The organism is Microbispora siamensis (genome assembly GCF_016863095.1).
GTDB classification, from domain to species: Bacteria; Actinomycetota; Actinomycetes; order Streptosporangiales; family Streptosporangiaceae; genus Microbispora; species Microbispora siamensis.
In genome coordinates, this window is record NZ_BOOF01000006.1 from 56,094 (window position 1) to 112,349 (window position 56,256).

The 56,256-nt window shown below is 71.0% G+C and carries 56 protein-coding genes (2 of these 56 running past the window's edge); 15 read left to right on the forward strand and 41 right to left on the reverse strand.

Annotated features, from left to right (window positions below; translation table 11 throughout):
• The 4 genes from Msi02_RS08770 to Msi02_RS08785 form a co-directional block, all read right to left on the reverse strand.
• On the reverse strand, positions 1–142 hold the start of the coding sequence (locus Msi02_RS08770) for a hypothetical protein (protein ID WP_204047884.1). Its footprint begins 749 nt before the window's first position; only the first 142 of its 891 coding nucleotides appear in the window; its start codon is at positions 140–142; its stop codon lies beyond the left edge, outside the window.
• Positions 143–293: 151 nt separating this feature from the next.
• A complete protein-coding gene (locus Msi02_RS08775) occupies positions 294–1,595 on the reverse strand; it encodes a zinc metalloprotease (protein ID WP_239108241.1) in 1,302 nt (433 codons plus the stop codon).
• Between the two features lie 71 nt (positions 1,596–1,666).
• Positions 1,667–1,927: a DUF3039 domain-containing protein gene (locus Msi02_RS08780; RefSeq protein WP_030510937.1), complete on the reverse strand. Its 261-nt coding sequence runs from the start codon at positions 1,925–1,927 to the stop codon at positions 1,667–1,669.
• 86 nt (positions 1,928–2,013) lie between these two features.
• Positions 2,014–3,576, reverse strand: a complete 1,563-nt coding sequence (locus tag Msi02_RS08785) for a DHA2 family efflux MFS transporter permease subunit (protein ID WP_204047885.1) — start codon at positions 3,574–3,576, stop codon at positions 2,014–2,016.
• Positions 3,577–3,711: 135 nt separating this feature from the next.
• On the opposite strand from Msi02_RS08785, the gene Msi02_RS08790 reads away from it, so the two are divergent.
• The gene (locus tag Msi02_RS08790) at positions 3,712–4,353 is read left to right on the forward strand and encodes a TetR family transcriptional regulator (protein WP_204047886.1); all 642 of its coding nucleotides are present in this window, start codon (positions 3,712–3,714) and stop codon (positions 4,351–4,353) included.
• A gap of 15 nt (positions 4,354–4,368) precedes the next feature.
• On the opposite strand, the gene Msi02_RS08795 is transcribed toward Msi02_RS08790, so the two are convergent.
• Positions 4,369–5,361: a leucine-rich repeat domain-containing protein gene (locus tag Msi02_RS08795; protein WP_239108242.1), complete on the reverse strand. Its 993-nt coding sequence runs from the start codon at positions 5,359–5,361 to the stop codon at positions 4,369–4,371.
• Positions 5,362–5,621: 260 nt separating this feature from the next.
• Here Msi02_RS08795 and Msi02_RS08800 point away from each other — a divergent pair, with 260 nt between their 5' ends.
• Positions 5,622–7,025 (forward strand): cellulase family glycosylhydrolase, encoded by a 1,404-nt coding sequence (locus Msi02_RS08800; RefSeq protein WP_204047887.1) that lies wholly within the window; start codon positions 5,622–5,624, stop codon positions 7,023–7,025.
• A gap of 82 nt (positions 7,026–7,107) precedes the next feature.
• On the opposite strand, the gene Msi02_RS08805 is transcribed toward Msi02_RS08800, so the two are convergent.
• From Msi02_RS08805 to Msi02_RS08815, 3 genes are all read right to left on the reverse strand, one after another.
• Complete coding sequence (locus tag Msi02_RS08805; RefSeq protein WP_079315330.1) at positions 7,108–7,683, reverse strand: YqgE/AlgH family protein; 576 nt, start codon at positions 7,681–7,683, stop codon at positions 7,108–7,110.
• 102 nt (positions 7,684–7,785) lie between these two features.
• Positions 7,786–9,195 (reverse strand): NAD-dependent malic enzyme, encoded by a 1,410-nt coding sequence (locus Msi02_RS08810; RefSeq protein ID WP_204047993.1) that lies wholly within the window; start codon positions 9,193–9,195, stop codon positions 7,786–7,788.
• A 238-nt stretch (positions 9,196–9,433) separates the two neighbouring features.
• A complete protein-coding gene (locus Msi02_RS08815; protein WP_079315332.1) occupies positions 9,434–10,348 on the reverse strand; it encodes a tetratricopeptide repeat protein in 915 nt (304 codons plus the stop codon).
• A 129-nt stretch (positions 10,349–10,477) separates the two neighbouring features.
• Between Msi02_RS08815 and Msi02_RS08820 the strand changes: the two genes are divergently transcribed.
• Positions 10,478–10,984 (forward strand): DinB family protein, encoded by a 507-nt coding sequence (locus Msi02_RS08820; protein ID WP_204047888.1) that lies wholly within the window; start codon positions 10,478–10,480, stop codon positions 10,982–10,984.
• A 16-nt stretch (positions 10,985–11,000) separates the two neighbouring features.
• Here Msi02_RS08820 and Msi02_RS08825 read toward each other — a convergent pair whose 3' ends face one another.
• Positions 11,001–11,468 carry an Lrp/AsnC family transcriptional regulator gene (locus Msi02_RS08825; protein ID WP_204047889.1) on the reverse strand — a complete coding sequence of 156 codons (468 nt, stop codon included), beginning with the start codon at positions 11,466–11,468 and terminating at the stop codon, positions 11,001–11,003.
• Between the two features lie 66 nt (positions 11,469–11,534).
• On the opposite strand from Msi02_RS08825, the gene Msi02_RS08830 reads away from it, so the two are divergent.
• Positions 11,535–12,926, forward strand: coding sequence for a pyridoxal phosphate-dependent decarboxylase family protein (locus Msi02_RS08830; protein WP_204047890.1), 1,392 nt, complete (start codon positions 11,535–11,537; stop codon positions 12,924–12,926).
• Positions 12,927–12,948: 22 nt separating this feature from the next.
• On the opposite strand, the gene Msi02_RS08835 is transcribed toward Msi02_RS08830, so the two are convergent.
• Positions 12,949–13,941 (reverse strand): helix-turn-helix domain-containing protein, encoded by a 993-nt coding sequence (locus Msi02_RS08835; protein WP_204047891.1) that lies wholly within the window; start codon positions 13,939–13,941, stop codon positions 12,949–12,951.
• A gap of 187 nt (positions 13,942–14,128) precedes the next feature.
• On the opposite strand from Msi02_RS08835, the gene Msi02_RS08840 reads away from it, so the two are divergent.
• Positions 14,129–14,701 (forward strand): hypothetical protein, encoded by a 573-nt coding sequence (locus Msi02_RS08840; RefSeq protein ID WP_204047892.1) that lies wholly within the window; start codon positions 14,129–14,131, stop codon positions 14,699–14,701.
• 112 nt (positions 14,702–14,813) lie between these two features.
• Here the strand turns inward: Msi02_RS08840 and icmA are convergent, their stop codons facing one another.
• Positions 14,814–16,496 (reverse strand): coenzyme B12-dependent isobutyryl-CoA mutase large subunit, encoded by a 1,683-nt coding sequence (gene icmA, locus Msi02_RS08845; protein WP_204047893.1) that lies wholly within the window; start codon positions 16,494–16,496, stop codon positions 14,814–14,816.
• 196 nt (positions 16,497–16,692) lie between these two features.
• On the opposite strand from icmA, the gene Msi02_RS08850 reads away from it, so the two are divergent.
• Positions 16,693–18,429: a S8 family serine peptidase gene (locus tag Msi02_RS08850; protein ID WP_239108243.1), complete on the forward strand. Its 1,737-nt coding sequence runs from the start codon at positions 16,693–16,695 to the stop codon at positions 18,427–18,429.
• A gap of 130 nt (positions 18,430–18,559) precedes the next feature.
• Here Msi02_RS08850 and Msi02_RS08855 read toward each other — a convergent pair whose 3' ends face one another.
• Both Msi02_RS08855 and Msi02_RS08860 read right to left on the reverse strand, forming a co-directional pair.
• The gene (locus Msi02_RS08855; protein WP_239108244.1) at positions 18,560–19,315 is read right to left on the reverse strand and encodes a response regulator transcription factor; all 756 of its coding nucleotides are present in this window, start codon (positions 19,313–19,315) and stop codon (positions 18,560–18,562) included.
• Positions 19,308–21,077, reverse strand: a complete 1,770-nt coding sequence (locus Msi02_RS08860) for a sensor histidine kinase (RefSeq protein ID WP_204047895.1) — start codon at positions 21,075–21,077, stop codon at positions 19,308–19,310. Before Msi02_RS08860 ends, Msi02_RS08855 begins: the two co-directional genes overlap by 8 nt.
• A 214-nt stretch (positions 21,078–21,291) precedes the next feature.
• Between Msi02_RS08860 and Msi02_RS08865 the strand changes: the two genes are divergently transcribed.
• A complete protein-coding gene (locus Msi02_RS08865) occupies positions 21,292–22,677 on the forward strand; it encodes a serine hydrolase (protein WP_204047896.1) in 1,386 nt (461 codons plus the stop codon).
• Between the two features lie 13 nt (positions 22,678–22,690).
• Here Msi02_RS08865 and Msi02_RS08870 read toward each other — a convergent pair whose 3' ends face one another.
• On the reverse strand, positions 22,691–23,236 hold the full coding sequence (locus Msi02_RS08870) for a MarR family winged helix-turn-helix transcriptional regulator (RefSeq protein WP_079315342.1): 546 nt from the start codon (positions 23,234–23,236) through the stop codon (positions 22,691–22,693).
• 377 nt (positions 23,237–23,613) lie between these two features.
• On the opposite strand from Msi02_RS08870, the gene Msi02_RS08875 reads away from it, so the two are divergent.
• Together Msi02_RS08875 and Msi02_RS08880 are read left to right on the forward strand one after the other, a co-directional pair.
• Positions 23,614–25,776, forward strand: coding sequence for a hypothetical protein (locus Msi02_RS08875; protein ID WP_204047897.1), 2,163 nt, complete (start codon positions 23,614–23,616; stop codon positions 25,774–25,776).
• 273 nt (positions 25,777–26,049) lie between these two features.
• Positions 26,050–26,769, forward strand: a complete 720-nt coding sequence (locus tag Msi02_RS08880; RefSeq protein WP_204047898.1) for a DUF4230 domain-containing protein — start codon at positions 26,050–26,052, stop codon at positions 26,767–26,769.
• Between the two features lie 34 nt (positions 26,770–26,803).
• Here Msi02_RS08880 and Msi02_RS08885 read toward each other — a convergent pair whose 3' ends face one another.
• From Msi02_RS08885 to Msi02_RS08895, 3 genes are all read right to left on the reverse strand, one after another.
• Positions 26,804–27,790 carry an IS481 family transposase gene (locus Msi02_RS08885; RefSeq protein WP_204047899.1) on the reverse strand — a complete coding sequence of 329 codons (987 nt, stop codon included), beginning with the start codon at positions 27,788–27,790 and terminating at the stop codon, positions 26,804–26,806.
• A 128-nt stretch (positions 27,791–27,918) separates the two neighbouring features.
• Positions 27,919–28,923 carry a methylmalonyl Co-A mutase-associated GTPase MeaB gene (gene meaB / locus Msi02_RS08890; protein ID WP_204047900.1) on the reverse strand — a complete coding sequence of 335 codons (1,005 nt, stop codon included), beginning with the start codon at positions 28,921–28,923 and terminating at the stop codon, positions 27,919–27,921.
• 12 nt (positions 28,924–28,935) lie between these two features.
• Positions 28,936–30,129 (reverse strand): acetyl-CoA C-acetyltransferase, encoded by a 1,194-nt coding sequence (locus tag Msi02_RS08895; RefSeq protein ID WP_204047901.1) that lies wholly within the window; start codon positions 30,127–30,129, stop codon positions 28,936–28,938.
• 105 nt (positions 30,130–30,234) lie between these two features.
• Here Msi02_RS08895 and mce point away from each other — a divergent pair, with 105 nt between their 5' ends.
• Both mce and Msi02_RS08905 read left to right on the forward strand, forming a co-directional pair.
• Positions 30,235–30,657: a methylmalonyl-CoA epimerase gene (mce, locus tag Msi02_RS08900; RefSeq protein ID WP_030510471.1), complete on the forward strand. Its 423-nt coding sequence runs from the start codon at positions 30,235–30,237 to the stop codon at positions 30,655–30,657.
• Positions 30,658–30,838: 181 nt separating this feature from the next.
• Entirely contained in the window at positions 30,839–32,140 is a 1,302-nt protein-coding gene (locus tag Msi02_RS08905; RefSeq protein ID WP_204047902.1) for a DivIVA domain-containing protein, read from the forward strand.
• 90 nt (positions 32,141–32,230) lie between these two features.
• Here Msi02_RS08905 and Msi02_RS08910 read toward each other — a convergent pair whose 3' ends face one another.
• The 3 genes from Msi02_RS08910 to Msi02_RS08920 all read right to left on the reverse strand — a co-directional run bounded on the left by Msi02_RS08910 (position 32,231) and on the right by Msi02_RS08920 (position 34,123).
• A complete protein-coding gene (locus tag Msi02_RS08910) occupies positions 32,231–33,001 on the reverse strand; it encodes an alpha/beta fold hydrolase (protein WP_204047903.1) in 771 nt (256 codons plus the stop codon).
• Positions 33,002–33,080: 79 nt separating this feature from the next.
• Positions 33,081–33,785 carry an alpha/beta hydrolase gene (locus Msi02_RS08915; protein ID WP_204047904.1) on the reverse strand — a complete coding sequence of 235 codons (705 nt, stop codon included), beginning with the start codon at positions 33,783–33,785 and terminating at the stop codon, positions 33,081–33,083.
• Between the two features lie 20 nt (positions 33,786–33,805).
• Positions 33,806–34,123 carry an Rv1322 family protein gene (locus Msi02_RS08920; protein ID WP_204047905.1) on the reverse strand — a complete coding sequence of 106 codons (318 nt, stop codon included), beginning with the start codon at positions 34,121–34,123 and terminating at the stop codon, positions 33,806–33,808.
• A 217-nt stretch (positions 34,124–34,340) separates the two neighbouring features.
• On the opposite strand from Msi02_RS08920, the gene nucS reads away from it, so the two are divergent.
• The 4 genes from nucS to Msi02_RS08940 all read left to right on the forward strand — a co-directional run bounded on the left by nucS (position 34,341) and on the right by Msi02_RS08940 (position 37,289).
• Entirely contained in the window at positions 34,341–35,015 is a 675-nt protein-coding gene (gene nucS, locus Msi02_RS08925) for an endonuclease NucS (protein WP_193206726.1), read from the forward strand.
• Positions 35,016–35,073: 58 nt separating this feature from the next.
• Complete coding sequence (locus tag Msi02_RS08930) at positions 35,074–35,796, forward strand: ABC transporter permease (RefSeq protein ID WP_239108245.1); 723 nt, start codon at positions 35,074–35,076, stop codon at positions 35,794–35,796.
• Positions 35,797–36,036: 240 nt separating this feature from the next.
• On the forward strand, positions 36,037–36,645 hold the full coding sequence (locus Msi02_RS08935; protein WP_079320502.1) for a TetR/AcrR family transcriptional regulator: 609 nt from the start codon (positions 36,037–36,039) through the stop codon (positions 36,643–36,645).
• A gap of 53 nt (positions 36,646–36,698) precedes the next feature.
• Positions 36,699–37,289 carry a cob(I)yrinic acid a,c-diamide adenosyltransferase gene (locus tag Msi02_RS08940; RefSeq protein WP_204047906.1) on the forward strand — a complete coding sequence of 197 codons (591 nt, stop codon included), beginning with the start codon at positions 36,699–36,701 and terminating at the stop codon, positions 37,287–37,289.
• 34 nt (positions 37,290–37,323) lie between these two features.
• Here Msi02_RS08940 and Msi02_RS08945 read toward each other — a convergent pair whose 3' ends face one another.
• The 21 genes from Msi02_RS08945 to rho all read right to left on the reverse strand — a co-directional run.
• Complete coding sequence (locus tag Msi02_RS08945; RefSeq protein WP_079320503.1) at positions 37,324–37,722, reverse strand: DUF2550 domain-containing protein; 399 nt, start codon at positions 37,720–37,722, stop codon at positions 37,324–37,326.
• Positions 37,723–37,744: 22 nt separating this feature from the next.
• The gene (locus Msi02_RS08950; RefSeq protein ID WP_079320504.1) at positions 37,745–38,146 is read right to left on the reverse strand and encodes a F0F1 ATP synthase subunit epsilon; all 402 of its coding nucleotides are present in this window, start codon (positions 38,144–38,146) and stop codon (positions 37,745–37,747) included.
• A gap of 71 nt (positions 38,147–38,217) precedes the next feature.
• On the reverse strand, positions 38,218–39,645 hold the full coding sequence (gene atpD / locus Msi02_RS08955; protein ID WP_204047907.1) for a F0F1 ATP synthase subunit beta: 1,428 nt from the start codon (positions 39,643–39,645) through the stop codon (positions 38,218–38,220).
• A gap of 1 nt (position 39,646) precedes the next feature.
• Positions 39,647–40,546, reverse strand: a complete 900-nt coding sequence (locus Msi02_RS08960) for a F0F1 ATP synthase subunit gamma (protein ID WP_079320505.1) — start codon at positions 40,544–40,546, stop codon at positions 39,647–39,649.
• Between the two features lie 3 nt (positions 40,547–40,549).
• Complete coding sequence (gene atpA / locus Msi02_RS08965) at positions 40,550–42,199, reverse strand: F0F1 ATP synthase subunit alpha (RefSeq protein ID WP_079320506.1); 1,650 nt, start codon at positions 42,197–42,199, stop codon at positions 40,550–40,552.
• A 24-nt stretch (positions 42,200–42,223) separates the two neighbouring features.
• Complete coding sequence (locus Msi02_RS08970) at positions 42,224–43,033, reverse strand: F0F1 ATP synthase subunit delta (RefSeq protein WP_204047908.1); 810 nt, start codon at positions 43,031–43,033, stop codon at positions 42,224–42,226.
• Entirely contained in the window at positions 43,033–43,578 is a 546-nt protein-coding gene (locus Msi02_RS08975) for a F0F1 ATP synthase subunit B (RefSeq protein WP_076434835.1), read from the reverse strand. The genes Msi02_RS08970 and Msi02_RS08975 overlap by 1 nt, the downstream gene beginning before the upstream one ends.
• Positions 43,579–43,607: 29 nt before the next feature.
• Complete coding sequence (gene atpE / locus Msi02_RS08980; RefSeq protein WP_079320508.1) at positions 43,608–43,829, reverse strand: ATP synthase F0 subunit C; 222 nt, start codon at positions 43,827–43,829, stop codon at positions 43,608–43,610.
• Positions 43,830–43,912: 83 nt separating this feature from the next.
• Positions 43,913–44,701, reverse strand: coding sequence for a F0F1 ATP synthase subunit A (atpB, locus tag Msi02_RS08985; RefSeq protein ID WP_079320509.1), 789 nt, complete (start codon positions 44,699–44,701; stop codon positions 43,913–43,915).
• 132 nt (positions 44,702–44,833) lie between these two features.
• Positions 44,834–45,049: a hypothetical protein gene (locus Msi02_RS08990; RefSeq protein ID WP_079320510.1), complete on the reverse strand. Its 216-nt coding sequence runs from the start codon at positions 45,047–45,049 to the stop codon at positions 44,834–44,836.
• Positions 45,050–45,111: 62 nt separating this feature from the next.
• Positions 45,112–45,534 (reverse strand): Cg1360 family ATP-synthase-associated protein, encoded by a 423-nt coding sequence (locus Msi02_RS08995; RefSeq protein WP_204047909.1) that lies wholly within the window; start codon positions 45,532–45,534, stop codon positions 45,112–45,114.
• Between the two features lie 146 nt (positions 45,535–45,680).
• A complete protein-coding gene (locus Msi02_RS09000; RefSeq protein WP_204047910.1) occupies positions 45,681–47,093 on the reverse strand; it encodes an MraY family glycosyltransferase in 1,413 nt (470 codons plus the stop codon).
• Between the two features lie 63 nt (positions 47,094–47,156).
• Positions 47,157–48,419: a serine hydroxymethyltransferase gene (gene glyA / locus Msi02_RS09005; RefSeq protein ID WP_204047911.1), complete on the reverse strand. Its 1,263-nt coding sequence runs from the start codon at positions 48,417–48,419 to the stop codon at positions 47,157–47,159.
• A 102-nt stretch (positions 48,420–48,521) separates the two neighbouring features.
• Positions 48,522–48,911 carry a hypothetical protein gene (locus tag Msi02_RS09010; RefSeq protein WP_079317161.1) on the reverse strand — a complete coding sequence of 130 codons (390 nt, stop codon included), beginning with the start codon at positions 48,909–48,911 and terminating at the stop codon, positions 48,522–48,524.
• A complete protein-coding gene (locus Msi02_RS09015; protein WP_204047912.1) occupies positions 48,908–49,093 on the reverse strand; it encodes a hypothetical protein in 186 nt (61 codons plus the stop codon). The genes Msi02_RS09010 and Msi02_RS09015 overlap by 4 nt, the downstream gene beginning before the upstream one ends.
• Positions 49,094–49,096: 3 nt before the next feature.
• On the reverse strand, positions 49,097–51,700 hold the full coding sequence (locus Msi02_RS09020; protein ID WP_204047913.1) for a hypothetical protein: 2,604 nt from the start codon (positions 51,698–51,700) through the stop codon (positions 49,097–49,099).
• Between the two features lie 144 nt (positions 51,701–51,844).
• On the reverse strand, positions 51,845–52,492 hold the full coding sequence (locus Msi02_RS09025) for an L-threonylcarbamoyladenylate synthase (RefSeq protein WP_079317153.1): 648 nt from the start codon (positions 52,490–52,492) through the stop codon (positions 51,845–51,847).
• A gap of 66 nt (positions 52,493–52,558) precedes the next feature.
• Positions 52,559–53,413, reverse strand: coding sequence for a peptide chain release factor N(5)-glutamine methyltransferase (gene prmC, locus Msi02_RS09030; protein WP_079317151.1), 855 nt, complete (start codon positions 53,411–53,413; stop codon positions 52,559–52,561).
• Between the two features lie 147 nt (positions 53,414–53,560).
• On the reverse strand, positions 53,561–54,607 hold the full coding sequence (gene prfA / locus Msi02_RS09035) for a peptide chain release factor 1 (protein ID WP_218671326.1): 1,047 nt from the start codon (positions 54,605–54,607) through the stop codon (positions 53,561–53,563).
• A 106-nt stretch (positions 54,608–54,713) separates the two neighbouring features.
• The gene (rpmE, locus tag Msi02_RS09040; RefSeq protein ID WP_079317149.1) at positions 54,714–54,932 is read right to left on the reverse strand and encodes a 50S ribosomal protein L31; all 219 of its coding nucleotides are present in this window, start codon (positions 54,930–54,932) and stop codon (positions 54,714–54,716) included.
• A gap of 246 nt (positions 54,933–55,178) precedes the next feature.
• A protein-coding gene (rho, locus tag Msi02_RS09045) for a transcription termination factor Rho (protein WP_204047914.1) crosses the window boundary here: on the reverse strand, positions 55,179–56,256 show its 3' portion. Its footprint extends 893 nt past the window's final position; the window shows 1,078 of its 1,971 coding nt (coding positions 894–1,971); the start codon falls outside the window, past its right edge; the stop codon is at positions 55,179–55,181.

Genomic DNA, 56,256 nt, shown 5'->3' on the forward strand with positions numbered 1-56,256 from the left:
AGGGCCACTGGGGGGACGCGGGCGGTGTGGACGGCCGCGGCGACCCGCCTAGGGCGCCGTACGGGCGAGTGGGGCCCTGCGTGGACGGCGCGGACTCGTCCTCGGCAGGGGGCCAGACCCGGCGGGTCCACTGGTCATCCACAAAGCCTCCCCGGGCGGCCTGGCCGGGCGCGTGGGACGGAACCGGCGAGCGACTCGGCGCTCAGGGCCGGGCGCGGGGCTTCGTGACCATGAACGCTGCTGTGGAGTTACTCACACCCGCGCCGCGACGTCAACGGCTCCGGCCCGATTCGTCATCGCCCTGTTCCTCCTGGCGATTCCTCCCCGCCCTGTATGTGGTCGACCGGGCCCTCACGGCCTTGTGCGGCGAGGCTCGGCACAGGGCTGACCGTGATGCCGTCCGGGGTGCTGTCCGTGCCGTCCGCAGCGTCCGCGGCGGCCCCCTGGAGCCCCGCGGCGGCCTTCTGCAGCCCGGCGTCGGTTCCCTCCGGTGCCGGACGGCGATAGGCGTCCCACATCTGGTGGACGCGCACGCCCTGGCCCGCGGTGAACTCGCGCATGCAGCGGTCCTGGGCGTAGTCCATGAAGTTGTGGACAGGGTCGCCGCCCGTGGCGGGGCAGGTGTCCTTCTTCGAAGGGCAGCCGTTCGTCGGGTAGGCCTCGGCGGGGGTGTCGTCCACCGAGTCGCCCGGGGCCTTGCAGCCGTTCTCGAACGTGTGCAGCAGGCCCAGCCAGTGGCCGATCTCGTGCACCGCGGTGAAGCCTCTGGCGAAGTCGCGCAGCGGGCCGCCGGGGACGCTCCGCCAGTCGATCACCACGCCGTCCAGCACGGGCTCGTCGTCGTACCAGTACGGGTAGGTGGAGTAGCCGAGCACGAGCCGGCTCAGCTGCGCGATGTACAGATTGAGCGTCTCGGGACCCCCGACCCGCAGCTTCTTCTTCATCGGCTCCTCGTAGCCGAGGGGGTCGCGGAACCAGTTCCGGTTGTCGGTGTGGGTGATGCCCTTGAGCTCGAAGCGCACGCCGGTGTCGGCTCCGCCGTACCCGCCGGAGTAGGCGGTGTTCAGCACGGCGATCTGCCGGGAGACGGCGGCGTCGGGCAGGCCGAGCGCACGGTCCCTGATGATGTGCACCCACACCGGGACCGTGATCCGCTCGACGGCCCTGGGAACGCTCCGCCGGCCGTTCGCGGCACTCCCCGGCCGCGCTGTGTCTCCGGGCTGCGCGGTGTCCCCTGGCTGCGCAGTGTTCCCGGGCTGCACGGTGTCCCCTGGCTGCGCGGTGTTTCCCGGCTGTGCCGTGTCTCCGGGCTCTGCCGTGCCGAGCCTGCGAGCCAGGTCGGCCGACATCCGGGCGACCTCGTCCGGCCCCGGCTCACGCGGCTCCAGGGCGTGCGTGAGGCTGCCCACGCCGTGCCGGCGCTGCGGAACGGCATGGCGGGTGAGGCAGGCGTCCGGGCGCGAGGCCGGCGATCCGCGCAGACCGGCGCCGGTGTGACCACCGGCCGACCGGGAGGCGGCGGACGCCGGGGCGGCGCAGGCGCCGCCCAGCGCGTAAAGGCATGCAAGGAAGACGGCGATGGGTCGCCGAACCATTCGTTCCCCCGATACGGCTGGTCAGAAGGCTGACCCTAGCCGCCGGGGAGGCGATGATCCGGTATCGACACTCACTCGCCGGACGGTTCGCCCTTGGGCAACCCCTCGTAGATCTCCTTGCACTCCGGGCAGACCGGGTACTTCTTCGGGTCGCGGCTGGGCACCCAGACCTTGCCGCACAGGGCCCGCACCGGCGCGCCGGTCACGTAGCTCTCAGTGATCTTGTTCTTGTCGGCGAAGTGCGAGAAGCGCTCGTGGTCACCGTCGCCGTGCGAGAGCCGGGGTGTTACGTCGCTCTCGGGAAGAATCTTCGTGCCGCTCACGGATACCAAGTCTACTGAGCGACGAGGCGGCCCCGGCCCGGACGCGCGTACGGCCCCCGCCGGGGTGGCGGGGGCCGTACGGCGGGGACCGGACGTCAGCCCATGTGGACCGGGGCGCCCTCGGTCTTGCGGCCGGCCCTGACGAACAGGGCCAGGGCCGCCGCGACCAGGGCGACCGCCGTGCTCACGACGAAGCCGAGGTGCAGGCCGTCCATGAAGGACAGGTGCGACGCGTTCGCCAGCGCCTGGGCCGCGGGGCCGGTCCCGGGCGGGGCGGCGCCGACCGACGCGGCGCTCTTCAGGAGCTCCATCTGGTTGGGCGGGATGGCGGCCGCGGCCGGGCCGAGGTATCCGGGCAGCACGTCGGCCACCTTGGCGGACACGATCGCGCCGAGGATGGCGGTGCCGAGCGCGCCGCCCACCTGCATCGCGGAGTTCTGCACACCGCCCGCGACACCGCTGAGCTCCTCCGGCGCGTTGCCCACGATGATCTCCGTGGCGCCGACGAACACCGGCGACAGGCCGAACGCGAGCAGCACGAACGGGATCGCCGTGTCGGCGAAGGCCGCATCGACGCTGAGCCGCGACATGAGGAACATCGCGAAGGCGCTGATCACCATGCCGCCCGCGATGGTGATCTTCGGGCCGAGCTTGCCGATGAGGATGCCCGCGACGGGCGAGGCGACGATCATGCCGGCGCTCATGGGCAGCATCCGCAGGCCGGAGTCGAGCGGCGTGAGCCCGTGCACGCCCTGGAAGAAGAACGTGAGGAAGAACATCGCGCCGAACATCGCGAACGACATGAGGACCATGAGGACGGTCCCGATCGAGACCGAGGCGTTGCGGAACAGGCTCAGCGGCAGCAGCGGCTCGCGCGCCTTCGACTGCCAGAACAGGAACACGGCCCCGATCACCACGACGGCGGCGAGGAAGCCGAGCGTCTTGCCGTCGCCCCAGCCCCACTCGGGAGCCTTGATGATGGCCCACACCAGCGAGAACATCGCGCCGGACAGCAGCACCACGCCGAGCCAGTCGACCCGGGACAGCGTCTGGGCCCTGCTCTCCCGCAGCGCCCACAGCCCGAACGCCAGCGCCACCACGCCGACCGGCACGTTGATGAAGAACACCGACTGCCAGCTCACGTTCTCCACCAGGAGGCCGCCGACGATCGGGCCGGCCGCGCTCGACAGGCCGATGATCGCACCCCACGCGCCCATGGCCATGTTCAGCTTCTCACCGGGGAACGCCGACCGGAGCAACGCGAGCGCGGCGGGCTGGAGCAGCGCGCCGAACAGGCCCTGCAGCACCCGCAGCGCGACCAGCACGCCGATCGAGGACGACAGGCCGATGGCGAGCGAGGTCAGCGCGAAGCCCGCGACGCCGATCAAGAAGACGCGCTTGTGCCCGAACAGGTCGCCCAGCTTGCCGGCGGTGATCAGGAAGACCGCCAGCGCGAGCAGGTAACCGCTGGTCACCCACTGCAGGTCCGCCAGCGACGCCTTGAGTTCGACCTGGATGACCGGGTTCGCGATCGCCACGACCGTGCCGTCGAGCATGACCATGATCACGCCGAGCGAAACGGCGAGCAGCGTGAGCCATGGATGCCCCTGGCCTCGTCCTGGAGGCGCGTCGGCGTCCACCGATACGGCTTGAGTCATGGAGATTCCCCCTTAGCACCACTGTGTCGACGGGCAGTAATTTATGTCAGTCGATGACAGATGACAAATCCTTTTATCCGACATACGGTGACAACTGAGAGTTTGTGAACCGGCAGTTTCGAGGAGGTGACCGCCGTGGGTCTACGCGAACGCAAGAAGCAGCGGACGCGGGACGCCCTGATCGACGCGGCCCTCGACCTCTTCCTCACCAGGGGCTACGAGGCGACGACCGTCGACCAGATCGCCGCCGAGGTGGAGGTCTCGCCCAGGACCTTCTTCCGGTACTTCGCTTCCAAGGAGGACGTGGCGCTCTCGCTGACCGCCGACGAGCAGCGGATGCTCCTCGCGGAGCTGGCCGCACGCCCCGAGTCGGAGTCGCCGTTCACGGCGCTGTGCCAGGCGATGCGCTCGTTACTGCAGATCCTACGAGAGGCGGACGAGACGGAGGCAGGCAGGTACCTGCGTTGCCAGAAGGTCGTGCACTCCACGCCCGCCCTGCTCGCCGGGACCATGCGGCTGGTCAAGGAGAACGAGCGCAGGCTGGTCGCCGAGGTGGCCCGCAGGCTCGGAGCGGACCCGTGCGACCTGCAGCCGCAGTTCATCGTGGCCGTCTTCGTCAGCGTGGCCCTCGCCTGCTTCGACGAGCGCACGCAGGACCCCGCCGTACTGGCACGGCGGCTGGAGGACCTGCTCGCGCTGGCCGAGCGTTCCCTGTGTCCCGGCTGGGACCTGCCCGTACGCTCGGAAGCGGCGGAGCCCGCCTCAGCCCCGGGCTGACGCCGCGGCGCGTCCTCACATGAGCACGACGCACCCGCGCTCGCGCAGCGGGCGGACGCAGGCGGGGACCTCGTCGAACTTGATCCAGCGCAGGTCGAGCTTCTCCAGCCGCGGCAGCTCCGCCAGCCCGCCGGGCAGCCCGGTGAGACGGGTCGCCCGCAGGTCGAGGTGGGTCAGCTCGGTCAGCCGTACGACGGAGCCGGGCAGCCGTTCCAGGGGGTTGTCGCGCAGGTCCAGGTGACGCAGCGCGCGCAGCCCTCCGATCGCCTCGGGCAGCGCGGCGAGCCGGTTGTTCCTGAGGTGCAGCTCACGCAGCCCGGCCAGGCGGCCGATGGTCTCCGGCAGCGTGGTCAGCCGGTTGTCGTGGACGCGCAACTCGTGCAGGCCGGTCATGCCGCCGATGGCCTCGGGCAGCGCGGCCAGCCGGTTCTCCGCCAGGTTGAGGTAGCCGAGCCGGTCGAGCCGTCCCAGCGAGGCGGGCACCGACGTGAACCCGTTGTCGCTCAGGTAGAGGTAGTCGGTGAGGCAGGGCAGGTCGCCGATCTCCGCCGGCACCTCGCGCAGCCGGTTGTGCCCCAGGTCGAGCATGCGCAGCTGGCGGAGGCGGCCGAGGCCGGGGGGAAGGTCCGCGATCTCGTTCTCGGCCAGGTTGAGCGACCGCAGCCGGCTCAGCCGCCACAGCGCGTCCGGCACCGCGGTCAGCGCGTTGCGCCCCGCGCTCAGGTGTTCGAGCGAGGCGAGACGGCCCAGCTCGGGCGGGAGGGCCGTGATCCGGTTGCCGTAGAACAGCAGGACCCGCAGCCGCTCCAGGCGCCCGATCCAGCCGGGCAACGTCGTGAGCGCGTTGCCGTCGAGGTCGATGTGGTGCAGCGTCGCCATGTCGCGCACGGCGACGGGCAGCGACGGCAGCCCGGCATCGGGCGCCACCAGGGCGACGGGCACACCGCCGGCGAACCGTACGGCGCCCGGAGGCGCCCAGCCGGGTTCCGGCACGCCGAGATCGGGCATGGCAGCCGACTCTACAGACGCCCTCCGCACCCCCGCGCACCGGCCGACCGGTGAACGTTTCATCGGAATGCGGCGGCCCAGGTGAGGGCCCGCGGCGGGAGATCGCGCTGGTCCGGTGGCACACCATGCCGAACCGGTTCAGTGCGGTGCCGCCCTACCGACGGCGACGCGAGAGCCGTCTCCTGTACGGCCCCGGCTCCCCCTGCCTATGGTGCGTCCGGCGCTTCCATCGGTGCCGATCCCCCCACCCGAGGTACAGAATGAGAACACGTTTCATCGCCGCGGGCGCGGCGCTCCTCGCCCTCCTGATGTCGGTGATCGCGATGACCCAGAGCGCGCAGGCCGCGACCGGACTCCACGTCAGCGGCACGAAGATCCTCGAAGCCAATGGGAACCAGTTCATCATGCGGGGCACCAGCCACGCCCACACCTGGTATCCGAGCCAGACGAGCTCGTTCGCGAACATCAAGTCCCTGGGCGCGAACACGGTCCGCGTCGTGCTGAGCGGCGGCCGCTGGACGGCCAACTCGGCGAGCGACGTCGCCAACGTCATCGCGCTGTGCAAGCAGAACCGGTTAATCTGCGTGCTCGAGAACCACGACACCACCGGCTACGGCGAGCAGAGCGGCGCGTACACGCTCGACCAGGCGGTCGACTACTGGGTCGGCCTCAAGAGCGTGCTGACCGGCCAGGAGAACTACGTCGTCATCAACATCGGCAACGAGCCGTACGGCAACAACAGCCCCTCCGCCTGGACCAGCGCGACCAAGAGCGCGATCAGCAGGATGCGGGCGGCCGGGTTCCAGCACCTGCTGATGGTCGACGCGCCCAACTGGGGCCAGGACTGGCAGTTCGTCATGCGTGACAACGCCGCCTCGGTCTTCGACAGCGACCCCCAGAAGAACACCGTCTTCTCGATCCACATGTACGGCGTCTTCGACACCGCGGCCGAGGTGACCGGCTACCTCCAGGCGTTCCAGACCGCCGGCCTGCCGCTGGTGATCGGCGAGTTCGGCAACATGCACTCGGACGGCGACCCCGACGAGGACACGATCATGTCGCAGGCCCAGTCGCGGGGCGTCGGCTACCTCGGCTGGTCGTGGAGCGGCAACGGCGGCGGCGTCGAATACCTCGACCAGGTGACGAACTTCAACGTCAGCCAGCTCACCTCGTGGGGCCAGCGGCTCTTCAACGGCGCCAACGGCATCAAGTCGACCGCCAAGGAGGCGACGATCTACAGCGGCCAGCCGCCGGTGAGCCCGTCCCCCAGCCCGTCCGCCTCCCCAAGCCCGTCCGCGTCCTCCAGCGCCTCGCCGAGCGCGTCCCCGAGCCCGAGCCCCAGCCCGTCCCCGAGCGGCGGCGCCAAGGGCTGCTCGGCGACGTACAAGGTCGCCAACCAGTGGGGCGGCGGCTTCCAGGGCGAGGTGACCGTCAAGGCCGGCTCCAGCGCCATCTCCGGCTGGACCGTGACCTGGACGTACGCCAACGGCCAGACGATCACCCAGGCGTGGAACGCCACGGTGACGTCGAGCGGGTCGTCGGTCACCGCGAAGAACGTGAGCTACAACGGCGGCCTCGGCGCCGGAGCGTCCACCTCGTTCGGGTTCCTCGGCTCCTGGAACGGCACCAACGCGGTGCCGGCGGTGAGCTGCACCGCGAGCTGAGACCTCACCCACGGCCGGGCGCGCTTCCCGCGCCCGGCCTCCGCGTGTCACCGCGCGGCCCGTGCGGGGCGTGCCGGGGGAATCAGTTGAGCAGGGGGTCGTCGGGGAAGGTGGCGACCAGGGCGAGGTCCCCCTTCTGCCTGCGCAGCACGGTGCGCCACAGCGTGGCCGGGTTCGGGTGGAAGGTGTCCCCCGGCTCGGAGTCCACGACGTACCAGGCGCCCTCCTGGAGCTCGTTCTCGAGCTGTCCCGCCGTCCAGCCCGCGTAGCCCGCGAAGATCCGCATCTGGGAGATCTCCCCCGCCAGGATCTCCGGGGGCGCGTCGAGGTCCACCGTGCCGAGGCGCGAGACCGCCGCCCTGCCCTGCAGCCGGCGCCAGCCCAGCGGCTCCTCGCCGCTGAGCACGACGGCGAGCGCGAGCGCGCTGTCCGTCTGCACCGGTCCGCCCTCGAACAGCACAGGAGGACCCGTGACCAGGGCGTCCCAGGAAGGTAAGACCTGGGTCACGGCGATCTCGCTGGGCCGGTTGAGCACCACACCCAAAGTGCCGCCGTCCTCGTCGTGCTCCAGGACGAGCACCACGCTACGCCGGAAGTTGGGGTCGTCGAGCAGTGGCGTCGCTACAAGCAACCCGCCGACGTAGATCGCCTCCGCCATACATCCCATCATGAGGGAGGATTGCGGATTCGTGTACGCCGACCCCGGTTTGCCGCGTCATATTACTTACCGTGACAGCGACGTCACCGCCCGGGAACCGTACTAGGCCTCGGTGAAGCCGCGCGCCCTGCCGCCGGCGGACTCCCGTACGGCCGCCGCCACCGCGTTGGCCACGTCGGGGTGGAAGACGCTGGGAATGATGTAGTTGGGGCCGAGTTCCTCGCTCGAAACGACCGCGGCCAGCGCGCGGGCCGCCGCGAGGAGCATCTCCTGCGTGACGCCGTCCGCCTGGGCGTCGAGCAGGCCACGGAACACGCCCGGGAACGCCAGCACGTTGTTGATCTGGTTGGGGTAGTCCGACCGGCCGGTGGCCACGACCGCGGCGTGCTCGCGGGCGTCGTCCGGGGAGACCTCCGGCTCGGGGTTGGCCAGCGCGAAGACCACCGCGTCCTTCGCCATGGCGGCGACGTCGTCCCCGGTGAGGATCCCCGGCGCGGAGACGCCGATGAACACGTCGGCGCCCTTGACCGCGCCGCGCAGGTCCCCGCCGTACCCGTCGCTGTTGGTGTGCTCGGCGATCCAGCGCAGCGAGTCGTCGAGGTCGTCGCGGCCGAGGTGCACCGCCCCGCGGTAGTCGCAGACCACGACGTTCCGCGCCCCGGCCGCCAGCAGCAGGCGCAGGACGGCGGTGCCGGCCGCGCCCGCGCCGGCCATCGCGATCCGCACCTCGGAAAGCTCCTTGCCGACGACCTTCAGCGCGTTGGTCAGGGCGGCGAGCACGCAGATGGCGGTGCCGTGCTGGTCGTCGTGGAAGACCGGGATGTCGAGCAGCTCACGCAGCCGCCGCTCCACCTCGAAGCAGCGCGGCGCCGAGATGTCCTCCAGGTTGATGCCGCCGAAGCCGGGCGCGATGGCCCGTACGGTAGCGACGATCTCGTCCACGTCCTGGGTGTCGAGGCAGATGGGCCAGGCGTCGATGCCGGCGAACCGCTTGAACAGGGCGGCCTTGCCCTCCATCACCGGCAGCGCGGCGGCGGGGCCGATGTTGCCGAGGCCGAGGACGGCCGAGCCGTCGGTGACGACGGCGACCGAGTTCCGCTTGATCGTGAGGCGGCGGGCGTCCTCGGGGTTGCGCGCGATCGCCAGGCTGACCCGCGCCACGCCAGGCGTGTACGCCATCGACAGCTCGTCACGGTTGCGCAGGGGGACCTTCGACTGCATCTCGATCTTGCCGCCGAGGTGCATGAGGAAGGTCCGGTCGGAGACCTTGTGGATCGCGACGCCCTCGACCGCGCCGAGGCTGTCGACGATCGCCTGCACATGGTCGGCGTCCTTGGCCGCGCACGTCACGTCGATGCGGAGCTTCTCGTGACCGGCGTTGGTCACGTCGAGGGCGGTCACCACGCCGCCCGCGTTCTCCACCGCGTGGGTGAGCAGGCTGACCGCCTTGCCCCCTGCGGGCACCTCGAGGCGCACGGTGATCGAGTAGGACACGCTGGGCACGGTGGCCACGTCTATCCGCTCCTTTGCGGGGTGTTGCCTGGCCGTGCTCTCCCGGCTGCTCCAGTGGGGCGCGGCCTCCGCGTGGCGGCCACGCTCGCGCATCCGGCTGGACGGCTCATGGGTGCTATCCATCGTGCCATCCCCGGCGGGGTGTTTCAGCCCGTGCCCGTGCTGTTTCCGCCACGCGCCGTGCCCGGCCCGCGCGCCGCCGTGCCGCGGGGACGAGGCGGGCGCGGGCGGGAACGGGTCAGAAAAGCGCGCTGGCCAGCGCCCTGCGCGCCCGCGACACCGACGGGTCGTCGGCGGGCAGGGCGTCGAACAGCCCCAGCAGGTGGACCCGCGCCTTGTCCCTGTCGGCGCCCCGGGTGCGCCGCACGAGCGCGACGAGCCGGTCGAACGCCTCGTCCACCTGGCCGTTCACCATCTCCAGGTCGGCGGCCTGGGTCTGCACGTCCACGTCGTCGGCGTTCTCGGCGGCCCGGCGCAGCACGTCGGCCGGGTCGAGGTCCTGCGTGCGCCGCAGCAGCCCGACCCCCGCGAGGCCGATCTTCGCGCCCTCGTCCGACGGCGACCTCGCCAGCAGGCGCTCGTACGCCGCGGCCGCGGCGTCCAGGTCGCCCTTCTCCACGGCCTGCTCGGCCGCCAGAAGCTCGGGGTCGACCATCGGCTCGGCGGGCTGCCCCTCGCCCGGCGCGGCCAGCTCCACGCCGAGCTGCTCGAACACCTGCGCCAACGCCTGCCGGAGCTGCGCCTCCGGCAGCGGCCCCTCGAACAGGGGCATGAGCTGCCCCTGGAAGGCCAGGTAGACGGTGGGCACCGCGCGCATCCGCAGCGCCTGGGCGAGCTGCGGGTCGGCCTCCACGTCCACCCTGGCCAGCACCCACGCGCCCGCCGCCTCCGCGGCCAGCTTCTCCATCACACCGCTGAACTGCCGGACCTGTTCGGCCCTGCTCACCGTCGCCTCGACGATCACGGGAACGCTCAGGGAGCGCTCCACCACGTCGGCATTGAAGGTGGCCGAGGTCACCTCGATGACGTCCGCCGAGGCGGCTCCGGACGGCCCGGCGGCCTCACGCCGCGCCTGGGCCTCGAGTGCCTGCTTGCGCGCGCCGAGGTCCACGGCGCCGTAGAGCGATCCAGGTCGAGAGAACTCCGCTGCCATACCCCCAATCCTGCCGTACCCGCCCGCGTGATCCGTGCGATCCCCGCCCCCTTCCTCCGGCGATCGGGACGGGCCGGCGCCCGCCGTAGGGTGAACGACGCACAAATCGCCATATGGAGGGAGCAGGACATGGCAGTGGAACGCATCGGCCCGCCGACCGTCGCCGGTGAGCGCGAGATGCTGCGGGCGTTCCTCGACTACCACCGGGCCACGCTCGCGCTGAAGTGCGACGGCCTGTCGGACGAGGAGCTGCGCCGCAGGTCGATGCCGCCGTCGACGCTCACGCTGCTCGGCCTGGTCAGGCACATGGCCGAGGTCGAGCGCGCGTGGTTCCGCCGTGTGATCAACAAGGAGGACGTGCCGCTCGTCTGGTCGGAGGAGGGCGACTACCAGGCGGCGTACGACCCGAGCGGGTCCACCGGCGCGGAGGCGTTCGCCGCGTGGCAGGCGGAGGTCGAGCACTCCCGCAGGATCGAGCGCGCGGCGGAGTCGCTCGACGTCACCGCCTACCAGCCGCGGTGGGGCGAGGAGGTCTCGCTGCGGCTGGTGATGCTGCACATGATCCACGAGTACGCCCGGCACAACGGCCACGCCGACTTCCTGCGCGAGGGCGTCGACGGGACCGTGGGCGTCTGAGCCCGGGGGCTGATCTTCAGCCGACCGGGCCCTGGACGGTCCTGCGTTCGGTACGGAAGATCAGCGTCGTCTCGAGATGGACGATCTCCGGGCGGACCAGGATGCGTTCGAGGATCAGGCGGTGCAGGTGATCGGCGTCGGGCACCGCGACGTGCACCAGGAAGTCCTGCGGACCGGCCACGTGGAACAGCGCGATCGTCTCCGGGAGCCCGAGCACGAACGCCCGCAGCGGGTCCACGAGCTGGCTCGTGTGGGGCCGCACGCGCAGCGCCAGCAGCGCCTCCAGCGGCCGTCCGAGCGCCTGGGTGTCGACCTCCGCGCGGAAGGCCGTGATCAGGCCGCGCCGGCGCAGCGACCGTACGCGTTCGAGAGCGGTGGAGGGGGCGACGCCGACCCGCTCGGCGAGGTCCTTGTTGGGCAGCCGTGCGTCCTTCTGCAACAGCTCCAGGATCTTCCTGTCGGTCGAATCCAGTTCGGCGCTCACGGCCTCTTTCCTTGGTTGATTCGGCGTATGTGGCGGATGGACGTCCGATACGGCCATCATCCCGGCATGACCCCGAATCACGCCTGGGACATCGACGACTTCGTCAACGCCGCCGAGGTGACCGTGCGGGGCCTCGCCGCGTACGTGCGGGAGAGCCAGGACGGGGCGGCGCCGGTGCTGCGCCGCAGGCCGCCCGGGGAGCTGGCCGGACGGCTCGGGCTCGCCCGCTGGATCCGGGAGGGCGGCATGACCCCGGAGATCTACCGGGAGTGGCTGGACGCCTATCTCGCGGAGGGCACCCGACTGCACCACCCGGCCTACCTCGGCCACCAGACGGCCGCGCCGGACTTCCCCGCCGCGCTGGCCGACTTCGTCCACGGCGCGATCAACAACCCCATGGCGATCTACGAGATGGGGGCCGCGGCGGCGACGGTCGAGTTCGAGGTGCTGCGCTGGATGCTCGGCAAGGTCGGCTTCCCCGAGGGCGGCGGCGTGCTCACCCACGGCGGGTCGCTGGCCAACCTGACCGCGCTGCTCGCCGCGCGGGCCGCCGCCGCGCCGGACGCGTGGACCGAGGGCGTGCCCGGCGATCTCGCCCTCCTCGCGCCGCCGTCGGCGCACTACTCGATCACCCGGGCGGCGGCGATCCTCGGCCTCGGCGAGCGCGCGGTCGTGCCGCTCGACGTGGACGACCTGGGCAGGATCGACGTGGCCCGGCTGCCCGAGGGGCTCGACCGGGCGCGGCGGGCCGGCCGCCGGCCAATGGCCCTGGTCGCGGCCGCCTGCGCCACCGGCACCGGCCTGTACGACGATCTTCGGCCCATCGGCGAGTTCTGCGCCGAGCACGGCCTGTGGTTCCACGTGGACGGCGCGCACGGAGCCTCGGCGCTGCTCAGCGAGGCGCATCGGCACCTGCTCGACGGCGTCGAGCTGGCCGATTCCGTCATCTGGGACGCGCACAAGATGCTGCGCACCTCGGGCCTCGCGGCGGCCGTGCTCGTCCGGCGCGAGGGCGACCTGGACGCCGCGTTCCAGCAGCGGGCCAGCTACCTGTTCTACGGCGACCAGGGGTTCGACCTGATCGGCAGGACCGTGGAGTGCACCAAGGCCGCGCTCGGGCTGAAGGTCTTCCTCAACCTGGCCTGGCGGGGTGAGCACGGCCTCGGCGAGCACGTGGCGCGGCGGTACGCCACCGCCCACCGCTTCTGGGAACTGGCCCGCGAGCGGCCCGGCTTCCACTGCCCGTACGAGCCGGAGAGCAACATCGTCTGCTTCCGGTACGGCAACGGCGACCAGGCCGCGATTCGCGAGACCCTCCTGGAGGAGGGCTCCTTCCACCTGACCTCGGCCGAGCTCGGGGGCGTCCGCCACCTGCGGGTGACGGTCATGGCCCCGGCCACCGACGACAAGACCCTCGAAGCCCTCCTCGACCGCGTCGCCGCCCTGTCCGGGCTCTAGGCGGATCACACGAGCATGGCCGTCAGCGGGAGAAAAGGTCGATGATCTCGTGGCCACGGCGGGTGCGCAGGATCCACACCTCGCGCCCTCTGCGCTCCCTGCAGATCAGCCCGGCCGCCTCCAGACGGTCGCAGTGGTAGGTGATGGCGCTCGGGACCGTACCGGCCAGCGTGGCGAGTTGACCCATGGTCGCAGGCCGGACCAGCGACGACAGCAGGCCGGCTCGCGCCGGCCCGAGCATGGAGGCCAGCTCGTCGGTCCCTCGGCGCGCGGGATCGGCCCCGAGCCACAGGGCGTCCGCCCGCGGGAGCGGGTAGGCGATCCAGACGTAGTCGGGCAGGTCGAGGTTGAGGATCGTGGCGTCGGGCCCGGAGACCATGGGCACGAGCACCAGCCTGCGACGGCCGAGGTCGTACCGCGCGGGCTCCTGGTCGCTCATAAGCAGGCTGCCTTCGGCGTACCTGATGCGCTCGCTGAGCGTGCCGAGGAGCGCGTCGAGCGCGCCGCGCACCACCGCCGTACCGACCCGCTCGACCTCCCGGTCGAGCAGCGGCTGCGCTCGCTCCCACAGAGGCCTGATCGCGGACCAGACGTCGGAGACGGCGCTCGCGTACCCGTTCAGCCACCGACGCGGCCGCTCGGCGGCCCCCCGCCAGTGCTCGGGCACGCGCTCCGGCCCGTACGCCTGCTCCATGTCGTCGAGCAGCGCATCCGGCCGCATGTCGAGCAGCCAGGCGATCTGGGACTCCACGGAGGCGTCCGCGACCGGCGGCAGCGGCACGATCGTGTCCGGCGCCACGGAGTGGCCGGGCGCGCCGAGCGGGCGGCACGCCTGCCGGCCCTCGGCCCCGACGGACTCCCGGATCCTGCGCCGCCACCGCTCCGGCAGTCCCCGCCGCCGCGCGGCCACCGCGTCCACGAGCAGCGACAGCACCGACACCTGCGGCGAGACCGCGACCGAAACCTCCGGGCTGGGGCACAGCCGCAACTCGCTCCACGTCTCCGCGCGTCGCACCTTTCCCCCGAGGCCTTGTCTCACTAGGTAAAGGCACACCATAGCCAAGCCGACCGGAACCGTTCTGAAGCTTCAATTATTCGCGAAACGACCGGGGACGTCGCTTGCACGTTCGTTGAAATGGCAGAGGACGCGGCCGCAAACGGCCCAAGCTGACCGAGCGTTGAAATCTCGGGAAAGGACGCACATGTCTACTCGGCTCGGCGGGCGCACCGCCGCGTTCGGTCTCGCGCTGGCCCTCGCCGCCTCGGCGTCGGCCGCCGTCGCCGTCCCTGCCTCGGCCGCCCCGTCGTCGGCGACGGCGGCCGCATCGAGCACGTCTATCCAGAAGGTCCACCTCTACGAACTGACGACCAAGGGCGACCAGGGCTTCTTCTACACAGCCGACCAGGCGGAGATGGAGCAGGCCGTCGCCAAGCACGGCATGCGGGTGACCCAGACGCCGCTGTACTCCATCTCCCGTACGGCCTTCCCCGGCGGCAAGCCCATGTGGCGGCTCCGCTACACGGTCAAGTCGTCCTACCTGGTCACTGTCTCGCCCCAGGAGCGCGACCAGCTGGTCGGATCAGGCAAGTTCGTGAACGACGGCATCCTCGGATACGCGGCCGAGGACGGCTGCGCCGGCGGCACGACCAAGGTCTGGCGTCTGAGCAACAACGGCAAGTGGCGCCTGGCCGTGGAGTCGCACATGATCAGCATCGTCAACAACGAGCCCGGCTGGAAGCTCGACGGCCGGGCCTTCAACCACTTCATGTCGTGATCGCTTTCCGGCCGCCGACTGAGCCCCGGCAGCGCGCCGGGGCTTCGGCGGCGGTCCGGCCGGAGCCTGTTCCCGGGACGTCAGGGCGCAGGCCGTCCCGGGAACGTCCGCGTCAGAAGGCGGCGGGTTCGGCGTAGGTGCCCCACTCCTCGCGCAGGACGTCGCAGATCTCGCCCAGCGTGGCCTCGGCCCGTACGGCCTCCAGCATGGGCGGGATCATGTTGTCGTCGCCCTTGGACGCGGCCCGCAGGGCGGCCAGCGCCGCGTCGACGGCCGCCTGATCCCGCGCGGCGCGCCGCTCGGCCAGCACCCTGCGCTGCTCCACCTCGACCTCGTGGCTGATCCGCAGGATCTCCAGCGGCTGCTCCACGGTCGCGGTGTGGCAGTTCACGCCGACGATCCGCTTGTCGCCCTTCTCCAGCTTGCGCTGGTAGTCGAAGGCCGACTCGGCGATCTCCGACATGAACCAGCCGTCCTCGATGCCCCGCAGGATGCCGGCGGTCATCGTGCCGTCGCCGCCCATCTCCCGGATCCTCGCGAAGATCTTCTCCGCCTCGGCCTCCAGCCGGTCGGTCAGCGCCTCGACGTACCAGGAGCCGCCCAGCGGGTCGACGACATTGACGACCTCCGTCTCCTCCATGATCACCTGCTGGGTGCGCAGTGCGATCTCGGCGGCCTTCTCCGACGGCAGCGCGAGCACCTCGTCCAGCGCGTTGGTGTGCAGCGAGTTGGTGCCGCCGAGCACGGCCGCCAGCGCCTCGATGGCGGTGCGGACGACGTTGTTGTCCGGCTGCTGCGCGGTCAGCGACACCCCCGCCGTCTGGGTGTGGAAGCGCAGCCACTGCGCCTTCTCGGTGCGCGCGCCGTACACGTCGCGCATCCAGCGGGCCCAGATGCGCCGCGCGGCGCGGAACTTCGCGATCTCCTCGAAGAAGTCGATGTGCGCGTCGAAGAAGAACGACAGGCCCGGCGCGAACACGTCCACGTCCAGTCCACGCGACAGGCCCAGCTCGACGTAGCCGAAGCCGTCCGCGAGCGTGAAGGCCAGCTCCTGCGCGGCCGTGGCCCCCGCCTCGCGGATGTGGTAGCCCGACACCGACAGCGGCTTGTACGCGGGGATCTCGGCGGCGCAGAACTCCATCAGGTCGCCGATCAGCCGCAGGTGCGGCTCGGGTGCGAACAGCCACTCCTTCTGCGCGATGTACTCCTTGAAGATGTCCGTCTGGAGCGTGCCGTTGAGCTTCCCCACCGGCACGCCCTGCCGCTCGGCCGCGACCACGTACATGCAGAAGATCGGTACGGCGGGCCCGCTGATGGTCATCGACGTGGTGACCTCGCCGAGCGGGATGCCCTCGAACAGCAGGTCCATGTCGAGGGCCGAGTCGATCGCCACACCACAGTGGCCCACCTCGCCGAGCGAGCGGGGGTCGTCGGAGTCGCGGCCCATCAGCGTCGGCATGTCGAACGCCACCGACAGGCCGCCGCCGCCGGCGCCGAGGATCATCTTGTAGCGCTCGTTGGTCTGCCTGGCGTTGCCGAACCCGGCGAACTGCCGGATGGTCCAGGGACGGCCTCGGTATCCGGTCGCGTACAGGCCCCGCGTGAAGGGGAACTCCCCCGGCCAGCCGATGCGCTCGAAGCGTGGATCATCACCGGGCGGCCCGTAGACGGGGTCCACCTCCAGCCCCGACAGGGTCCGGAACTCGCGGTCCCGTTTGAAGGCGGCGTCGTATCGCGCCTGCCAGCGGGCCCTGCCCGCCTCGATCGCCTCGGCGCTCGTCGCATCCGGCTTCATCTACCCCTCCCCGGGTCTCACTCTCCGAGAAAATACTAGGACGTCCTACTAAATTCGGCCACAGCGCTCCCCCGGCTGACCCATCGCCTCCCCGGCAGTCATGTCACACGTTGGTCGCGAATTGTCACGGACCTTTGACAGAGCCAGGAAATCTCCAAACATGGTCAGCGCCCTTGAAGTCCACACGGAGGTGGATGTGAAGCGCTTGACAGTCGTCGCCGCGACCGCGGCGATGGTGGCGGCAACCCTGGCCACACCCGCGCAGGCCGTACCGGCGGCCGCCGGGTCGGCGGCCCAGACCGAATACGTGGTTCTGTACAAGGAAGGCGCGGCAGCGGCGGACGCCCAGAAGGCGATCGAAGCGGCGGGCGGCAGCGTGATCAAGGTGAACGCCGAGGTCGGGCTGGCCACGGTCAGCACCACGAACCCCGACTTCGCGGCCGCCCTGCAGGGCGCCGCCGTCATCGAAGGGGTCGCCCGCAACCGCGTGATCGGCAGCGCGCCGGACGACGCGAAGGCGTCCGCCGCCGTGAAGAAGGCCGTGGAGAAGGCGGCCAAGAGCAAGGCCGTGGAGAAGGAGGGCCGGGGCGGCGCCACGGGCCCCAAGTGGGGTCGCAACGTCAAGGACGAGCCGCTCGCCGACCTCCAGTGGGACATGAAGCAGATCCACGCGGACCAGGCGCACAGGTTCGAGCAGGGGGACAAGGGCGTCCTCGTCGGCATCCTCGACACCGGCGTCGACGGCTCGCACCCCGACATCGCGCCGAACTTCGACCGGAGGCTGAGCCGTAATTTCACCGTCGACCTGCCCGCCGACGCCAACGGCACCGTGATCGACGGGCCGTGCGAGGAGGACCCCGACGGCTCCTGCACCGACCCGAACGACGTGGACGAGGACGGCCACGGCACCCACGTCGCCTCGTCGATCGCCGCGCCCATCAACAAGCTGGGCATCTCGGGCGTCGCGCCGAAGGTGACGATCGTGAACCTGCGGGCCGGCCAGGACTCGGGCTACTTCTTCCTCCAGCCCACCGTCGACGCCCTCACCTACGCGGGCGACATCGGCGTCGACGTGGTCAACATGAGCTACTACATCGACCCGTGGCTGTTCAACTGCGCCGACAACCCGGCCGACAGCCCTGAGGAGCAGGCCCAGCAGCGGCTGTACATCGCCGCCACCCAGCGGGCGGTCGACTACGCCCACGCGCGCGGCGTGACGCTCGTCAGCGCGGCGGGCAACGAGGCGATCGACTACACGAAGACGAACGTCGACAGCGGCAGCCCCGACTACGCCACCTTCCCCGGCCAGCAGACGGAGCGGACCCGGACCATTCCCCCGTCCTGCGTCTCGCTGCCGAACGAGTCCGAGCACGTGATCGCGGTCTCCTCGACCGGGGTCAGCAAGCGGAAGGCCTACTACTCGAGCTACGGCAACGGCTACATCGACGTGGCCTCGCCCGGTGGCGACGTCTACGACACCCCCGGCAACACGAGGGACATCACCAAGGCCACGCTCTCGGCCTATCCCAAGGCGCTCGCCGTCGCCAACGGCGAGATCGACGAGAACGGCGACCCGACGGTGCCGTATGTGGTGAAGGACTGCAAGGGCTCGGTCTGCGCCTACTACCAGTACCTGCAGGGCACCTCGATGGCCTCGCCGCGCGCGGCCGGGGTCGCGGCGCTGATCGTCAGCCGGTACGGCCAGCGCGACCGCGCCCGCGGCGGCCTCACGATGGACCCGGACAAGGTGGAGGCGATCCTCAAGGGCACGGCCACCAGGACGGCCTGCCCGAACCCGCCCGCCTACACCTACACCCGCCATCTGCCGGACGGCACCACGGCGACCGCCACGCACATCTGTGAGGGCACCGCCGACAACAACGGCTTCTACGGCAGGGGCATCGTCGACGCCCTGCGCGCCGTCGGCCGCTGAGCTGACCCGAGCTGACCCCGAATGGCGCACCCGTGCGCCTGAGCTCACCGGAGTAGGCGCACGTGCGCCTACTCCGGCCGGTGACGCACCCGTGCGGTGGTGCGTCACCGGCCCGCCCGGGCGGCGCGGATCAGGAACCGCCGAGATAGGCGAGGACCGCGGCGACCCGGCGGTGGATGTCCGGGCTGGCCTCCAGCCCCAGCTTCAGGAAGATCGAGTTCACGTTCTTCTCGACGGCGGAGATCGACAGGGACAGCGCCCGCGCGATGCCGCCGTTGGACCTGCCGCGCGCCATCTCACGCAGCACGTCACGCTCCCGGGGCGTGAACGCCTCCCGCTCTCCCCGTACGGCGCGGCGCGCCAGCAGCCCCTCCACCACCTTGGGATCGATGACCGAGCCGCCCGCGGCGACCGAGCGGATCGCGCCGAGCAGTTCGTCGAGATCCCCCACCCGGTCCTTCAGCAGGTACGCGAGACCCTCGGTGCCGCCCCTGAACAGCTCGAAGGCGTAGATCGAGTCGGCGAACTGCGACAGCACGACGACGCCGACGCGGGCATCGGCCGCGCGGATCCGGTGGGCGGCGTCGATCCCCTCGAACCCCGGCCGCCAGCCCTCGCCCGGCATGCGGATGTCGGTGACGACCACGTCGGGGCTGAGCCGTCTGGCCGCGTCGACCAGTTCCGCCGCGCTCCCAAGCGCCCCGACGACCGCGACCTCCCCCGAACTCTCCAGCAACTGCCGGGTGCCCTCCCGTACGAGGTAGTGGTCGTCGGCGACCAGGGCGCGCAGCCTGCGCGGTTCCCTGTCGGCGGGCCCGGCGGCGAGCCCGGTAACGGGCCCGGTGGCGGGACCTGTGGCGAGCCCGGTAACGGGACCTTCAGTCATTGGCGGTCACCCAGGCGCGCACCCGCGTTCCCTCTCCGGGGCCGGCCGTCGTCTCCAGCCCTCCGCCGAGCGCCGCCATGCGGTCGGCCAGCGTGGCCAGTCCACGGCGTGGCACCTCCCGGGGGTCGAATCCCGCCCCGTCGTCGATCACGGACGCCTGAAGCCTGCCGGCGTCGTGCCAGAGCCGCACCTCGATCCGCGACGCCCCCGCGTGCTTGAGCGCGTTGGCGATCGCCTCGCTGACCACGAAATACATCGCTCCCTCGATCTCGTCCGGGAACCTGCGGGTGCGCAGGGCCGGATCGGCCGTCACGGTGGTCGCGACCGGCAGGCCCGAGCATCGCCCCTCGACGGCCTCCACCAGCCCGCCCTGGCTCAGCACGGAGGGATGGATGCCGGCCGCGAGGTCCCGCAGGTCCGCCAGCGCCTGGCGGGCCTGTTCCCGCAGCAGGGCCAGGGACTCGGCCCCGCCGCCCGTCGCTCGGGCCAGCTCCAGCCCCGCGATCAGCGCCACGAGCTGCTGCTGCACACCGTCGTGGATGTTGCGCTCGATCCGCCGCCGCTCGGCCTCCTGGGCGTTCACCAGCCGGGCGGCGAGCGCCGCGCTGCGGATCGCGAGCCCGACCGGCACGGCCAGGGCCGCGAGCAGCCGCCGGTCGTCGCGGGTCAGCCGCCCGGCCGCTCTGGGCCCGCAACTGATGTGCCCCAGCCCGGCCGGGACGGTGAGCACGGCGTCGCCCCGCTCCTCCCCCGCCACGACGCGGGTGCCGTCCGCGAGCTCGACGGCGGCCCAGCGGACGTCCAGTCCCGCCCGCACCGCCTCCGCCAGCCGGCCGAGCTGCTCGACCGGCTCGGCCTCCTCCAGATCCGGTCCGAGGCGGGACAGCAGTTCGTCGACCGTCGGGCGGACGTCGAACACGAGGTACAGACGCGAGCCCCTGACGCCGACCCGGATGTCGAGCAGGTCGTGCCGCAGCACGGCGGCGCCGATGGCGGCCGGCAGCGCCCCCACCACGCCAAGCACCCCGACGACGTCGGCGGCGCCGTACGGTTCCGACGTTCCCGCGACCATGACCACTACGAAGGCGCCGAGGTTGGCCAGCAGGCCCGCCACCATCCAGCCGAGCCGGCCCCGCTCCGCCGGATCGCCCCGCCACAGGCGGATGAGGAGGCCGCTCAGCACCACCAGCGCCAGCAGGAAGGCGGCCAGCTGGCCGGCCGACGCCAGCAGGACGGCGACGAGGCCGAGCGGTCCCCGCAGCCCGAGAGGGTTCGCGTGCACGACCTCGTCCGGATAGGCGCCGGGCATGAACAGCACGCCCAGCCAGTGCGCGACGATCGCCGCGACCCCCGCGACCGCGACGACGCGCCAGCGCCGTGACGGCAGCCTCCCGTCGGGGAACAGGAGCGGCACGAAGACCCACGACAGGCCGTAGAAGACCGGGATCGCCGAGCTCAGCACGGCGCCGACGACGATCGGCCAGTACGGATCCGGACCGAGCCGGACCAGCAGGCCGATACCGAGTCCGCCCAGCCCGAGACAGTCCGCGGCCGCCAGCAGCAGCCAGCCGTAGGCGTTGTCCGGCCGCCGGGCCGCGATCAACCAGCCGAGGGCGGGCGGGAGCAGGGCGATCATCATGAACGCCCACTGCGAGGCGGGGGCCGGCAGCCCCGTCTCGAGCAGCGCGCCGGCGACGATCCCGGCGGCGGCGACGGCGGCCATGCCCGCCGCGAGCGGCCGGGTCGCTGCCGTGGACTTCATGGCAGGCATCCTGACGGGCGCGCGTGTCCACCGTCTATGAGGTTGTCCTCATATTCGGTGCGGCTCCCCGCAGCCCGCAGGCCGGGGGCCCGCCGGATACCGGGACCGCGCAGTGCTCTTTAGCGTGAGATCACGTGGACGCCCACCGCCGCGGCGAACCGCCGACGGCCCCGCACCCGGGCGCCGGATTCCCCTACCGCGAAGGAGCTTTCTCGTGCCGATCGCGCCGAGGTCGATGCGCAGCAGGACGATTCCCCTCATGAGCGCGGCACTCGCGCTCGCGGCGGCGACCACCGCCGCCCCCGCCGCCGCGGCTCCCGCCGCCGTCAGCGCCGGTGCGACGCTCGCGGCGCCCACCCCCGCAGCCACACCGGACATTCCGAACTCACCGGTGGGCGAGCAGCTTCGCTGGCTCCTGGCGGCGGCCGCCGCCCTCCCGATTCCCGAGGACCAGATCAGGGCGCACTTCAGCACCGGCTTCCTCACGCAGGTCCCCCCGGCTCAGCTCAACGAGGCCCTGAAAAGCCTGGGCGGTCTGCGGCTCGAGTCGCTGACCCAGGTCACGCCCACCGCCCTCTCCGGAGTGGTCACGACCGCCCAGGGACGTCTCCAGCTCTCCATGTCCGTCGACGGCGACGGGAGGATCGACACCCTCCTGTTCGGCCTGGAGCAGCGCGAGGCGCCGCGGAGCTGGGCCGAGCTGGACAAGCGCCTGCGTGCGCTCGCCCCCCGGGTGGGGTTCCTGGCGGCCGAGGTGCGCGGAGACGGCAGATGCCGTCCCGTGCACGCCGTCGCGCCCACCACCCCACGGCCGCTCGGTTCGATGTTCAAGCTGTATGTGCTGGGCGCGACGGCCGAGCAGGTCAAGAAGGGCCGGCTCTCCTGGGACACGTCCCTGACCATCCGGCCCGAGCTGAAGAGCCTGCCCAGCGGCACGCTCCAGGACCGTCCGGACAACAGCACGGTCTCCGTACGGGAGGCGGCCAAGCTGATGATCTCGATCAGCGACAACACGGGCGCAGACCTGCTGATCGACAAGGTCGGCCGCGCCCGCGTGGAGGCGCAGATGGGGCGGTGGTCCGGTCACGCGGCGCTGAACCGGCCGTTCCTCACGACCAGGGAGCTCTTCCTTCTCAAGGGCGCGGACTACCCCCGCCTCGCGAAGAAGTACCTGTCGCTCGACCGCTCCGGACGGTCCCGCTATCTGTCCGCCACCGTCGCGCGTACGCCCCTGACCGAGGTGGAGCCGTGGAGCAAGCCCAGGGACCTCGACAGGCTGGAGTGGTTCGCCTCACCGGAGGACGTCTGCCGCGCCTTCTCGGGCCTGTCGGCGCTGAACACGCCACCCCTCAGCGAGGTCATGTCGGCCAACGACGCCGGGCTGGGGCTCGACCCGAAGGCATGGCCCACCGTCTGGTACAAGGGCGGCTCCGAGCCCGGTGTGCTCGCCATGGGCTTCCTCGCCCGTGACGCCGGGGGCAGGACGTACGTGGTGACCGTGCTCACCAGCGACCCCCGCACCCCACTGGACGAGACCACGGCCGCGCCCGAACTGCTGGCCCTCGCCCGGGGCTCGTTCGCGATGCTGGCCCGCGTCTGATTCTCGGGCCCCGTCAGGAACTGAAGTCGCCCGCGGCGACGCGCAGGGTCCTGAGCAGGCCGAACATCTCGTCCAGCTCGGCCTCGTCGTACATGCCCATGCAGAAACCCGCGTTCATCAGGTCGGCCGTGGCCCGCCGCACGATGTCCCGGCCCTCGTCGGTGATCTCGGCGAGCACGCCGCGGCCGTCGCGCGGGTTGCGCATGCGGCGGACCAGACCGGCCCGTTCGAGGCGGTCCACGGTGTTGGTCACGCTCGTCGGGTGCACCATCAGCCGCTCACCGATCTTCGACAGCGGCAGCGACCCGGCCCGGCTGAACGTGAGCAGCACGAGCGCCTCATACCTGGCGAAGGTCAGGTCGTACGGCTTGAGCAGCGTGTCCAGTTGCGCCAGCAGGATCTGATGGGCTCTCATGATCGAAGTCACGGCGGCCATGGCGGACGACGGCCCGAACGTCGAACGCCAGGTCTCGGCCGCCCGCTCGATCGGATCGAACGGGAGCTTGAGCGGCCGGGGGCCACCCGTGGGCGGCGGCTCTGAGCTGGGCGGAACGGACACAGCGATATACGGTAGCGCGACGCCCGACAAGATCGATCGGCGCACCGAGCGTAACCGGATTCATTCCTTGACCCCAGAACTCCCCCCGTACGGGTCACGCTCCGTTATGGTTGCCACGTCGAAAGGTGAGGCGGCGGCAAACCCGGCGGCACGGGGAACCCCGTCTGCTAGAGGACGTCTCGCGGACGGGGGTCCGCGGGGGACGCGTCCGACGGCGGGCGAGGCGAGGCCGGCCGGCGAACCAGCGCCACGGGGAACGGCGTGGGTTCGCGCACCGCTCACACAGACACGGGGGAGATTCTCAATGGACAGCATCGCTGTCCCGGCGCCGCATGCGCGCCGGACTTCGGCGGCGTGGCCGGGGGCCGCGCCCTGCTGTGGGTGAGCATAGGGGCGGTTCACGCGGTGAGCTGAGACACGGCGCGCTGGTCGCGGCGACCGTGCTGTTCGTGCTCGCGCTCGTCGCCGCGTGGAGCGTCCTCATTCCCGGTTTCATGGACTGGGACGACATAGTGGCGGCCGTCATCGGCTCGCTGCGCCTGACGGGGCCGCTCGGAGCCGCGTTCGCGGCCTGGGTCGCGTTCCGCAGGCGCCGCGCCGAGAAGGGCCGTGTCCTGACGCCGTGGCGGGCCGTCAAGGCGCCGTTGTCGATCATCGCGGTCGTCACCGGCTCCTTCGGGGCCACCGTGCTGCTGCTCGGGCTGCGCGCCGCGGTGACCGGGCAGGGCGGGCCGCTGCTGCCCGGCGGTCTCGCGATGTCCGTCGCCGGGCTGGGGCTGTACGTCGTGATCGGCTGGATTCTGGGCTGGCTCGTGCCGGTCGTCGTCGTCCCGCTGATCGCGGGAGCCGGCACGTTCGGGCTGTTCACCTGGCTGGCCACCGGGCCCAACTGGGCCGACCGGCTCGCGCCCGCCACCGGCGAGCCGTACGACCTGCTCTCCGGCGTCAGCGAGACCGCCTACGCGGACCAGACGCTGTGGCTGCTGGGCCTCAGCACCGCGCTGCTCCTCGGATGGGTGGCCCTGGTGACCCGGCGCACGCTGGCGCTGGCCGCCGCGGTGATCGCCGTGCTGGCCGCCGGGACCGGCGCGGCCCGGCTCGTCACCGTGCCGCGGACGATGCCGGTGAGCGAACGCCTCGTCTGCCAGGAGTGGCCGATCAGCGTCTGCGTGCATCCGGCGCTGCGCGGGGGCCTGGCCGAGCTCGCCATCGTGTTCACCAGGCTCGCCATGAAGCTGGCCGGCACGCCGGCCGCCTTCAACAGGGTCGAGCAACGGGCGTACGGCGAGGAGGACTCCGTGGCGCCGGGAATGGTCGTCGTACACATCGACGACCTCGGGCCGGGGTACGCCCAGCGGGCGGCCGCCGAGTTCCTCGGCCGCCTGGCCCGCCCCTGCCCGGGAACCGTGGCCGCGGGTTACCGGGCCATCGTCGTCGCCTGGCTGCGGGATGTCTCGCTGCCCAGCGGACCGTTGCGCGAGCACCACCAGGCGGCCTTCTGGTTCTCCGAACTGAGCGACGAGCAGCGGCACGACTGGCTGCGCATGTTCTACTCCGACTTCGTCTCCTGCGGCCTGCAGGCCAAGCACTTCGGTGGCGGCACCCGGCTCGCCGACCCCGTCGCGTCCGCTTATCCGATGAACCCCACTCCCGCGTACACGCCGGACTACCCGGTCGAGCCGACCCCTGCGGGTACGGCCGTCGCCACCGGCCTGCCGGCCCGGCCCGACTCCGGCTGGGAGCGGGGCACGGACCCGCGCGACGGCGAGACCGGTCCGGGATGGACCGGCCTGAGCCCGTCCGCCCCCGTGTGGCCGTCCCCCGCCGCGAGCCCCGCGGGCCAGGATCCGGCGGGTCAGGGTCCGTGGGGTCAGGGTCCGACGGGGCGGGGCCCGATGGGCCAGGATCCGATCGGGCACGGTCCGATGGGGCAGGGTCCGATGGGTCAGGGCCCGATGGGCCGCCCGGGTTATCCGGGTCCGTGGGACAGGCCGAACGGCGAAGGGGCGCGGAGAGGCGGCCCCTGGGCCCCCGGTCCGGGACGGTCGCCGCACCCCTGGCGGCCCGGCAGGACCGGCAGGCCGGGTGACACCGCGTCCCCGGACCGGCCGGGTGCGCCCGGCGGGCCGGAACGGCCCGGCGGCGCGAGCCCCTCCCCCGCCCAGGACCGGCCCGGCCGTCCACCGGCACGGCCCGGCGACCCCGGCGGCCCCGGCGCGAGCCCGTCACCGGTCCAGGACCACCGGCCCGGCCGGCCGCAGTCCGGGGCCTCCCAGCCCGGCCGTCCGCAGTCCGGTGGCCCGGTCCCCGGCCGCGACGGGCACGACAAGCGCCTTGGACGCACCACCCGTCCCGGGGGACGCGACGACGATCGCGACGGCGGTCGTGACGGCGCTCGTGACAGCGCTCGTGACAGCGCTCGTGACGGCGGTCGCACGGACGGCGCCCGTCCTGCCACGGGCGACACCGGCCGAACGAGTCCGCAGGACGACCCCGGCGTGGTGGGCGTCCCCGGCACGCTCCTGGCCCCCGCCGCATAGCGCCCTCAGGTGCTGAGCGGGGACGGGCGGGCGCCGCTCCGTCACCGCCGGCCACCGGGACGGGCGGAACCGGCGTGGTGCGCGGCGGCCCGCCGGACGCGACGCAGCAGAGTAGTGTCCAGCCGTCGCTCCGGGACGCGAGTGCTGCGGCGGAGCGCCCGGATGGCTATCGGTCCGGACGAAAGGCGGATTTGGGACGGCCGAAGCAGGCTCTGCGGACAGAAACGATCTTGCCGAGCGTGAGATCGCGGGAATATCGGGAAGATTCCCCCCGTGGACCGTCAGACCCGTCCCTCGTTCGCGCCGGCCGACTCCGGCGCCGCCACCGACGCCACGGCGAGCGCCGGGGCCCCCGCACGCCGCTCCCGGCGCGGCTGGCGGGTGCTCGCCGGCCTGCTGTTCGTGGTCCTGCTGCTCGTGGTCGGCGCCCGGCTGACCTGGTCCTGGCTCGACCCGCTGGGCGAGCAGACCGTCGACCGCAGCGGCCCCGCGCTGCTCAGGTCGGTGCAGAACCTGAGCCGCTTCGAGGCCGCGACCGGCAACTTCCAGGTCATCGTCGACCTGGAGAAGGACGCGAAGTTCCTGCCCGACGCCATCAAGGGCAGCCGCACGCTCTTCGTGGGCGCCGGCAACGTGGACGCCTACGTGGACTTCTCGTCGCTGCCCAAGGACGCCTTCACGGTCTCCCCCGACCGCACGGCCGTGACGGTGCGGCTGCCGCACGCGGAGCTGGAAAAGCCCAACCTCGACAACAAGCGGTCGTACGTCTTCGCGCAGGAGCGGGGCATCTTCGACCGGATCTCGGACTTCCTGTCGTCGTCTCCGCAGAACCAGCAGGAGCTCTACGTGCTGGCCGAACGCAAGATCGCCGACGCGGCCGCCGCCAGCGACCTGCGCTCCCGGGCCGACCAGAACGCCAAGGCCATGCTCGAGGGCATGCTGAAGTCCCTCGGCTTCACGACGATCACGGTCAAGTACGCCGGAGAGCCCTGACCCGTCGGCCGCCGTGACGCGAGAGCCGTACGAGCTAGCTGTACTGCCCCGGGAGGTTGGTGACGCGGCTGATGGGTGGCTGGCCTTTCAGCGCGGTGTGTCCGCGGTGATGGTTGTACATGTGCAGCCAGGGATCAAGTGCGGCGCGGCGCTCGGCCTCTGAGGCATACGGGCGGGCGTAGGCCCATTCGTCGGCCAGAGTGCGGTGGAAGCGCTCGACCTTGCCGTTGGTCTGGGGCCGGTAGGGGCGGGTGCGTTTGTGGGTGATGCCCAGCCGGGCGCAGGCCTCGCCCCACAGTCGGGAGCGGTAACAGCTGCCGTTATCGGTCAGCACGCGTTCGATGACGATGGCGCGGGCCGCGAACCAGGTCTGGGCACGCAGGAGGAATGCGGCGGCACTTTCCTTGGTCTCATCGGCCAGGATCTCGGTGTAGGCCAGGCGGGAGTGGTCGTCCAGTGCCGTGTGCAGGAAGCCGTGGCCCAGGCGGGGGTTGCCGTGGGCGTTGCGTGAGGCGGTGGGGGTGGCCTGCCGGTTGCGCCGGCCGGCGGCGCGGCCCAGGACGCGGTGACCGCCACCGTCGGGGATGTTGCCCAGCTTCTTGACGTCGATGTGGACCAGCTCGCCCGGACGGTCACGCTCGTAGCGGCGGACCGGTGAACCGCTCGCGCGATCCAGGTGAGCCAGGGGCGGCATGCCGTACCGGACCCGGTGCACTGTGGATGGGGCCAGGCCCAAGCGGGCGGCGATTCGGGCGGGTCCGAGCCGATGGGTGACGCGCAGCTTGCAGATGCGCCGTTCGGTCCGCTGCGCGGTACGGGCCGGGCTGCGGCGCGGCCGAGAAGACAGGTCGGCCATCCCGGCTACGCCCCGCTCTCGATAGCGGCGGGCCCAGCGGGCGGCGGTGGTGTGGGAGACCTGGAAGCGTTCGGCTGCGCGGCGGATGCTCCAGCCGCCCTCAACGATGAGGCGCGCGAGCCGAAGTCTGCCGGTTTCGGTCAGCGGGGCATTACGGTGGGGCATGAGGGCCTCCGGGCGATGTGAATCTTGGTCGACTCACACCACGCCAGAAGGCCCTCACCCTTTTCAAGGTCATCAACGGTGTGTCGCCGACACTCCTCCGCTGTCACCAACGTCCATGGACAGAACAGCTAGCCCAGCGCGGCGATGAGGTCGTCGGCGGCGGCGTAGGGGTCGGTCTCCGCGCCGAGCAGCCGCTCGGCGAGCGCGTCGAGGCGGTCCGCGTGGAGCACGGCGAAGCGCGACCGGAGCTGGGCCAGCGCGATGGCCTCGATCTCGTCGCGGGCCCGCGCCAGCCGCCGCCTGCGGGCCTCGCCGGACTCCTCCAGATATGCCTGGTGCTTGTCCAGCGCGGCCAGCAGGTCGTCGGCGCCCTCGCCCTTGGAGGCGACGGTCGTGACGATCGGGGGCCGCCACGGCGTCTCCACGAGGCCCGTCATGTTCCGCAGCTCCCGCACGGTCGCCTGGACGCCGTCGCGGTCGGCCTTGTTCACCACCAGGACGTCGGCGACCTCGAGGATGCCCGCCTTAGCGGCCTGGACGCCGTCGCCCATGCCCGGCGCGAGGATGACGACGGTCGTGTCGGCCAGGCGGGCGATCTCCACCTCGGCCTGCCCGACGCCGACCGTCTCGACGAGGATCACGTCGCACCCGGCAGCCTCCAGCACGCGCAGCGCCTGCGGCGTGGCCCAGGCGAGCCCGCCCAGGTGGCCCCGGCTCGACATGCTGCGGATGAAGACCTCGGGGTCGGTCGCGTGGTCCTGCATGCGTACGCGGTCGCCGAGCAGGGCGCCGCCGGTGAACGGGCTCGACGGGTCGACCGCCAGCACTCCCACCCTGCTGCCGCGCCTGCGGAACGCCCGGATGAGCATGCCGGTCGAGGTCGACTTGCCGACGCCGGGAGAGCCGGTCAGGCCGATGACCCTGGCGGTGTACGGCCGGGCGGTGCCGGTGGCGAGCTCGGCCATCGCCTCGCGCAACGCACGGCTCGCCACCGCGGACGCCGCCCGGTCTCCCTCTTCGGGCCCCGTGGCGTCCACCGCGTTCTCCACGGCGTTCTCCACCAGCGAGATCAGCCGCGCCACCGCGCGCGGCCGTCCCAGTCGCGCCTGGCCGACAAGCTCACGGACGTCCACCTGCGGCTCCGATCAGGCGCCGGGCGTGGGAACCCGGATGATCAGCGCGTCGCCCTGGCCGCCGCCGCCGCACAGGCCGGCCGCGCCGAGGCCGCCGCCGCGCCTCTTCAGCTCGTGGGCCAGCGTCAGCACGATCCGGGCGCCGGACGCGCCGATCGGGTGGCCGAGCGCGATGCCGCCGCCGTTGACGTTGACCTTGTCGAGCGGGACGCCGAGCTCCTTCGCCGACTGCAGCACGACCTGGGCGAACGCCTCGTTGATCTCCAGCAGGTCGAGGTCGTCGACGGTCAGCCCCTGCTTGGCCAGCGCCTGCTTGATGGCGTTGGCGGGCTGGGACTGCAGCGAGTTGTCCGGCCCGGCCACGTTGCCGTGCGCGCCGATCTCGGCCAGCCATTCGATGCCCAGCTCCTCGGCCTTGGCCTTCGACATGACGACCACGGCGACGGCGCCGTCGGAGATCTGCGAGGCCGATCCGGCCGTGATGGTGCCGTCCTTGGTGAACGCGGGGCGCAGCTTCGACAGGGCCTCGACCGTGGTGTCCTTGCGGATGCCCTCGTCGGCGGAGAACAGCACCGGGTCGCCCTTGCGCTGCGGCAGCGGCACCGGGACGATCTCGTCGTCGAACAGGCCCTTCTCCGTGGCCTCGGCGGCGCGCTGGTGCGACCGCGCCGAGAACTCGTCCTGCTCCTCCCGGGTCAGGCCGAGCCTGGCGTTGTGGCGCTCGGTGGACTCCCCCATCGCGATCTGGTCGAAGGCGTCGGTGAGCCCGTCGTAGGCCATCGCGTCCAGGATTCCGGCGCTGCCGTACTTCACGCCCTTGCGCAGGCCCGGCAGCAGGTGCGGCGCGTTGGTCATCGACTCCATGCCGCCCGCGACGACGATGTCGAACTCGCCCGCGCGGATGAGCTGGTCGGCCAGCGCGATCGCGTCGAGGCCGGACAGGCAGACCTTGTTGATGGTGAGGGAGGGCACGGTCATGGGGATGCCGGCCTTCACCGCCGCCTGGCGCGAGGGGATCTGACCGGCTCCGGCCTGGAGGACCTGCCCCATGATCACGTACTGGACTTGGTCCGGGGACACGCCCGCCCGCTCCAGCGCCGCTTTGATCGCGATCCCGCCCAGCTCGACGGCGGACAGGTCGGAGAGCGAGCCGAGAAGCCGTCCGATCGGTGTACGTGCTCCGGCGACGATGACGGAACCAGACATTGAGACCCTCCACTGCGAGATCGGGGCGACGGTGTCACCATACCCAGGAGTAGTGCGGTCGCCGGAGAGCGGGCGGCGGGACGGGAACGGCGAAGGGAGACGGCGATGCTGCTGCGAATCGACCACGTGGGCGTGGCCTGCCACAACCTGGAAGAGAAGATCGAGTTCTACGAGTCCGTCTTCGGTCTGACCGTCGTCAGCCGGGAGGTGAACGAGGAGCAGGGCGTCCGTGAGGCCATGCTGCACGTCGCCGACGGCGACCAGGGCGCGTCGTATGTCCAGCTCCTCGAACCGCTGCACCCCGACACCGCCGTGGGCAAGTTCCTCGCCAAGCGGGGCGAGGGCGTGCATCATATCGGGTACGGCGTGGCGGACGTCACCAAGGCCCTGGAGGAGATCGGGGCGAAGGGCGTGCGCCTGATCGACGAGCGGCCCAGGCATGGGTCGATGGGAGCCTCGATCGCGTTCCTGCATCCCAAGGACGTGGGAGGGGTTCTCACCGAGCTCGTCGAGACGTCCAGGCGCTAGGTAAACGCAAGAAACGTTCATACGTAACAAGTCGCGCAGAAAGTCGGAGGGGGCCTCCAACGCGGCAGTACCGGAGTACGCTGGCGTACCACCGGACGTGGACGCCACACCGGCTTCCTCGCCTCGGAACCGACCCCCCGTCCGGCCCCTGTAGCCGTCTCGACAACCAGGATCGAGCCTCATGCAGTCCGACATCGACGCCCAGCTCAACAACTTCTTCGAGGACGCCCCATCTCGCGAATTCGACGTGGTGCTCCGGGGTTATGACCGGCACCAGGTCCACGACCACCTGAAGACTATCGACACCGAACTGCGTCAGGCCAAGGAACAGATCAGCGCACTTCAGCGGGAGCTGTCCGACTCGCAGCGCCAGCTGCAGGAGCAGGAGCGGCCGACGTACTCGGGTCTCGGCGCCCGCATCGAGCAGTTGCTCAGGCTCGCGGAGGAGCAGGCCACCGAGCTCGTCCAGGCGGCCAGGTCGGAGGCGAACGAGATCCGTGCCGCCGCCAAGGTGGACGCCGCCGACCTGCGGGCGGCGGCGGAGAACGAGGCGGCGGAGAAGCGGGCGCTGGCGGCGCGCGAGGCCGAGGAGATGCGCAGCACCGCCGAGCGCGACGCGGAGGAGATCCGGTCGACGGCCAGGCGTGAGGCCGACGAGCTGACCGCCACCACCGAGCGCGAGGTCGCCAAGATCCGCGCCACCGCCGACCACGAGGTCGCGGAGAAGCGGGCGGACGCCGAGCGCGAGATCGCCAAGCTGCGCACCACGACCGAGCGCGAGGTGGCCCAGCTGCGGGCCTCGACCAAGCGCGAGCGCGACGAGGTGCTCACCACCGCCAAGCGTCAGGCGGACGAGATGCGGGCACAGGCGCAGCGGATCCTGGAGGAGTCGGAGGCCAAGCGCGCCCAGGACGAGGCGGAGTTCGAGATCCAGCTCGCCGCCCGCCGCGAGGAGGCCGAGCGGCAGGAGGCCGAGCGGCACGCCACCGCCCAGGCCAACACCCAGAAGCTGGTCGCCGAGGCCGAGCAGCGCGCCGCCACCGCCGAGCAGCGGGCCGCCAAGGCCACGCAGCAGGCCGAGCAGACCCGCCGCGAGGCCGACACCCACGCCAAGCAGCTCCTGGCCAACGCGCGCAAGAACGCCGACCAGCTCGTGTCCGACGCCAAGGCAAGCGCCGACACGATCGTGACCGAGGCCAAGAACGAGGCCGAGCGCACCCGTACGGCAATGCAGCGCCAGGTGGACGAGCTCACCCGCCAGCGCGACAGCATCACCAGCCACCTCGCCCAGCTCCGTCAGCTGCTCGGCGGCGCCCCGCTGCCGGGCATGGACCCGGAGCCGGCGCCCGTCACCGCGGCCCCGGCGAAGCCGGCCCTGTCGGCCCCGCCGGTCGTGGAGAAGCCGGCCGTGCCCGCCACGCCGGCCGTCGAGCCGATCAGCTCCACCAAGAGCGACGACGACGCGGAGTGGTGGCAGGAGTAGCCGCTGGCACAATTCGGGGAGTCTGTGACGGCTGAACGGGGCCCGGCGATCGCCGGGCCCCGTTCTCGTGTCGGCGTTTCCGCTCCCGGCTCAGTCGAGGGACTTCACGAACTCCGCGACGACACGGTTGAACGCCTCGGGCTGCTCGATGGCGGACAGGTGGCCCGCCTTCTCGATGACGGCGAGCCGCGCCTGCGGGATGGCCTCCGCCATCGCCCGGGCGTCCGGAAGCGGCGACAGCTCGTCCTCGTCGCCCACGACGATCAGCGCCGGAACGGTCAGGGACCGCAGCGTGCCGAACGCGTCGGGCCGCGCGGCCATCGCCCGCTGGGCCCACGCGACGGCCGCGGGCGGCGCCGCCTGGACGAGCCCGCGGACGCGCCCGATAACCATCCCCCTGCGCTCCCTTGTGGTCGCGCCGAGCATCGGGGGCAGCGACTCGGTCACGAGGATGCCCGTGCCGCTTTCCAGGACCGCCGCGGCGATCCGCTCCCTGTTCGCCCTGGCAGGCTCGGGGTCGGCCTGGGCCTTGGTGTCGGCGAGGATCAGGCCGCGTACGCGGTCGGGGTGGCGGCGGCACAGCGCCATCGCCACGTAGCCGCCCATGGACAGGCCGCCGACCACGGCGCGGTCGACGCCCTCCTGGTCGAGCAGGTGCGCCACGTCGTCCGCCATGAGGTCGATCGAGGGCTCGTCGTCGCCGAGCATCGTGCCGCCGAAGCCGCGCAGGTCCGGGGTGATCACCCGGCAGACGGGCGCGAGACCCTCGCGCTGGGCGAGCCACATCGCGGAGGACAGGGGGAACGCGTGGAGCAGGACGACTGGCAGGCCGCTCCCGGCGGATCGCGAGTAGAGCTGCATCAGGTCACGGTAACGCGCCGCGCGCCCGCCGCCGCCGTTCGTCACCGATTCGCGACCCCGCCGGGCCGGCCCGTCACGCTCAGACCGTGGTCGGCAGCGGCGCGGCGGCGGGGTTCACGCGCTTGACGATCTCGTCGAGCACGATCCGCACGTACGGCTCGCCGACCCACAGGTGCTTGGCCCCCTCCACGCCGACGACCTCCGCCTGCGGCGCCGCGGCGAACCGGCGTACGGCCTCCTCCGGCCGCAGGTAGTCGTCGTGCTCCGGCACCAGGGCCACCAGCGGGCGGCCGAACTCGCCCCAGGCGACGAGGTCCTTCTCGCCCGCCCGCTTCAGCGGCGGCGACAGCAGGATCGCACCCCGGACGATAGGGTCGCGGCCCCACTTCAGCGCCAGCTCGGTGCCGAACGACCAGCCGACCAGCCAGGGGTTCGGCAGGTCGTGGAAGTCGGCGTACTCCAGGGCGGCGGCGACGTCCCACCGCTCCGCCTCACCGCCGTCGAAGGACCCCTGAGAGGTGCCCCGGTCGGAGGTCGTGCCCCGGGTGTTGAAGCGCAGCACCGCGATGTCGGCGAGCGCCGGCAGCCGGTAGGACGCCTTGCGCAGCACGTGGCTGTCCATCATCCCGCCGTGGGTGGGCAGCGGATGCAGGCAGACCAGCGTCGCCACCGGCGGCCGGCTCTCCGGCAGCGCCAGTTCGCCGACGAGGGTCAGCCCGTCGGCCGTCTGCAGCTCGATGTCCTCGCGCCGGGCAGGCAGCACCGTGGACGCCCTGATGTCCATTCCCACTCCGAAAGCTCGTGTCAGTAGCGGCTGCGGCCCGGACCCCGGTTGGCCCGGTTGCGCCAGCACGCGGTGTGCCAGTGCCGCCGCTCGTCCTCTCCCCCGGACCAGGCCGGCCAACTCACCACGTGCGGCAGCCCGGGCCTGATCTCCTGCTCGCACCCCGGGCACCGGTACGCCTTGCCCTGGGCGGCGCCGGAGACGTTGCGGACGACCCACTCGCCGTCGTGCGCGCTCTCCACGCGGTCCACCCCGGCCACCTGCGGGCCCACCGGCCGTACGGTACGGCCGTCCGGGCGTTCGTACGGGCCGCGGCGACGGGCACGGCGGGGACTCACGGCGGGCATCCTTCCGGGGGGTTCATGTCAGGCAGAACGGGAGATGACGGCCCAATTCTTCCAGCACCGGCTCAGCCGGCGTACGTCCGGACCCCGTTGGTCCCGTCTTCGTCGTGCCGAGCCGGGCCGCTCCGGCCGGGTCGCGAACGCCCGTGCCATGCCGGACAGTCTCCCAGAACGCCTCGGGACCTCCGTAACCCCGGTAGGGTTGGCGCACATGCGGCTGGTCATCGCGCGGTGCAGCGTGGATTACGTGGGACGGCTCACCGCCCATCTCCCCATGGCCCCTCGGCTCATCCTGATGAAGGCGGACGGAAGCGTGTCGATACACGCCGACGACCGGGCGTACAAGCCCCTGAACTGGATGAACCCGCCCTGCAAGGTCCGCGAGGAGACGATCGACGGGGTGCTCACCTGGTCGGTCGTGCACGGCAAGACCGGTGAGAAGCTCGTGCTGACGATCGAGGAGATCCTGCACGACACCAGCCACGAGCTGGGCGTCGACCCGGGCCTGCGCAAGGACGGCGTGGAGGCGCATCTGCAGGAACTGCTCGCCGAGCACATCACCACGCTCGGGGACGGCTGGACGCTGGTGCGCAGGGAGTACATGACCGCGATCGGTCCCGTGGACATCCTGTGCCGCGACCACCTCGGCGGCGCGGTCGCCGTCGAGATCAAGCGGCGCGGCGACATCGACGGCGTCGAGCAGCTCACCCGCTACCTCGAACTGCTCAACCGCGACCCGCGCCTGGCCCCGGTCAAGGGGATCTTCGCGGCTCAGGAGATCAAGCCGCAGGCCCGCGTGCTCGCGGCCGACCGCGGCATCGAGTGCGTGACGCTCGACTACGACGCCCTGCGCGGCATCGAGCCGGAGAACCCGACGCTCTTTTGACCCCGGCCCGTGTCCACCGTACGGAGGACACGGATCATCGTCCGATCGAGGGTGTTCCGTGATCCTTCCGCGGTGGATCGGACCCGGCCCGGCCGACCCGCCAGTGGCGGTCCCGCATCGGCATCGTGCTGCAGACCGCCGACGACCGGGCGGAGCTGACCGTACGGGAGACCCTGCGGCACTTCGCCACCTACTACGCGAACAGAACCTCGGCATCGGCATCGCGGGCGACCGGGAGGACGGCACGCTGAAGCGGCTCGTCGGGCTGCCGATACCGCGCGCGGCGTACTTCATCGGCAAGATCGCCAGCGTGCTGGTCATGACGGTGCTCCAGGTGGCCATCCTGCTCGCCATCGCCGTGCTGTTCTACGGCCTGGAACTGCCGGCCGAGGTGCCGACCTGGGTCACGTTCGCCTGGGTGTTCGTGCTCGGCGTGTCGGCGGCGTCCGTGCTCGGCATCGCCGTCAGCGGCCTGCCCCGCTCGGGCAAGAGCGCGACCGCGGTGATCAGCCTGCCCTTCGTGGTGCTGCAGTTCGTCTCCGGGGTCTTCGTCCCGATCACGGAGTTGCCCGACTGGCTGGTCAACGCCGCCTCCGTCTTCCCGTTGAAGTGGATGTGCCAGGGGTTCCGGTCCGTCTTCCTGGGCGACGCGGGGGCCGCTCTGGAGCTGACCGGATCGTACGAACTGGGCAAGGCCGCCCTGGTCCTGGCCGCCTGGCTGGTCGGCGGTCTCCTGCTGTGCGTGACGACGTTCCGCTGGAAGGGGCGGCGCGACGGATGAGCCGCCCTGGCGCACGGGCTGCTGTAATTGCCGATGCAATTGCAGCGCGGTCTGTGTATCCCAATTGGTAAGCGTGCTGACCTCTTGACGGCCCTGTCAAGCTAATGAGCGTCTTTGGCATGGCTTGAAAGTGCTTATTTCCCAGCACTTCCACAAAAAGGATCTTGCGTTCATAATGGGGACTTCTGGGGGGACCATGACAGGGTGAGGTGAAAAGTGGCGGGACGGGACTATCGGGGGATGTCGGCTGCCGAAAGGCTTGCAGACAGGAGGGAAAGGCTCATATCGGCCGCATACACCTTGTTCGCCCAGCCCGGCTTCCACGCGACCACCATCGAGCGGCTGTGCGCGACCGCGCGCATCTCCAATCGCGCCTTCTACGAATGCTTCTCCAGCCGCGAGGACCTGATGCGCGCGGTTTACGAGCGGTGCATCGATGAGACCCTGTCGTCGGTCACCGAGGCCATCGACACGGCCCCGCCCACGCTCGACGACCGGATCGTCGCCGGCATCGCCGAATACATCCGCTTCGTCACCAAGGACGTGCGGCGCGCGCGTCTGATGCACCTGGAGGTACGGCGGGCGGGCAACGTGCTCAGCGGCGCCCGCCAGCAGGCGGTGGCCTCGTTCACCAAGGTCATAGAGTCCTCGGCGCGGGGCGCGGCCCGCATGCCTCCCCTCGACCTGCATCTGCTGGCGCTCGGCCTCATCGGCGCCATCACCGAGTTACTCATCGAATGGGTGATGAGCGAACCGTCCCCGCCGACGGAGCAACTGATCGAGACCGCCGTGTACATCTTCCGCCGCACCTTCACCTCCGACGGTCCCATGGCGGCCCCCGCCCAGTGACCTACGGCGGCCTCCACCCGGTGACACAGGGCGCGGCGACTACGCTGAGCGGCATGACCCGAGCCGACAACGACAAGCCGGTCGTCCTGTCCAAGATCTACACGAAGACGGGCGACGACGGCACGACCGCCCTGGGCGACATGAGCCGCACCCGCAAGACCGACCCCCGCCTGGCCGCCTACGCGGACGTGGAGGAGGCCAACGCCGCCATCGGCGTCGCTCTCGCCACCAATGGCCTGTCCGAGGACGTCACGGCCGTCCTGAGCCGGGTGCAGAACGAGTTGTTCGACGTCGGCGCCGACCTGTGCACCCCGGTCGTCGAAAACTCCGACTTCCCGCCGCTGCGGGTCGAGGAGCCGTACATCGCCTGGCTGGAGGAGCAGTGCGACCGGTTCAACGCGGAGCTGAAGCCGCTGCGCAGCTTCATCCTGCCCGGCGGCGCACCGGCCACCGCCTTCCTCCACCTCGCCCGCACGGTCGTACGGCGGGCCGAGCGGTCGGCCTGGGCGGCGCTGGAGGCCCACGACGACGTGAACCCCCTGACGGCCAAGTATCTGAACCGCCTGTCCGACCTGATGTTCATCCTCTGCCGCGTCGCCTCCGCCGGCGACGACATCCTCTGGAAGCCCGGCGCCACCCGCTGAGAGTGACCGAGGGGCGCGCCGGAGGCACGGCAATTTAAGCGGCGTCGAGGTGGGCGCTGGGCGGGGCGGACTCCAGCCAGGCGAGGAAGCCGGTGAGGGCGTCCTCGCTCATCGCCAGGGACAGCGGGCCGCGCTCGGCCGAGCAGACGACGGTCCAGTAGCCGGCGGGACCCTCACCCGTGCCGAGCATCCTCCGGCTGGAAACGGTGAGGCCGCGCCTCGCAATCGCGTGGCGCGGCCTCAGACCGAGTCCCAGGAACGGAATCCAGTGGAGCTCTCCCCCTGCGTAGCGGGCTACCCCGCTCTTCCAGCCCCCCTGGCCGTCCCGTACCCGGCAGACGATCGTTCCCCGGGCCCGTGCCAGGACGAAACCCCGGATGACGAGGAGCGCGGCCACGGCGAAGACGCCCGCGAGTATCCCAAGCGCCGCCACTAGCCGCCCTCCTCCTGCCGTGTCAGACCTCTTCGCCGGCCGCCCGCAGCCGGGCAGCCGCACGCTTGGCCTGCAGCCGTGCGTCCGCGTCCTCCTGGTCGGCCTCGATCGAGGCCTGGGCACGCTGCAGCGCGTCCTTGGCCCGCGCGACGTCGACCTCGGAGCCGAGCTCGGCCGCCTCCGCCAGGATCGACACGTCGTTGTCGGCGACGGAGATGAATCCGCCGTGCACCGCGGCCACGAGGTCGCCTTCGTCGCCGCGCTTGACGCGCAGCACCCCGCCCTCGACGAGGACACCGAGAACGGGAGCGTGGTTCGGCATAATACCGATCTCGCCGTCCACGGTCTTGGCAATGACCATGTCGGCCTCGCCCGTCCAGATCTCACGTTCCGGCGACACGACGCCCACGCGAAGCTTTGCCACTTCTCAGCTCCCTTTCGACGGACGCCTGTACGGTCCGGCCGGAGCCGTGCCGTACAGGCGTCGAAGGCGTCCTAGCGCTCGAGTTCCTTCGCCTTGGCGATGGCCTGCTCGATGCCGCCGACCATGAAGAAGGCCTGCTCGGGCAGGTGGTCGTACTCGCCGGCGCACAGGCCCTTGAACGAGGCGATGGTCTCGTCCAGCGGCACGAACTCGCCCGGCTGACCGGTGAACGCCTCGGCGGCGTACATCGGGTGGGACAGGAACCGCTCGATGCGGCGCGCCCGCTGAACGGTGACCTTGTCCTCTTCGGAGAGCTCGTCGATACCCAGGATGGCGATGATGTCCTGCAGCTCCTTGTACTTCTGCAGGATTCGCTTGGTCTCCTGGGCGACCGCGTAGTGCTCCTCACCGATGATCTGCGGGTCGAGGATCCGCGAGGAGGAGTCGAGCGGGTCCACCGCGGGGTAGATGCCCTTCTCCGAGATCGGCCGGGACAGAACGGTCTGCGCGTCGAGGTGCGCGAACGCGTTGTGCGGCGCCGGGTCGGTGATGTCGTCCGCAGGCACGTAGATCGCCTGCATGGAGGTGATCGAGTGACCGCGGGTGGAGGTGATGCGCTCCTGGAGCACGCCCATCTCGTCGGCGAGGGTCGGCTGGTAACCCACGGCGGACGGCATGCGGCCGAGCAGCGTGGACACCTCCGAACCCGCCTGGGTGAAGCGGAAGATGTTGTCGATGAACAGCAGCACGTCCTGCTTCTGCACGTCGCGGAAGTACTCCGCCATGGTCAGAGCGGACAGCGCCACCCGCAGACGGGTGCCCGGGGGCTCGTCCATCTGGCCGAAGACGAGCGCGGTGTCCTTGAGGACGTCCGCCTCCTCCATCTCCAGCCACAGGTCGTTGCCCTCACGGGTGCGCTCGCCGACGCCGGCGAACACCGAGGTGCCCGAGAACTTCAGCGCGACGCGGCGGATCATCTCCTGGATCAGAACGGTCTTGCCGACGCCCGCGCCGCCGAACAGACCGATCTTGCCGCCCTTCACGTACGGCGTGAGCAGGTCGATGACCTTGATGCCGGTGGGCAGCATCTCCGTACGGGCCTCGAGCTGGTCGAACGCCGGGGCCGGACGGTGGATCGGCCAGCGCTCGTTGACCTGGATGGTGGCCTTGTCCGCGTCGAGCGGCTCGCCCAGCGCGTTCCACACGTGGCCCTTGACCGCGTCGCCGACCGGCACCGAGATCGGCGCGCCGGTGTCGGTGACAGCCGCACCGCGGACCACGCCGTCGGTGGGCTGCATCGAGATGGCCCGGACGATGTTGTCGCCGAGGTGCTGTGCGACCTCCAGCGTCAGGGTCTTGGTCTCGCCACCGAGCTCGACGTCGACGGTGAGCGCGTTGTAGATGTCCGGCATGGCCTCGACGGGGAACTCCACGTCGACGACCGGACCGGTGACGCGGGCGACACGGCCCACGGTGGTCTCAACAGTCTGTGCGGTCATTTCACTCTTTCCCCGCTGCGGCGTCAGCCAGCGCGTTCGCGCCACCGACGATCTCGCTGATTTCCTGGGTGATCTCGGCCTGACGCGCCTGGTTCATCTGCTGGGTGAACACGCGGATGAGCTCGTTGGCGTTGTCGGTGGCCGACTTCATCGCGCGGCGCCGGGCGGCGTGCTCGGAGGCGGCCGACTGGAGCAGCGCGTTGTAGATGCGCGACTCGATGTAGCGCGGCAGCAGCGAGTCGAGCACGTCACCGGCCGTCGGCTCGAACTCGTAGTACGGCGGGATGCCCTCCGGGGGCGTCTCCGTCTCCTCGACCTCGAGCGGCAGGATCCGCTTGACGATCACGTTCTGCGTCAGCATCGAGACGAACCCGGTGTAGACGACGTGGATCTCGTCGATCCCGTCCTCCGCCTTGAACGCCGTGATGAGCGCGTCCGCGATCTCCTTGGCGTCGGCGTACGACGGGTTGTCGGAGAAGCCGTCCCACTCGCCGAACATCTCCCGGCCGCGGAAGCGGTGCCAGGTGAGGCCCTTGCGGCCCACCACGTACGGCTTCACGGTCAGGCCGCGCCCGGTCAGGTGGCCCTTCAGCGCCTCGGCCTCACGGAGGATGTTGGCGTTGTAGCCGCCGGCGAAGCCGCGGTCGCTGGTGACGATCAGGACGCCGGCCGTGGCCGGCTGCTCCTTGGCCACCGTGAGCGGGTGGTCGACGTTGGTCGTGTTCGACAGGACCGCCGACACCGCGTGGGTGATCTCCCGCTCGTACGGCACGGCCGCCTGCATCCGCTGCTGCGCCTTGACGATGCGCGACGAGGCGATCAGCTCCTGCGCACGGGTGATCTTCGCGGTGGACTTGACCGACTTGATCCGCCGCCGCAGCTGTCGAAGCTGGGCACCCATGGGTTACTTCGCCTCGGCCTTGCGAACGTGCTTGACGACCTTCTCCTGGCCGACCTCGCTGGCGTCCAGCGCCTCCACCGGCTCGTCGTTGACGAGCAGCTCGCCGCTGGAGGTGGTGAAGCCCTTCTTGAACTCCGTGATGGCGTCCTTGAGGGCGGTCACCGTGTCGTCCGTCAGCTCCTTGGTCTCGCGGATGCTGTCGAAGACGCCCTTCTGGGCGGTGCCGAGGTAGTCGAGGAACTCGGCCTCGAAGCGGCGGATGTCCTCCACCGGCACGTCGTCCAGCTCGCCGGTGGTGCCGGCCCACACCGAGACGACCTGCTTCTCGACCGGGAACGGGCTGTACTGCGGCTGCTTGAGCAGCTCGACCAGGCGGGCGCCGCGCTCCAGCTGGGCGCGGGAGGCCGCGTCCAGGTCGGAGGCGAAGGCCGCGAAGGCCTCCAGGTCACGGTACTGGGACAGCGACAGACGGAGCGTACCGGCCACCTTGCGCATGGCCTTGACCTGCGCGGAACCGCCGACTCGGGAGACCGAGACACCGACGTTGATCGCCGGGCGGACGCCGGCGTTGAACAGGTCGGTCTCCAGGAAGCACTGGCCGTCGGTGATGGAGATGACGTTGGTCGGGATGAAGGCCGACACGTCGTTGCCCTTGGTCTCGATGATCGGAAGGCCGGTCATCGAGCCGCCGCCCATGTCGTTGGAGAGCTTGGCGCAGCGCTCCAGCAGACGCGAGTGGAGGTAGAAGACGTCGCCGGGGAACGCCTCACGGCCCGGCGGACGACGCAGCAGCAGCGACACGGCGCGGTAGGCGTCGGCCTGCTTGGTCAGGTCGTCGAAGACGATCAGCACGTGCTTGCCCTGGTACATCCAGTGCTGGCCGATGGCAGAACCGGTGTACGGGGCGATGTACTTGTAGCCCGCGGGGTCGGAGGCCGGAGCGGCGACGATGGTGGTGTACTCCAGCGCGCCCGCCTCCTCGAGGCGGCCCCGCACCTGGGCGATCGTGGAGCCCTTCTGGCCGACGGCGACGTAGATGCAGCGAACCTGGCGGCTCGGGTCGCCGGAGAGCCAGTTCTCCTTCTGGTTGAGGATGGTGTCGACCGCGATCGCGGTCTTGCCGGTGCCGCGGTCACCGATGATCAGCTGGCGCTGCCCGCGGCCGATCGGCGTCATGGCGTCGATCGCCTTGAGGCCGGTCTGCAGCGGCTCCTTCACCGGCTGGCGCTGGACCACCGAGGGGGCCTGCAGCTCGAGGGCGCGGCGGCCCTCGGCGGCGATCGGGCCCTTGCCGTCGAGCGGGTTGCCCAGGGGGTCGACCACGCGGCCGAGGAAGTCGTCGCCGACCGGCACCGACAGGACCTCGCCGGTGCGGCGGACCTGCTGGCCCTCCTCGATGCCGCTGAAGTCGCCCAGGACGACCGCACCGATCTCGCGGACGTCGAGGTTCAGCGCCAGGCCGCGCGTGCCGTTCTCGAACTCGAGCAGCTCGTTCGCCATCGCCGAGGGAAGGCCGGAGACATGGGCGATGCCGTCCCCGGCGTCGACGACGGTCCCGATCTCCTCGCGCGCGGCACCTTCCGGCTCGTACGCCTGGACGAAGCGCTCAAGGGCGTCCCGGATCTCGTCCGGCCGGATCGTAAGCTCCGCCATCTCTTTCTTGTCTCCCTATTCGCCTCAGCCGGCCAACCGGCGGCGGACTTCTTCGATACGTCCGGCGATCGTGGTGTCGATGTAGTCGTCTCCGACTCTCACGGAGAACCCACCGAGCACCTCCGGGTCCACCTCGACGTTCAGGTGGACGTCTCGCCCGTAGGTGGCTCGCAGCCAGGCCGCGAGCCGCTGCTTCTGCTGCTGCGAGAGCGGCACCGCGCTGCGGACCACGCCCACCAGGCGCTCGCGCGCCCGCGCGACGATCCAGCCGAACTCCTCCAGCGCCGACTCCAGGCTACGTCCTCGCGGATGCACAACGGTCTGCGTGACGAGCCGGACGGTGGACGGAGCGGCCTTCCCGCCGAGCAGCGCGGCGAGCAGGTCGCGCTTGCGCTCGGCCGGGACCGCCGGGTCGCTGAGCGCGCGGCGCAGCTCCGGGTTGGCGGCGAGGATGCGGCCGAAGCGGAACAGCTCGTCCTCGACGTCGTCGAGGCGGCGCGCCGACTCGGCCTCGGCGGCCGCGGACATCACGCCGATGCGCTCCAGGGCGTCCGGCAGGTCGCCGGCCTTGGACCACTTGGCCCTGACCGCGGCGACCGCGATCTCCAGCGCGGCGTCGCCGACCTTGCCCTGCAGCAGGGAGCGCAGGACGCTCTCCTTCTGCTCGGCCGGGCGCGAGGGGTCGGAAAGACCCCGCCGCAGCCCGTGCTCGCGGTCGAAGAGGTCGGCGACGGCGAACAGCTCCTCGGCGAGGGCGCCGAGGTCGGCGGTCGCAGCGGCGGTGTTGAACCGCTCCTCGACCTCCGTGAGGGCGGTCCTGCTGAGGCCGCGCATCAGCGGACCGCCTCCGGACGGCCCTCGAGCTCCTCGAGGAACCGGTCCACGATGCGGCGCTGGCGGGCCTCGTCCTCGAGCGACTCGCCGACGATGCGGCTCGCCAGCTCGGTGGACAGACGCCCGATCTCACCGCGCAGCTGGGTGAACGCCTGCTGGCGGTCGGCCTCGATCTGCGCGTGGGCCGCCTCGATGATGCGCCGCGCCTCGGCCTGGGCCTCCTCGCGGAGCTCGGCCTTGATCGCGGCGCCCTGCTCGCGGGCCTCCTCGCGGAGGCGGGCCGCCTCCTGGCGGGCCTCCGCGAGCTGCGCCCGGTACTGCTCCAGAGTGCGCTGGGCTTCGGCCTGGGCGTCCTCGGCCTTCTTGATGCCGCCCTCGATAGCCTCGGTCCGCTCGGCCAGCGTCTTCTGGATGCGCGGGGTGAGGATCTTTCCGACGACGAGGAAGACGACGAGGAAGGCGAAGCTGCCGACGACCAGCTCGTAAGCGTGCGGAAGGAGGGGGCTCTCGCCCTCCGCAGCGAGGAACGTAGCTGCCAGAGTCATGGGTGCAGCCTTCCTTCAGAGTGGGTACGTCAGTAGATGAACGGCGCGACGAGGCCGATCAGGGCCAGCGCCTCGGTGAGAACGAAGCCGAGCAGCATGTTCTGGCGGATGAGGCCGTACGCCTCGGGCTGACGGGCGATGGCCTGCACGCCCTGGCCGAAGATGATGCCCACGCCGATGCCGGGGCCGATGGCGGCGAGGCCGTAACCGACAGCGCCAAGGTTGCCGGAGACTTCAGCGAGAACGCTCATTGCTGTTCTTCCTTTACTGGTCGGCCGGTGAGTGTCGCCTCACCGGTCTGGTCTACGTCGAAAGGTCGGGTCTGGAGGATCCGTCAGTGGTCGGCGTGCAGCGAGTTGCCGATGTACATGGCGGCCAGCATCGTGAACAGGAACGCCTGCAGGAACTGGATGAACATCTCGAAGCCGGTCATCGCGACCGTCATGATCACGCCGACGACACCGAGGCCCGCGCCGAGGGGAGTCAGCTTCTCGAAGAGGAACCAGAAGCCGACCATGCTGAAGAAGGCCAGGATGAGGTGGCCGGCGAACATGTTCGCGAAGAGTCGGACGGCGTGCGTGAACGGCGCGATGATCAGGTTCGACAGGAACTCGATCGGCGCGAGCAGCACGTAGATCGGCTTGGGCAGCCCGGGCGGGAACATCATGTTCTTGAAGTAGCCGCCGAGGCCCTGGTGCTTGATGCCCAGATAGATCTTGATCACGTAGATGGTGATCGCGAAGACGATGGGGAACGCGATGTGCGACGCGACCGGGATCTGGATCAGCGGGACGACGCCGAAGAAGTTCCACAGCAGGATCAGGAAGAACAGGCTGAGGAGCAGCGGCATCCACCGCTCGGCGTCCTTGCCCAGGAACGGGCGGGCCACCTGGTCACGGACGAACTGGTAGCCCATCTCGCCGACGTTCTGCATGCCCCGGGGCACGAGCTTGGGGTTGGCGAAGGCGCTCCACGCGAGAGCGCACACCACGATGGCGCCGAAGATCGCCATCAGCACCGGCTTGGTCAGCCAGTACGGCGCACCGTCGTAGAGCGGAGGGAAGTCGAAGATCGACGGTCCCGGCGCCTTGAAGTCGTCGGCGACGAGCATGAGGGGGGTCACCTGGCCACCTCGCGTACCTGCTCGGGGCGGAATGCCCGAAGCATGTGCTTGTTCGTCCGTTCGCTACGCTCGCGCACGGGCGTTCCCTTCAACGATTGGATCAACAGAAGAGCGTGGGAAGCGGGCCGGTTGTCAGCGGCCGTACTTCAGATAGACGAGGTAGGCAGCCAGCCCGACCCCGAGAATGACGCCTATGGGGATGAACGCATGCACGCCGGTCCACCAGCTCAGCAACCAGCCGAGGCCGCCCCATACCAGGATCCCGGACAGCAGATAGCTCGGGACCGACCAGGCGGCGTCGGCGAAGTCGCGGCCGTCGGTCTCGGGCCTGCGCTCCTGTTCGCTCATCGCGCCTTGACGATAGCAGGAGCCATGCGGACTAGTCATATCGGGCTGCCCCGTACGCGTGATCATCCGCGCCCCTGCCCGGGAACCTTCGCCTCGGGCTCCACGTAGAGCATCTTCAGTTTCATGAATCCGCGCATCTCACCGATGGTCCACGCGAGCGTGCAGCCGATGACGCTCAGCGCGAACACCCGGGAGTCGAACGCGGTGGTGCCCTCGAAGGCTTTGAGCATCGCCATGATCGCCAGCACCTTGACGACGTAACCCAGCACGGCGGCCGCCATCATCGCCATCGGCGAGACCCGACCGGCCCAGGAGACGACGACCAGACCGACGGTGAAGAAGGCGGCGACGAGAACGAGACCGATGCCGGCGCCCAACGCACCCTTGGCCCCGGTCGTGAACACCGCGACGAGCGCGGCGAGGAGACCGACGACCAAGGTCGGCACGGCGGCGCCCTTGAGAACGCGCACGTCGTTGGCCTGCAATGGGACTCCAGAATCGATTGTCAAACGAGCGATTGCTACCTGCTGGGGCGTCGTTGGCCTCGCCCCTTGCTAGTGAAAGCTATCACAAGCCCCGGAGTGCCACCTTTACCTGGCGTTTCGGGTCGGCGTCGACCTGCGGGGACGGTTCAGCGGAAGGTCCCGGTGTCGGCCCGGGGAGTGGTGGGGGGAACGTCCGGGGAACCCGGGCCGCCCTGGCCGGCGTAGGGATGCCGGCCCTGTGCCGGGAGCCTGCCGGGGACCGCCTGGCCGGGGGCGGGGGCGGTGGGGGCGGTGTGGCCGGGAGTGACGGGCGGGGCGGGCGGGGGGACGACGGGGAAGACGAGCGTGTCGTGCTCCGTCCCGCGTATGGCGGGGGCGGGGCGGGACGAGCGACTCCCGGGACGCGCACCCATCTTCTGGTCGCTCTTGTGGTCCTGCGTCGCGGTGCGGCGCGATCGCCACCGCGGCAGGCCCATGATCACCAGCACCGCCACCGCGAGCACGATCGTCAGGGGGAACACGATGAGCGGCACGCGGCCGATCGACAGGCCCACGATCGCGAAGGCGAACAGGAACGTCCACGCGTACATGATCAGGACGCTGCGCCGGTGGGAGTGGCCGATGTCGAGCATCCGGTGGTGCAGGTGGCCGCGATCGGGCGCGAAGGGCGACATCCCGGCCGATGTCCGCCGGACGACCGCCATGATCAGGTCGGCCAGCGGCAGCACCACGACCGCGATCGGCAGCACCAGCGGCAGGATCACCGGGAACCGGTTGATCTTGCCGACCACCGCGTCAGGCTCGACCGACGACAGACTCGTGATCAGCGAGGTGGCGAGCAGCAGACCGAGCAGCATGGCTCCGGTGTCGCCCATGAAGATCTTGGCGGGATTGAAGTTGTGCGGCAGGAAGCCCGCGCACATCCCGATGAGGATCGCCGCGATGGCGGCCGTCCCGTTGATCCGCGAACCGCTCGCGGTCTGCTGGAGCACGATCGAGTAGGCGAAGGTCGCCATCGCCGCGATCCCGACGATCCCCGCGGCCAGGCCGTCCAGCCCGTCCACGAAGTTCACCGCGTTGATCACGACGACCACGATCATGATGGTGAGGATCGTGTACAGGGTCCTGTCGAGGGCCTGGGAACCGCCCATCGACTGCGGCAGCGGGAGGAACTGCAGGTACACGCCGAAGTAGACGAGCAGCCCGCCCGCCGCGATCTGGCCGCCCAGCTTGACGAGCGCGTCCATGCCGAGCCAGTCGTCCAGGAAGCCGGTGACGACGATCAGGCCGCCGGCCGCGAGAAGGCCGATGACCGTCTGGCCCGTCTGGCCGCTGTCGAACGCGCCGCCGACGTACGGCAGCTTGCTCGCCACCAGCAGCGCCGCCGCCATCCCGCCGAACATCGCGAGCCCGCCCAGACGCGGAGTGGGCACCGTGTGCACGTCCCGCTCCCGCACCTCGGGCGCCGCACCGATGCGCAGCGCGAACGCCCTGACCGGCGGCACCAGCAGGTACGTCACCGCGGCCGCCACGAGCGCCAAGAGGAGATATTCGCGCACGGACCTAGTTTCCTGGATAGGCGGATCGGTTGTGACGGGCAAAAGACACAGATCGCCCTATCCCTAACGGGGATATGCCGGATGCGTCGCGGTCAGCCCCTTTACCCGTTCGAGGACCGACGTTATCGCACCTGGCTGCCGGATGGCCCGGACGACGAGAGACGCGATCTCCCTCATTTCCGCCGCGCCCATGCCCTGGGTGGTCGCGCAGAGCGTGCCGACCCTGATCCCGGAGGTCACGGTCGCGGGCGCCGGATCGTACGGGATCGCGTTGTGGTTGAGCAGGATGCCGGCCTCGGCGCAGCGCCGCTCCGCCTCCGCCCCGCTCACCCCTGTCCCGCGCAGGTCGACCAGCGCGAGGTGGGTGTCGGTGCCACCCGACACCGGGCGCAGCCCCTCGTCCGCCAGCCCCTCCGCCAGGGTCCTCCCGTTGTCCACCGCCGACGCGGCGTACGCCCGGAACTCGGGACGCAGCGCCTCGCCGAACGCCACCGCCTTGGCCGCGACGACGTGCATCAGCGGCCCACCCTGGGTGAAGGGGAACACCGCCCGGTCGATCCCCGACGCCAGTTCGTCTGTGCACAGCACGCCTCCCCCGCGCGGGCCGCGCAGCGACTTGTGGGTCGTGAAGGTCACGACGTCCGCGTACGGCACGGCCGACGGGATGGCTCCGCCGGCCATGAGGCCGATCTCGTGGGCGACGTCCGCCAGCAGCCAGGCTCCGGCCTCGTCGGCGATGGCGCGGAAGGCGGCGAAGTCGATCAGCCGGGGATACGCCGTGGCGCCGCAGACGATCACCCGGGGCCGGTGGCGCAGCGCCAGGTCCCTCACCTCGTCGTAGTCGATCGTCTCGGTGTCCCGCCGCACACCGTAGGAGACGACGTGGAACCACCTGCCGGAGAAGTTGACCTTGGATCCGTGGGTGATGTGGCCGCCGTGCTCCAGCGCGAGCGCCAGGACGCCGTCCCCCGGCTGCAGAAGGGCCGCGTACGCCGCCAGGATGGCCGTGGTGCCGCTGTAGGGCTGCACGTTGACATGGTCTGCCCCGAACAACCGCTTGGCCCGCTCTACGGCGATCTGCTCGGCGCGGTCCGCCACTTCGCAACCGCGGTAGTACCTGTGGCCCGGATAGCCCTCGGCGTACTTGTCGTTCAGCGTCGAGCCGAGCGCGGCGAGGACGGCGGGCGAGGACAGATTCTCGCTGGCGATGAGCTGGAGCCCGCCGCGCAGCCTGGCGACCTCGTCGAGCAGCACCTGGGCGACGTCCGGGTCCTGCGCGGCGAGCCGGGCGAAATCAGGCCCGTAGAACGGCTCCGAACTGTCCATGGAACCGGCTCACAATCCCGTGGCGGTCTTCGCTCCAAGAGTAGACCGCCCGCAGGCCGTCGCGCGGGCGTCGTCGCTGTTCAGGAGGTTGCCGAAGGGCGCTCAGGAGGTGAAGGCGTGCGGCGCGCCGGCCTTGCCCGGAATCCAGCGCGGCGTGTCCGCCGCCTGGTCGCTGATCGCCGTCAGCACCGCCTGGCGGTACATCCCGAGCCGGTTGCGCCATTCGGCCAGGTCCCGGACGTACCGCTCGGCGACCGGAGCGTCCCACACGTCCCTGCTCCGCGACATCTCGTACGGCTTGTCCAGCGACTTGGTGAGCTGGTCCATCAGCGGGACCACCTGCAGCCACAGGTCGACGAGCTTCTGGTACTCCGGGTTGAACACCCAGCCCGTCGGCTGCCCGCCGGGCGAGAGCAGGTCGGTGCTCGACGGCGCCGGCGGGGTCTCCCCCGGCTGCAGCGGAGTCGGCGCCGGCGGGTCGACATAACTCACGATCGCGCCTCCTGTGCGAAGCCGGCCAGCACGCCGGCGTTGGTCATCGCATCCCCTGCCTCGGGCACCCCGGCGACCCCGCCGATGTGCCTCACCTGCCTGGTCGCGACCGATCCGGCCGCCTCCGGGCGTCGCCGGGTTCCGGCCCGAGCCCGCACGAGCGGCGGGAACGTCGCTCGCACGCGTCACTTCTCCGGCTGCTGAATGATGACTTCGACGGCTTCGACGCGGCCGGCGGGCCCGTCGGGCTGGATCTTCCTGGCCACCCAGTCGCCCTTGCCCCACTCCCCTTCCGGGACGCCGACGTCCGGCATGTCCACGGGCTCGATGTCCCGATGGTGGTCCACCGGCATGCGCGGCACGGCCTCGTCGTCCGAGTGGCGCGCGGGGTAGCTGAGCACGTCCCCGGGCTGCGCCTCCGCGAGCGACCGGGGATCGGGAGCCGGAGCCTGGCCGGTGTCCCGCGTGCCCGCGTCATGCGTGTCCGCGCCGTATGAGCCATGACCGTGCGTCCCCGCACCGTGTGAGCGATAGCCGTCGGTTCCCGCGCCGTGCGTGGCCGTGCCGTGTGCGCCTGGGCCATTCGCGCCAGCGCCGTCCCGGACCGCCCCGTTCGCGCCCGTGGCGGCGTCGTTGTCGCACGCTCGCCCGCTCGTACCCGCCGCGCCGTCGGCTCTGTCGCTCACACCGGTCGTCCCGGTGTGGCCCGTCGCGCCGGTCGCGCCATCGCCACCGGCACCCGCCGTGCCCGCTGCCCCCGCCGTTCCGGCCGTGTGGGCCTCTCCGGCCGCCGTCGTCCCCACCGCGTGCAGGCTGCCGGTGACCGTACCGGTCGCACCCGCCGCATGCCCGGTGCCGGGGGCATCCACCGCCTGCAGGCTGCCGGTCACCGTGCCGGTCCCACCTGATGGCGCGGGCGGCGCATCGGCCGTGCCCGTGGCACCGGCCGTCCCCGCCGGGTGAGCCGTGCCGTTCGCCGCGTTTGTCCCAGCAGGCGCCGCGTCGGCCGCGCTCGCCGGGTGTGCCGTCACGGTGGCCGGAGGCGCCGCAGGCGCTGTACCGGCGGCACCGGCCGTAGCCGCCGGATGCGTGGTCCCGGTCGCCGCACCGCCTGCGGCCGTGTCGCCCGTGTACGCATGACCTCCGGCGCTCGCCGTCACCGCGCTGTGGCCGGCGGCAGTCCCTTGCACGGCGTTCGTGTTGCCCGCCGCGAGCAGATCACCGGAGAGGTTGTCGGCGGGGGTGCCGACATAGGCGCCCATGGGATCGCCGGGCGCGAGGCCGGGTTGCGGGGGCTGGTTCGCCGCCGGGTTCGTCGGCTCGGCGGGCGGCACCAACCCGGGCGGCCCGTCTGGGTGCGCACCGGTGACGGCCGCCGTCTGCGCGTCCGCGCCGGGCATGCCGATCGGCTGGGCGCCCTGCGGGGGCTGGTTCATCGGGGTGCTGACGACCTTGACACCGTCGACGACGGTCACCTGCCGGCCGGCGGGGTCGATGTCGTCCGGATGATCCTTGCCAGGCGTGTCGTAGAAAGAGGAGTCGCTTCCGGCCGTGGAAGGCTGCTCCCCCGCCGCTTTCGAATCGACCGGCGTGCCCTGCCCTGGGTTCTGGTCCTGCCCGTGGGCGACGCCCTGTTGCCCGCCGCCGTCGGACTGGCTCTGCGCGGCGCCCTGGCCGTCGCCGACCGGCTGCACGTGGCTCGTGCCCTGATCCCGGCCCACGACCTGATCGCCCACGACCTGATCGCCCCCGGCCGGCTGCCCCGGACCGGCAGGCTGGTTCTGGCCCGCGCCCTGACCCAGACCCTGGCCCACGCTCTGGCTGTCGCCGACCGGCTGACCCTGACCGGCGGGCTGGTGAACCTGGCCGGAACCGCCGCCGGTCGCGCCCGCGTCGCCGGTGCCGCCCACGTCGCCGTTGGGGCTCCCCGTCTGGCCCGCCCCGGAGCCGGTCCCCGCGCCGGTGTCACCGCTCGCACCGGTGGCCGCAGGCGTCCCCGTGCCCGTACCTGTGCCCGTACCGGTGGTGTCGGCGGGGTGGGCCGGACCGTGCGTCGAGGAGGGCATCTGGGCGAGGGAACCCTCGACGGTGCCGTAGGAGGGCTTGTCCGCGAGCTTTCCCTCGGCCACGCCGCGACCTCCGCCGTCGCCGTTCGCGCGGGTCGCGCCGTCGGCGGCGCTGTGCGCCCGGTGGGAGGTCTCGCCCTTCGCCGTGCCGGAATCGCCCGAGCCATGAGCGGGCGACGACGAGTGAGGGGCGTCCTGCCTGTCGTGGACCGCCTTCCCCTCGGCCCTGCCCTCGGACTTGCCGTCAGGCTTCGCATCCGCCTTGTCTCCGGACTTGTGGCCGGACTTGTGCTCGTCCGCCTTCGCGTCGGCCTTGTGATCGGACGTGCCGTCGCTCTTGTGATCGGCCTTGTGATCGGGTTTGGCGTCGCCCTTGGCGCCCTTGTCGTCCTGTGCGCCGGACTTCGGCGCCGGATCGTCCGCAGGCGCGGTGGTGTCCCTCTCCTCGGTGAAGGAGGCTCCGTGGGCCGTGGGAACCTTGCCCGGGCTCTGCTGTTTCTCCTTCTTCTCCAGCAGGGTCACCCGGTTCGTGACGTCCTTGACCATCGTCGAGCACGCGTCGGCGACCTGCGACGGCCGGTGGGTCACGTGCACGGAGACGCCGGCCGTACGCGTCAACTGGGTGACCCGGGCCTCGATGCCGTCCATCTGCCTCGCGGCGTGCTGAACCTCCGACAGCAACTCACGGACGAGCTTCGGATCCATCCCGTCGAGCTTGGCCATGGGCGCGCCTCCACAGAGATATCGGCGCACTTCACGGTAGCCGGGGTGGCATCAGTAAAGAAGCCCGATAGCCAGACGGCATCGATCGCCCTGATCAGAGGCCTGGCGACGTCTCACATCGCGAGACGTACGCCCGGATCGCGGTCACTCCTCGGTCGCGAGGTATCCCACCAGGCCGCGGATCTTGTCCACGGGGATCGCGCCCTTGCGCAGCACCCGGGGCACGGCGGTGGTCAGGTCGACGATCGTGGACGGCACGGTGTCCTCGCAGGGGCCGCCGTCGAGGTAGACGTCCACCGAGTCCCCGAGCTGCTCCTCGGCCTCGTCCACGGTGGTGGCCGGCGGGTTGCCGGCCCGGTTGGCGCTGGAGACCGCCATCGGGCCCGTCTCCTTGAGGAGGTCCAGCGCGACCGGGTGCAGCGGCATGCGGACGGCGACCGTTCCCTTGGCGTCGCCGAGGTCCCACGACAGCGAACGGTTGGCCCTGAGGATGAGCGTGAGCGGCCCGGGCCAGAAGGCGTCCACCAGGTCCTGTCCGTACGTCCCGAGGCTCTCCACGAGGGCGTTGGCGGCCCGCACGGTGCCCACGAGGACCGGCACCGGGATGTCCCTGCCCCGGCCCTTCGCCTCCAGCAGCGCGTTGACGGCGGAAGGAGTGAAGGCGTCGGCGCCGATCCCGTACACGGTGTCGGTGGGAAGCACCACGAGCTCACCCCGCCGTACCGCCGAGGTCGCCTCGGCCAGTCCGGTCATCCGCTCCGTCTGGTCGGCACAGTCAAACCGTCGGCTCACGAAGCCATCCTTCCACGTGTCCCGGCCGGCTCCGCCGCCGCGTGGCCGCCGAACGGGCCATTCGAATCAGTCCTGGGTCAGCCGGGCCGTGACGAACCTGTCCCGGCCGGTCAGGTCCTGACGCAACCGCACGTCGCGCCAGCCGTTCTCCTCGGCGAACAGCCAATAGACGGCGTTCCCCTGCTGGTCGGCGTGCTCGACCACGGCGAACCCGCCCGGCCGCAGCAGGCGCCGCGCCGTGCGCTCGACGGCCCTCACCTCGTCCAGCCCGTCCTCCCCCGACCCGTACAGGGCCCGCGAGGGATCGTAGTCGCGCACCTCGGGGTCACGCGGGATCGCTCCGGGCGGGATGTACGGGGGGTTGGAGATGACCAGGTCCACCTGGCCGTTCAGCTCCGGCAGGCAGTCGGCCAGATCCTCCGGATGCAAGGTGGTGCGGCCCTGGCCGTGTTCGAGGATGTTGCGCTTGGCCCAGCCGTACGCCACGGGGTCGATCTCGACGGCGTGCACCTGCGCCAGCGCGACCTCCTGCGCGATCGACAGCGCGATGGCCCCGGAACCGGTGCCGAGGTCGACCACGACGGGAGAGGCGACGTCCATCTCGCGCAGCCGGTCGATCGCCCAGCCGGCCACGACCTCGGTCTCCGGCCTGGGCACGAACACGCCCGGGCCCACCTCGAGGGAGAGGTAACGGAAGTACGCCCGGCCGGTGATGTGCTGCAGCGGCTCGCGTGCCTCGCGCCGGGCCACGCCCTCCCAGAACCGCGCGTCGAAGTCGGCGTCCTTGATCGTGTGCAGCTTGCCGCGCGGAACACCGTGCACGAAGGCCGCGATCTCCTCGGCGTCCGTTCGGGGTGACGGCACTCCCGCCTCGGCGAGCCGGGCGGTGGCGAGGGCGATTTCGTCGAGCAGGAAGGTCATGGTCTCTTACAGCACGGTCGTCGCGGCGTGGCCTGGGGAGCGTCGGTCATGGGCGGACGGGCCGCCGCCGGGACGGCCCACGGTCATTCGACGACCCACGTCCATCACCGCTTCTCCCATCGTCCCCTCATCAGGCTCGCCGCGGACTCACGAATGAGCGGCCAGCTTCTCCGCGAGTTCGGCGTCGAGCAAAGCCTGTATCACCGCATCGAGATCGCCGTCCAGGACTTGGTCCAGGTTGTAGGCCTTGAAGCCCACGCGGTGATCCGAAATGCGGTTCTCCGGGAAGTTGTAGGTGCGGATGCGCTCGGAGCGGTCGACCGTACGCACCTGTGACTTGCGCTCGGCCATCGCGGCCGCCTCGGCCTCCTCCTGCGCCATCACGAGCAGCCTGGCGCGCAGGATGCGCAGCGCCGACTCCTTGTTCTGGAGCTGGCTCTTCTCGTTCTGGCAGGAGACGACGACGCCGGTCGGCAGGTGGGTGATCCGCACGGCCGAGTCGGTGGTGTTGACGCTCTGGCCGCCGGGACCGCTGGAGCGGAACACGTCGATGCGCAGGTCGTTGGGGTCGATCTGGACGTCGACCTCCTCGGCCTCGGGATAAACGAGCACTCCGGCGGCCGAGGTGTGGATGCGGCCCTGCGACTCGGTCACCGGCACCCGCTGGACGCGGTGCACGCCGCCCTCGAACTTGAGCCGCGACCAGACGCCCTCCCGGCCCTTGATGGCGACGGTGACGTCCTTGTAGCCGCCGAGGTCGGAGTGCTGCGCGTCGATGATCTCGGTCTTGTAGCCGACCCGCTCGGCGTACCTGAGGTACATCCGCAGGAGGTCACCGGCGAACAGGGCCGACTCCTGGCCGCCCTCGCCCGCCTTGATCTCCATGATGACGTCCTTGTCGTCGTTGGGGTCGCGCGGGACCAGGAGACGGGTGAGCTTCTCCTCCAGCACCGGGACCCGGCCCTCCAGCTCGGCCGCCTCCTCCGCGAACGCCGGGTCCTCCGCCGCGAGCTCCCGCGCGGCCGCCAGGTCCTGCCGTACGCCTTCGAGCTCCCGGTAGGTCGCGACGATCGGCGTGAGCTCCGCGTAACGCTTGCCGTACGTCCGCGCCTTGCTCTGGTCGGCGTGCACGGCGGGGTCGGCGAGCCGCAGTTCCAGATCCGCGTACTCACTCATGATCTCGTCGAGGTTCACCGCACGCTCCTTTGCTCAAGCTCCTCGGTAAGGCCGTAATCACCAAGAACGCCGACCCGGAGACGCCCCAAGAAAGGGGCACCCCCGAGCCGGCGTCCTGGAGGAGCTACTTGCTCTGGGCCTTCTTGCCGAAGCGCGCCTCGAAGCGCGCCACCCGGCCACCGGTGTCGAGGATCTTCTGCTTGCCCGTGTAGAAGGGGTGGCAGGCGGAGCAGACGTCGGCGTGGATCACGCCGTTCTTCGCGGTGCTACGCGTGGTGAAGGTGTTCCCGCAGGTGCAGGTCACCTGGGTGACCACGTACTCCGGGTGGATGTCGGGCTTCATGTCTCAGTCCTTAACGCTAGGCGCGGTCGCCGGGTCGCTCCGTCTGTCACGGCCTGCGCGCATCGGCACACCTGTGATGCGCGGCGCGGGAACCGGTACCGCTGCGGTTCGGCTACCAGTGTGCCAGATCCTCCAACCATCCCAGGCCATGGGCTATTCCCGGGGCAGGCCGTTGGCCCCAGGGGGCGGCGGAGCACGCCGACGCCCCGGACGGCGCGGCCGTCCGGGGCGTCGGTCGGAAGGGCGTCAGTCGCGGTCGTTGCTGACCGTGGTCTTCTGCACCTGGAGCAGGAACTCGGCGTTGGACTTGGTCTCCTTCATCTTCTCGAGAAGGAGCTCCAGCGCCTGCTGCATGTCGAGGGCGTGGAGGACGCGGCGGAGCTTCCAGACGATGGACAGCTCCTCCTTGGCCATGAGGATCTCCTCCTTGCGGGTGCCGGACGCGTCCACGTCCACCGCGGGGAAGATGCGCTTGTCGGCGAGCGACCGGTTGAGCTTGAGCTCCATGTTGCCGGTGCCCTTGAACTCCTCGAAGATGACCTCGTCCATCTTGGAGCCGGTCTCGACGAGAGCCGTGGCGAGGATCGTCAGCGAGCCGCCGTTCTCGATGTTGCGGGCGGCGCCGAAGAACCGCTTCGGCGGGTAGAGCGCGGTCGAGTCGACACCACCGGACAGGATGCGGCCGCTCGCGGGCGCCGCGAGGTTGTACGCGCGCCCGAGACGGGTGATCGAGTCGAGCAGCACGACGACGTCGTGGCCCAGCTCCACCAGCCGCTTGGCCCGCTCGATGGCGAGCTCGGCGACGGTGGTGTGGTCCTCGGCCGGGCGGTCGAAGGTCGAGTGGATGACCTCGCCCTTGACCGACCGCTGCATGTCGGTGACCTCTTCCGGACGCTCGTCCACGAGGACGACCATCAGGTGGCACTCCGGGTTGTTGCGCGTGATCGCGTTGGCGATCGCCTGGAGCACCATGGTCTTGCCGGCCTTGGGCGGCGACACGATCAGGCCGCGCTGGCCCTTGCCGATCGGCGACACGAGGTCGATGATCCGCGTGGTCAGGACGTTCGGCTCGGTCTCCAGCCGCAGGCGCTCCTGCGGGTAGAGCGGCGTGAGCTTGTTGAAGTCGGGCCGCTGGCGGGCCTGCTCCGGGTCCATGCCGTTGACGGTGTCGAGGCGGACCAGGGCGTTGAACTTCTCGCGCCGCTCTCCGTCCCTCGGCTGCCGGACGGCGCCGGTGATGACGTCGCCCTTGCGCAGGCCGTTGCGGCGGATCTGGGCGAGCGAGACGTAGACGTCGTTCGCGCCCGGCAGGTAGCCGCTGGTC

Excerpts from the sequence above, each read along its gene's own strand:
- Msi02_RS08775 (WP_239108241.1), bottom strand. The coding sequence starts at position 1,595 with ATGGTTCGGCGACCCATCGCCGTCTTCCTTGCATGCCTTTACGCGCTG.
- Msi02_RS08815 (WP_079315332.1), bottom strand. The coding sequence starts at position 10,348 with ATGGCAGCGGAGTTCTCTCGACCTGGATCGCTCTACGGCGCCGTGGAC.
- Msi02_RS08960 (WP_079320505.1), bottom strand. The coding sequence starts at position 40,546 with ATGGGTGCCCAGCTTCGACAGCTGCGGCGGCGGATCAAGTCGGTCAAG.
- atpA (WP_079320506.1), bottom strand. The coding sequence starts at position 42,199 with ATGGCGGAGCTTACGATCCGGCCGGACGAGATCCGGGACGCCCTTGAG.
- Msi02_RS08895 (WP_204047901.1), bottom strand. The coding sequence starts at position 30,129 with ATGTCTGGTTCCGTCATCGTCGCCGGAGCACGTACACCGATCGGACGG.
- prmC (WP_079317151.1), bottom strand. The coding sequence starts at position 53,413 with ATGACCTTCCTGCTCGACGAAATCGCCCTCGCCACCGCCCGGCTCGCC.
- Msi02_RS08855 (WP_239108244.1), bottom strand. The coding sequence starts at position 19,315 with ATGACTGAAGGTCCCGTTACCGGGCTCGCCACAGGTCCCGCCACCGGG.
- Msi02_RS08805 (WP_079315330.1), bottom strand. The coding sequence starts at position 7,683 with ATGGCGGAGGCGATCTACGTCGGCGGGTTGCTTGTAGCGACGCCACTG.
- Msi02_RS08970 (WP_204047908.1), bottom strand. The coding sequence starts at position 43,033 with ATGCGCGGCCTCAGCAGGACCGCCCTCACGGAGGTCGAGGAGCGGTTC.
- Msi02_RS08820 (WP_204047888.1), top strand. The coding sequence starts at position 10,478 with ATGGCAGTGGAACGCATCGGCCCGCCGACCGTCGCCGGTGAGCGCGAG.
- Msi02_RS08935 (WP_079320502.1), top strand. The coding sequence starts at position 36,037 with ATGTCGGCTGCCGAAAGGCTTGCAGACAGGAGGGAAAGGCTCATATCG.
- Msi02_RS08830 (WP_204047890.1), top strand. The coding sequence starts at position 11,535 with ATGACCCCGAATCACGCCTGGGACATCGACGACTTCGTCAACGCCGCC.
- Msi02_RS08860 (WP_204047895.1), bottom strand. The coding sequence starts at position 21,077 with ATGAAGTCCACGGCAGCGACCCGGCCGCTCGCGGCGGGCATGGCCGCC.
- Msi02_RS08915 (WP_204047904.1), bottom strand. The coding sequence starts at position 33,785 with ATGGACATCAGGGCGTCCACGGTGCTGCCTGCCCGGCGCGAGGACATC.
- Msi02_RS08910 (WP_204047903.1), bottom strand. The coding sequence starts at position 33,001 with ATGCAGCTCTACTCGCGATCCGCCGGGAGCGGCCTGCCAGTCGTCCTG.
- Msi02_RS08990 (WP_079320510.1), bottom strand. The coding sequence starts at position 45,049 with ATGAGCGAACAGGAGCGCAGGCCCGAGACCGACGGCCGCGACTTCGCC.
- Msi02_RS08840 (WP_204047892.1), top strand. The coding sequence starts at position 14,129 with ATGTCTACTCGGCTCGGCGGGCGCACCGCCGCGTTCGGTCTCGCGCTG.
- Msi02_RS08885 (WP_204047899.1), bottom strand. The coding sequence starts at position 27,790 with ATGCCCCACCGTAATGCCCCGCTGACCGAAACCGGCAGACTTCGGCTC.
- atpE (WP_079320508.1), bottom strand. The coding sequence starts at position 43,829 with ATGAGCGTTCTCGCTGAAGTCTCCGGCAACCTTGGCGCTGTCGGTTAC.
- atpD (WP_204047907.1), bottom strand. The coding sequence starts at position 39,645 with ATGACCGCACAGACTGTTGAGACCACCGTGGGCCGTGTCGCCCGCGTC.
- Msi02_RS08905 (WP_204047902.1), top strand. The coding sequence starts at position 30,839 with ATGCAGTCCGACATCGACGCCCAGCTCAACAACTTCTTCGAGGACGCC.
- mce (WP_030510471.1), top strand. The coding sequence starts at position 30,235 with ATGCTGCTGCGAATCGACCACGTGGGCGTGGCCTGCCACAACCTGGAA.
- Msi02_RS08795 (WP_239108242.1), bottom strand. The coding sequence starts at position 5,361 with ATGCCCGATCTCGGCGTGCCGGAACCCGGCTGGGCGCCTCCGGGCGCC.
- Msi02_RS08940 (WP_204047906.1), top strand. The coding sequence starts at position 36,699 with ATGACCCGAGCCGACAACGACAAGCCGGTCGTCCTGTCCAAGATCTAC.
- Msi02_RS08975 (WP_076434835.1), bottom strand. The coding sequence starts at position 43,578 with ATGACTCTGGCAGCTACGTTCCTCGCTGCGGAGGGCGAGAGCCCCCTC.
- Msi02_RS09020 (WP_204047913.1), bottom strand. The coding sequence starts at position 51,700 with ATGGCCAAGCTCGACGGGATGGATCCGAAGCTCGTCCGTGAGTTGCTG.
- nucS (WP_193206726.1), top strand. The coding sequence starts at position 34,341 with ATGCGGCTGGTCATCGCGCGGTGCAGCGTGGATTACGTGGGACGGCTC.
- Msi02_RS08800 (WP_204047887.1), top strand. The coding sequence starts at position 5,622 with ATGAGAACACGTTTCATCGCCGCGGGCGCGGCGCTCCTCGCCCTCCTG.
- glyA (WP_204047911.1), bottom strand. The coding sequence starts at position 48,419 with ATGGACAGTTCGGAGCCGTTCTACGGGCCTGATTTCGCCCGGCTCGCC.
- Msi02_RS08785 (WP_204047885.1), bottom strand. The coding sequence starts at position 3,576 with ATGACTCAAGCCGTATCGGTGGACGCCGACGCGCCTCCAGGACGAGGC.
- icmA (WP_204047893.1), bottom strand. The coding sequence starts at position 16,496 with ATGAAGCCGGATGCGACGAGCGCCGAGGCGATCGAGGCGGGCAGGGCC.
- rpmE (WP_079317149.1), bottom strand. The coding sequence starts at position 54,932 with ATGAAGCCCGACATCCACCCGGAGTACGTGGTCACCCAGGTGACCTGC.